This is a genomic window from Pseudomonas fluorescens group sp. (genome assembly GCF_020093335.1).
Classification (GTDB): domain Bacteria; phylum Pseudomonadota; class Gammaproteobacteria; order Pseudomonadales; family Pseudomonadaceae; genus Aquipseudomonas; species Aquipseudomonas petroselini.
The window spans coordinates 228,519-283,774 of the sequence record NZ_JAIOKW010000002.1 but is presented as its reverse complement, the minus strand read 5'-3'; the positions used below and the strand labels follow the sequence as shown (position 1 = coordinate 283,774).

Annotated in this window: 55 protein-coding genes (1 of these 55 only partly in view); 31 read left to right on the top strand and 24 right to left on the bottom strand. The window is 61.3% G+C overall.

Annotated features, from left to right (window positions below):
- On the top strand, positions 1–378 hold the final stretch of the coding sequence (locus tag K7431_RS04210; protein ID WP_012724788.1) for a pirin family protein. Its footprint begins 483 nt before the window's first position; only the last 378 of its 861 coding nucleotides appear in the window; its start codon lies beyond the left edge, outside the window; the stop codon is at positions 376–378.
- A gap of 68 nt (positions 379–446) precedes the next feature.
- Positions 447–1,892 carry a mechanosensitive ion channel domain-containing protein gene (locus K7431_RS04205; RefSeq protein ID WP_012724787.1) on the top strand — a complete coding sequence of 482 codons (1,446 nt, stop codon included), beginning with the start codon at positions 447–449 and terminating at the stop codon, positions 1,890–1,892.
- Positions 1,893–1,896: 4 nt separating this feature from the next.
- On the opposite strand, the gene K7431_RS04200 is transcribed toward K7431_RS04205, so the two are convergent.
- Positions 1,897–2,334 carry an Rrf2 family transcriptional regulator gene (locus K7431_RS04200; RefSeq protein WP_012724786.1) on the bottom strand — a complete coding sequence of 146 codons (438 nt, stop codon included), beginning with the start codon at positions 2,332–2,334 and terminating at the stop codon, positions 1,897–1,899.
- A 144-nt stretch (positions 2,335–2,478) separates the two neighbouring features.
- Between K7431_RS04200 and K7431_RS04195 the strand changes: the two genes are divergently transcribed.
- Entirely contained in the window at positions 2,479–3,363 is an 885-nt protein-coding gene (locus K7431_RS04195) for an NAD(P)/FAD-dependent oxidoreductase (RefSeq protein WP_043205490.1), read from the top strand.
- Positions 3,364–3,397: 34 nt separating this feature from the next.
- On the opposite strand, the gene K7431_RS04190 is transcribed toward K7431_RS04195, so the two are convergent.
- A complete protein-coding gene (locus K7431_RS04190; RefSeq protein ID WP_012724784.1) occupies positions 3,398–4,240 on the bottom strand; it encodes an alpha/beta fold hydrolase in 843 nt (280 codons plus the stop codon).
- A 239-nt stretch (positions 4,241–4,479) separates the two neighbouring features.
- Here K7431_RS04190 and K7431_RS04185 point away from each other — a divergent pair, with 239 nt between their 5' ends.
- Complete coding sequence (locus K7431_RS04185) at positions 4,480–5,067, top strand: LysE family translocator (protein ID WP_012724783.1); 588 nt, start codon at positions 4,480–4,482, stop codon at positions 5,065–5,067.
- Here the strand turns inward: K7431_RS04185 and K7431_RS04180 are convergent.
- The 7 genes from K7431_RS04180 to K7431_RS04150 all read right to left on the bottom strand — a co-directional run bounded on the left by K7431_RS04180 (position 5,009) and on the right by K7431_RS04150 (position 11,873).
- Positions 5,009–5,902: an AraC family transcriptional regulator gene (locus K7431_RS04180; RefSeq protein WP_012724782.1), complete on the bottom strand. Its 894-nt coding sequence runs from the start codon at positions 5,900–5,902 to the stop codon at positions 5,009–5,011. The two genes, K7431_RS04185 and K7431_RS04180, sit on opposite strands and share 59 nt — an antisense overlap.
- Positions 5,903–6,090: 188 nt before the next feature.
- Entirely contained in the window at positions 6,091–8,553 is a 2,463-nt protein-coding gene (locus tag K7431_RS04175; protein ID WP_043205489.1) for a TonB-dependent siderophore receptor, read from the bottom strand.
- A 97-nt stretch (positions 8,554–8,650) separates the two neighbouring features.
- Positions 8,651–9,601 carry a FecR domain-containing protein gene (locus K7431_RS04170; RefSeq protein ID WP_012724780.1) on the bottom strand — a complete coding sequence of 317 codons (951 nt, stop codon included), beginning with the start codon at positions 9,599–9,601 and terminating at the stop codon, positions 8,651–8,653.
- The gene (locus K7431_RS04165; protein WP_043205488.1) at positions 9,598–10,110 is read right to left on the bottom strand and encodes a sigma-70 family RNA polymerase sigma factor; all 513 of its coding nucleotides are present in this window, start codon (positions 10,108–10,110) and stop codon (positions 9,598–9,600) included. The genes K7431_RS04170 and K7431_RS04165 overlap by 4 nt, the downstream gene beginning before the upstream one ends.
- A gap of 187 nt (positions 10,111–10,297) precedes the next feature.
- Positions 10,298–10,723, bottom strand: coding sequence for a GNAT family N-acetyltransferase (locus tag K7431_RS04160; RefSeq protein ID WP_043206276.1), 426 nt, complete (start codon positions 10,721–10,723; stop codon positions 10,298–10,300).
- A 73-nt stretch (positions 10,724–10,796) separates the two neighbouring features.
- Positions 10,797–11,060, bottom strand: a complete 264-nt coding sequence (locus K7431_RS04155; protein WP_043205487.1) for a hypothetical protein — start codon at positions 11,058–11,060, stop codon at positions 10,797–10,799.
- Between the two features lie 321 nt (positions 11,061–11,381).
- On the bottom strand, positions 11,382–11,873 hold the full coding sequence (locus tag K7431_RS04150; protein WP_012724776.1) for a GNAT family N-acetyltransferase: 492 nt from the start codon (positions 11,871–11,873) through the stop codon (positions 11,382–11,384).
- Between the two features lie 240 nt (positions 11,874–12,113).
- On the opposite strand from K7431_RS04150, the gene K7431_RS04145 reads away from it, so the two are divergent.
- The 3 genes from K7431_RS04145 (at position 12,114) to K7431_RS04135 (ending at position 13,496) form a co-directional block, all read left to right on the top strand.
- Positions 12,114–12,548, top strand: coding sequence for a GNAT family N-acetyltransferase (locus K7431_RS04145; protein ID WP_012724775.1), 435 nt, complete (start codon positions 12,114–12,116; stop codon positions 12,546–12,548).
- Positions 12,549–12,591: 43 nt separating this feature from the next.
- The gene (locus tag K7431_RS04140; protein ID WP_012724774.1) at positions 12,592–13,098 is read left to right on the top strand and encodes a GNAT family N-acetyltransferase; all 507 of its coding nucleotides are present in this window, start codon (positions 12,592–12,594) and stop codon (positions 13,096–13,098) included.
- Between the two features lie 68 nt (positions 13,099–13,166).
- Positions 13,167–13,496, top strand: coding sequence for a DHCW motif cupin fold protein (locus tag K7431_RS04135; RefSeq protein WP_012724773.1), 330 nt, complete (start codon positions 13,167–13,169; stop codon positions 13,494–13,496).
- A 28-nt stretch (positions 13,497–13,524) separates the two neighbouring features.
- Here K7431_RS04135 and K7431_RS04130 read toward each other — a convergent pair whose 3' ends face one another.
- Together K7431_RS04130 and K7431_RS04125 are read right to left on the bottom strand one after the other, a co-directional pair.
- On the bottom strand, positions 13,525–13,992 hold the full coding sequence (locus tag K7431_RS04130; protein ID WP_012724772.1) for a copper chaperone PCu(A)C: 468 nt from the start codon (positions 13,990–13,992) through the stop codon (positions 13,525–13,527).
- Positions 13,992–14,600, bottom strand: a complete 609-nt coding sequence (locus tag K7431_RS04125; protein ID WP_012724771.1) for an SCO family protein — start codon at positions 14,598–14,600, stop codon at positions 13,992–13,994. The genes K7431_RS04130 and K7431_RS04125 overlap by 1 nt, the downstream gene beginning before the upstream one ends.
- Positions 14,601–14,764: 164 nt before the next feature.
- Between K7431_RS04125 and K7431_RS04120 the strand changes: the two genes are divergently transcribed.
- From K7431_RS04120 to K7431_RS04105, 4 genes are all read left to right on the top strand, one after another.
- Positions 14,765–15,148 (top strand): DUF2946 domain-containing protein, encoded by a 384-nt coding sequence (locus K7431_RS04120; RefSeq protein ID WP_012724770.1) that lies wholly within the window; start codon positions 14,765–14,767, stop codon positions 15,146–15,148.
- A 62-nt stretch (positions 15,149–15,210) separates the two neighbouring features.
- Positions 15,211–15,756, top strand: coding sequence for a putative natural product biosynthesis protein (locus K7431_RS04115; protein ID WP_012724769.1), 546 nt, complete (start codon positions 15,211–15,213; stop codon positions 15,754–15,756).
- Positions 15,757–15,841: 85 nt separating this feature from the next.
- Positions 15,842–16,015 carry a hypothetical protein gene (locus tag K7431_RS04110; protein ID WP_012724768.1) on the top strand — a complete coding sequence of 58 codons (174 nt, stop codon included), beginning with the start codon at positions 15,842–15,844 and terminating at the stop codon, positions 16,013–16,015.
- A gap of 77 nt (positions 16,016–16,092) precedes the next feature.
- Complete coding sequence (locus K7431_RS04105) at positions 16,093–17,355, top strand: coproporphyrinogen III oxidase (RefSeq protein WP_012724767.1); 1,263 nt, start codon at positions 16,093–16,095, stop codon at positions 17,353–17,355.
- A gap of 96 nt (positions 17,356–17,451) precedes the next feature.
- Here K7431_RS04105 and K7431_RS04100 read toward each other — a convergent pair whose 3' ends face one another.
- Both K7431_RS04100 and K7431_RS04095 read right to left on the bottom strand, forming a co-directional pair.
- Complete coding sequence (locus K7431_RS04100; protein ID WP_012724766.1) at positions 17,452–17,730, bottom strand: hypothetical protein; 279 nt, start codon at positions 17,728–17,730, stop codon at positions 17,452–17,454.
- Positions 17,731–17,795: 65 nt separating this feature from the next.
- The gene (locus K7431_RS04095) at positions 17,796–18,272 is read right to left on the bottom strand and encodes a hemerythrin domain-containing protein (RefSeq protein ID WP_012724765.1); all 477 of its coding nucleotides are present in this window, start codon (positions 18,270–18,272) and stop codon (positions 17,796–17,798) included.
- Positions 18,273–18,528: 256 nt separating this feature from the next.
- Here K7431_RS04095 and K7431_RS04090 point away from each other — a divergent pair, with 256 nt between their 5' ends.
- Positions 18,529–18,735, top strand: a complete 207-nt coding sequence (locus K7431_RS04090) for a PLDc N-terminal domain-containing protein (protein ID WP_012724764.1) — start codon at positions 18,529–18,531, stop codon at positions 18,733–18,735.
- A gap of 172 nt (positions 18,736–18,907) precedes the next feature.
- On the opposite strand, the gene K7431_RS04085 is transcribed toward K7431_RS04090, so the two are convergent.
- Positions 18,908–19,471: a type 1 glutamine amidotransferase domain-containing protein gene (locus tag K7431_RS04085; RefSeq protein ID WP_012724763.1), complete on the bottom strand. Its 564-nt coding sequence runs from the start codon at positions 19,469–19,471 to the stop codon at positions 18,908–18,910.
- 203 nt (positions 19,472–19,674) lie between these two features.
- Here K7431_RS04085 and K7431_RS04080 point away from each other — a divergent pair, with 203 nt between their 5' ends.
- A complete protein-coding gene (locus tag K7431_RS04080) occupies positions 19,675–19,887 on the top strand; it encodes a hypothetical protein (RefSeq protein ID WP_012724762.1) in 213 nt (70 codons plus the stop codon).
- Between the two features lie 2 nt (positions 19,888–19,889).
- Positions 19,890–20,324, top strand: coding sequence for a hypothetical protein (locus K7431_RS04075; RefSeq protein ID WP_012724761.1), 435 nt, complete (start codon positions 19,890–19,892; stop codon positions 20,322–20,324).
- A gap of 40 nt (positions 20,325–20,364) precedes the next feature.
- Here the strand turns inward: K7431_RS04075 and K7431_RS04070 are convergent, their stop codons facing one another.
- Positions 20,365–21,150 carry a DeoR/GlpR family DNA-binding transcription regulator gene (locus tag K7431_RS04070; RefSeq protein WP_012724760.1) on the bottom strand — a complete coding sequence of 262 codons (786 nt, stop codon included), beginning with the start codon at positions 21,148–21,150 and terminating at the stop codon, positions 20,365–20,367.
- A gap of 121 nt (positions 21,151–21,271) precedes the next feature.
- On the opposite strand from K7431_RS04070, the gene K7431_RS04065 reads away from it, so the two are divergent.
- Positions 21,272–22,432, top strand: a complete 1,161-nt coding sequence (locus K7431_RS04065) for an alpha-hydroxy acid oxidase (protein ID WP_012724759.1) — start codon at positions 21,272–21,274, stop codon at positions 22,430–22,432.
- 192 nt (positions 22,433–22,624) lie between these two features.
- Here the strand turns inward: K7431_RS04065 and K7431_RS04060 are convergent, their stop codons facing one another.
- On the bottom strand, positions 22,625–23,551 hold the full coding sequence (locus K7431_RS04060) for an alpha/beta hydrolase (protein WP_012724758.1): 927 nt from the start codon (positions 23,549–23,551) through the stop codon (positions 22,625–22,627).
- 162 nt (positions 23,552–23,713) lie between these two features.
- On the opposite strand from K7431_RS04060, the gene K7431_RS04055 reads away from it, so the two are divergent.
- Both K7431_RS04055 and K7431_RS04050 read left to right on the top strand, forming a co-directional pair.
- Positions 23,714–24,559, top strand: a complete 846-nt coding sequence (locus K7431_RS04055; RefSeq protein WP_012724757.1) for an SDR family NAD(P)-dependent oxidoreductase — start codon at positions 23,714–23,716, stop codon at positions 24,557–24,559.
- 32 nt (positions 24,560–24,591) lie between these two features.
- A complete protein-coding gene (locus K7431_RS04050) occupies positions 24,592–25,179 on the top strand; it encodes an NUDIX domain-containing protein (RefSeq protein WP_043205486.1) in 588 nt (195 codons plus the stop codon).
- A gap of 89 nt (positions 25,180–25,268) precedes the next feature.
- On the opposite strand, the gene K7431_RS04045 is transcribed toward K7431_RS04050, so the two are convergent.
- Together K7431_RS04045 and K7431_RS04040 are read right to left on the bottom strand one after the other, a co-directional pair.
- Positions 25,269–25,700: a hypothetical protein gene (locus tag K7431_RS04045; protein WP_012724755.1), complete on the bottom strand. Its 432-nt coding sequence runs from the start codon at positions 25,698–25,700 to the stop codon at positions 25,269–25,271.
- Positions 25,697–30,490: an RHS repeat-associated core domain-containing protein gene (locus tag K7431_RS04040; RefSeq protein WP_012724754.1), complete on the bottom strand. Its 4,794-nt coding sequence runs from the start codon at positions 30,488–30,490 to the stop codon at positions 25,697–25,699. Before K7431_RS04040 ends, K7431_RS04045 begins: the two co-directional genes overlap by 4 nt.
- A 201-nt stretch (positions 30,491–30,691) precedes the next feature.
- Here K7431_RS04040 and lexA point away from each other — a divergent pair, with 201 nt between their 5' ends.
- The 6 genes from lexA to uvrA all read left to right on the top strand — a co-directional run bounded on the left by lexA (position 30,692) and on the right by uvrA (position 40,766).
- The gene (gene lexA / locus K7431_RS04035) at positions 30,692–31,309 is read left to right on the top strand and encodes a transcriptional repressor LexA (protein WP_034106295.1); all 618 of its coding nucleotides are present in this window, start codon (positions 30,692–30,694) and stop codon (positions 31,307–31,309) included.
- Complete coding sequence (gene imuA / locus K7431_RS04030) at positions 31,309–31,923, top strand: translesion DNA synthesis-associated protein ImuA (RefSeq protein ID WP_012724752.1); 615 nt, start codon at positions 31,309–31,311, stop codon at positions 31,921–31,923. Before lexA ends, imuA begins: the two co-directional genes overlap by 1 nt.
- Before the next feature lie 7 nt (positions 31,924–31,930).
- Positions 31,931–33,343 (top strand): Y-family DNA polymerase, encoded by a 1,413-nt coding sequence (locus K7431_RS04025; protein ID WP_012724751.1) that lies wholly within the window; start codon positions 31,931–31,933, stop codon positions 33,341–33,343.
- Entirely contained in the window at positions 33,319–36,411 is a 3,093-nt protein-coding gene (locus tag K7431_RS04020) for an error-prone DNA polymerase (protein WP_012724750.1), read from the top strand. Before K7431_RS04025 ends, K7431_RS04020 begins: the two co-directional genes overlap by 25 nt.
- A 126-nt stretch (positions 36,412–36,537) precedes the next feature.
- Positions 36,538–38,250: an ATP-binding protein gene (locus K7431_RS04015; protein WP_012724749.1), complete on the top strand. Its 1,713-nt coding sequence runs from the start codon at positions 36,538–36,540 to the stop codon at positions 38,248–38,250.
- Positions 38,247–40,766 carry an excinuclease ABC subunit UvrA gene (uvrA, locus tag K7431_RS04010; protein WP_012724748.1) on the top strand — a complete coding sequence of 840 codons (2,520 nt, stop codon included), beginning with the start codon at positions 38,247–38,249 and terminating at the stop codon, positions 40,764–40,766. The genes K7431_RS04015 and uvrA overlap by 4 nt, the downstream gene beginning before the upstream one ends.
- A gap of 144 nt (positions 40,767–40,910) precedes the next feature.
- On the opposite strand, the gene tkt is transcribed toward uvrA, so the two are convergent.
- On the bottom strand, positions 40,911–42,974 hold the full coding sequence (gene tkt / locus K7431_RS04005; protein WP_012724747.1) for a transketolase: 2,064 nt from the start codon (positions 42,972–42,974) through the stop codon (positions 40,911–40,913).
- Positions 42,975–43,148: 174 nt separating this feature from the next.
- Between tkt and K7431_RS04000 the strand changes: the two genes are divergently transcribed.
- Entirely contained in the window at positions 43,149–43,373 is a 225-nt protein-coding gene (locus K7431_RS04000; protein ID WP_012724746.1) for a DUF465 domain-containing protein, read from the top strand.
- Between the two features lie 156 nt (positions 43,374–43,529).
- Here the strand turns inward: K7431_RS04000 and hglS are convergent, their stop codons facing one another.
- Positions 43,530–44,906, bottom strand: coding sequence for a 2-oxoadipate dioxygenase/decarboxylase HglS (gene hglS / locus K7431_RS03995; RefSeq protein WP_012724745.1), 1,377 nt, complete (start codon positions 44,904–44,906; stop codon positions 43,530–43,532).
- Positions 44,907–45,195: 289 nt separating this feature from the next.
- Between hglS and K7431_RS03990 the strand changes: the two genes are divergently transcribed.
- Both K7431_RS03990 and K7431_RS03985 read left to right on the top strand, forming a co-directional pair.
- Positions 45,196–46,605 carry an OprD family outer membrane porin gene (locus tag K7431_RS03990; protein ID WP_012724744.1) on the top strand — a complete coding sequence of 470 codons (1,410 nt, stop codon included), beginning with the start codon at positions 45,196–45,198 and terminating at the stop codon, positions 46,603–46,605.
- A 69-nt stretch (positions 46,606–46,674) separates the two neighbouring features.
- Positions 46,675–49,314: an MGH1-like glycoside hydrolase domain-containing protein gene (locus K7431_RS03985; RefSeq protein ID WP_043205480.1), complete on the top strand. Its 2,640-nt coding sequence runs from the start codon at positions 46,675–46,677 to the stop codon at positions 49,312–49,314.
- 21 nt (positions 49,315–49,335) lie between these two features.
- On the opposite strand, the gene K7431_RS03980 is transcribed toward K7431_RS03985, so the two are convergent.
- Positions 49,336–49,698: an NUDIX hydrolase gene (locus tag K7431_RS03980; RefSeq protein WP_012724742.1), complete on the bottom strand. Its 363-nt coding sequence runs from the start codon at positions 49,696–49,698 to the stop codon at positions 49,336–49,338.
- Between the two features lie 127 nt (positions 49,699–49,825).
- Between K7431_RS03980 and K7431_RS03975 the strand changes: the two genes are divergently transcribed.
- Together K7431_RS03975 and K7431_RS03970 are read left to right on the top strand one after the other, a co-directional pair.
- Positions 49,826–50,806: a Gfo/Idh/MocA family protein gene (locus K7431_RS03975; protein ID WP_012724741.1), complete on the top strand. Its 981-nt coding sequence runs from the start codon at positions 49,826–49,828 to the stop codon at positions 50,804–50,806.
- 42 nt (positions 50,807–50,848) lie between these two features.
- Positions 50,849–51,478, top strand: coding sequence for a ribonuclease T2 family protein (locus K7431_RS03970; RefSeq protein WP_012724740.1), 630 nt, complete (start codon positions 50,849–50,851; stop codon positions 51,476–51,478).
- Here K7431_RS03970 and K7431_RS03965 read toward each other — a convergent pair.
- Entirely contained in the window at positions 51,469–52,335 is an 867-nt protein-coding gene (locus K7431_RS03965) for an AraC family transcriptional regulator (RefSeq protein ID WP_012724739.1), read from the bottom strand. The genes K7431_RS03970 and K7431_RS03965 overlap by 10 nt on opposite strands.
- A 109-nt stretch (positions 52,336–52,444) precedes the next feature.
- Here K7431_RS03965 and K7431_RS03960 point away from each other — a divergent pair, with 109 nt between their 5' ends.
- Complete coding sequence (locus K7431_RS03960; protein WP_012724738.1) at positions 52,445–52,855, top strand: hypothetical protein; 411 nt, start codon at positions 52,445–52,447, stop codon at positions 52,853–52,855.
- Positions 52,856–52,888: 33 nt separating this feature from the next.
- Here K7431_RS03960 and K7431_RS03955 read toward each other — a convergent pair whose 3' ends face one another.
- Complete coding sequence (locus K7431_RS03955) at positions 52,889–53,116, bottom strand: hypothetical protein (RefSeq protein WP_012724737.1); 228 nt, start codon at positions 53,114–53,116, stop codon at positions 52,889–52,891.
- Between the two features lie 200 nt (positions 53,117–53,316).
- On the opposite strand from K7431_RS03955, the gene K7431_RS03950 reads away from it, so the two are divergent.
- Together K7431_RS03950 and glsB are read left to right on the top strand one after the other, a co-directional pair.
- On the top strand, positions 53,317–53,661 hold the full coding sequence (locus K7431_RS03950) for a hypothetical protein (RefSeq protein ID WP_012724736.1): 345 nt from the start codon (positions 53,317–53,319) through the stop codon (positions 53,659–53,661).
- A gap of 55 nt (positions 53,662–53,716) precedes the next feature.
- A complete protein-coding gene (gene glsB, locus K7431_RS03945; protein WP_012724735.1) occupies positions 53,717–54,625 on the top strand; it encodes a glutaminase B in 909 nt (302 codons plus the stop codon).
- A gap of 38 nt (positions 54,626–54,663) precedes the next feature.
- On the opposite strand, the gene K7431_RS03940 is transcribed toward glsB, so the two are convergent.
- Positions 54,664–54,903, bottom strand: a complete 240-nt coding sequence (locus K7431_RS03940) for a DUF6124 family protein (protein ID WP_043205477.1) — start codon at positions 54,901–54,903, stop codon at positions 54,664–54,666.
- Between the last annotated feature and the right edge of the window lie 353 nt (positions 54,904–55,256).

The following is a 55,256-nucleotide window of genomic DNA, read 5'->3' as shown; positions in this document are numbered from 1 at the left end:
CTGATTGCCGGTGAATTCGCCGGCACCCAAGGCCCGGCGCGTACGTTTACGCCGATTGACGTGTGGGACCTGCGCCTCAAGGCCGGCAAGGCGGTCACCCTGGACCTGCACGCAGGGCGCAACACCGCCCTGGTGATCCTGCGCGGCACGGTGTTGGTCAATGGCGAGGAAGTCGCGCGCCAAGGGCAATTGGCGTTGTTCGAACGCGACGGCAGCCAGCTCAGCCTGGCGTCCAACGACGACGCGAAGGTGTTGTTGCTCAGCGGCGAGCCGATCGACGAGCCCATCGTCGGGCATGGGCCGTTTGTGATGAATACCGAGCAGGAGATTCATCAGGCGTTTGCTGACTTTCAGTCGGGGCGGTTTGGGCAGATGTAAGCACACCCGCTATACCCCGGAGCGGCATTTCATGCGATCTTCCCGTCATTCGCCCTGGAGTCGCCTGGATGCCCTCACTTATCGCTGATCACCCGATGCTGTGCGCCTTGGCGCTGATCTTTATCGACATCGCCGTGTGGCGCCTTATTTCCGCCAACCTCGCCAACTGGAAGCTGGCGGCGCGGTTGGTGATCTTTGCCGTGTTCAGTGCCGTGCTGTTCAACGACGGCATGAACCCCATGCAGCTCGCGCCCTATGCGGACAACACCGCCTTGCACCTGGCCGCCACCGCCTTGCAGATCGGCTGGTGGCTGTTCGCGGCGCGCACGCTGACGGTGTTGCTCGGGGCGGTGATGATGCAGCGGGTCGGGCACACCGGGCGGTTGTTGCAGGACTTGATGGGGGCGGTGATCTTCCTGATTGCGATCATTGCCGCCATGGCCTATGTGCTCGACTTGCCGGTCAAAGGCGTGCTCGCCACCTCCGGCGCGGTGGCGATCATCGTCGGCCTGGCGTTGCAAAGCACCTTGAGCGACGTGTTTTCCGGGATCGTTCTCAACACCACCAAGCCGTATCAGCTGGATGACTGGATCTCCATCGACGGCACCGAAGGCCGGGTGACGGACATCGACTGGCGCGCCACGCGCCTGCAAACCTCCCAGGGCAGCATGGCGGTGATCCCCAACTCCCTGGCGGCCAAGGCCAAGATCATCAACTTCTCGCGCCCGGCGGATATGTTCGGCCTGGCGGTCAGCCTGCAGGTCAGCCCCCATGCGCGTCCGCAAACGGTGATCGAGGCCTTGGAGCGGGCGATGCAAGGCTGCCGACCGCTGCTGGCCCAGCCGGCACCGAGCGTGGCGTTCAAGACCTCGGCAGCCGGCGGTGTCGAGTATGAAATCAGCGGGTTCGTGCCAGCCATGGCCCTCAAGCGCGAGGTGCGTAACCAGCTGTACGACCTGGCCTTCCGTCACCTCCAGGCGGCGGGCGTCGGCGTGTTGTCGGCGACCGAAAGCAGTGCGCCGCCGAGCCTGTCGGCGGGGCGCGCATTGCTTGAGCGCTCGTCGATTTTCTCCACCCTGCGCCAGGAAGAAAAAGACACCTTCAGCCAGAACATGACCCTGCACACCTACCGCAGCGGCGAAATGATCCTGCCGGCAGGGGAGGTGAGCGACCATTTGTTTATCGTCGAATCCGGCGTGGTCTCGGTGATGCTGACCAAGGCCGGGCACAAGTTCGAAGCCGGGCGCATGGGACCGGGCGAGGTGATCGGCGAGGCGGGGATCCTGTCGGACCAGGCGGCGCTGGCGGATTTCACCGCCAAGACGTCCTGCACCTTGTACCGCATCGAGAAGGAATACTTGAAACCGTGCCTGGACGCGCGCCACGACATCAGCGAAGCGATGAAGGCGCTGCTGGATTTCCGCCTGCACACCGCACAGACCTTGACCCAGGAAACGCCGGTGGTACCGGTCAAGAAAGGCTTCCTGCACTGGTTGCGCAAGCGCGGGTTGTAGCCGATCAAGGCGCCATGGCGATGCGGTAGCGCTGGTCGAAATCGTCCGCCAACTGCGCCAGCGTCACATCCCCCAAGCGCGCCAGCAACAACGACTGGGCCTGGTCGAAGGCGTCCGTCAGCGCGGCATTAACCGCCTGTTCGACCAGGCATTCGGGGTGGTCGGTAGACAGGCCGATGGCGAATAGCGACGGCGTGCCCAGGGCGTTGTGAATATCCAGCAAGGTGATTTCACTCAAGGGTTTGCCCAGGCTCCAGCCGCCCTGGTGGCCTTTTTCCGAGCGTACATAGCCCTTTTCCTTGAGCAGCCCGAGCGTGCGCCGCACCACCACCGGGTTGGTGCCGAGCATCTGGGCAATGGTCTCCGAGGTCGCGCGCGCTTCATGGCGGCCCATATGGATCAGCACATGGAGCATGCGCGAAAGCCGGGTGTCGTTTCTCATCAATAAACCTCAGGTTGAATCCTGCCCAAGTATCGTTCGTAACCTGAAAAGTTGCGAGACGCTTGACGGCGTATTTTTACGTAACTTATGGTGTATCGTGAAAGCGTTCGGACAACCGGATGCACCCAACACGGGGTCACCTTCATGATGTACGACGTCATTATCGTGGGCGGCAGCTATGCCGGCCTGTCAGCGGGCCTGCAGTTGGCGAGGGCGCGGCGCCAGGTGCTGGTGATTGATGCGGGGCAACGGCGCAACCGGTTTGCGGCCACTTCCCACGGCTTTCTCGGCCAGGATGGCCAGGCGCCGGAGGCCATCGCCGCAGAGGGGCGCAGCCAGTTGATGGAGTATCCGACCGTCACCTGGGTACAGGGCCGCGTGATTGAGGCGACTGAGCAGGCGCCAGGTTTCGGCGTTCGCACCGAATACAACGGCACGTTTCACGGCAAACGCCTGATCCTCGCTACCGGCGTGGTGGACGAGTTACCCGCCATCGAAGGCCTCGAACAGCGTTGGGGCAAGCACGTATTCCATTGCCCTTACTGCCACGGTTATGAGCTGGACAAAGGCCGCATCGGCGTATTGGCAACCTCACCCTTGGCCATGCACCACGCGTTGATGCTGCCTGACTGGGGCACCACCACCTTGTTCTCCAATGGCGTGTTCACCCCGGATGCCGAGCAACAGGCGCAGTTGGATCGACGCGGGGTCGGCGTTGAAAACGGACCGGTACGGCGCATCGTCGGTGAGCGTGCCGACCTGGAACTGGTCGACGGCCGAGTGTTCAGCCTTGACGGTATCTTCACAATGTCGCGTACCCGCATCAGCCCTTTGGCCGGGCAACTGGGCTGTGAGTTGGCCGACGGCCCCAGCGGTCCTTACCTGCACACCAATGATCTGCGCCAGACCTCCGTTGCCGGTGTGTTTGCGTGTGGCGATGCCTCCCTTGCCGCCGGTTCCGTGGCGCTGGCCGTGGCAGAGGGGGTGCGCGCCGGGGTGGGCGCGCATTTTTCGCTGATCCAGGGGTGAGGCATACGTTGCCCAGGCACCACGGGGCCGGGGTCTATTTGCTGTCGAGGAAACCCAGCAGCGCGGCATTGAACAGCGCGGGGTCTTGCAGGAACGCAAAGTGGCTGGTGTTCGGCAGGATCAACAGCCCGGCACCGGGGATGGTCGCGGCCATGTACTCGGTGTGTTCACGCTTGATCGCTTCGTCATGGTCGCCGTCGGCAATCAGGATAGGCGTCTTGATGCTCTGCAATTGCGCGTCGGTCCAGTTCGGTTGGCTGGCCCACATATGGCTGATCTGCTCGACAAACGCGTCGTACTCTCCAGGCGTCGGTGACAGCTTGGCGTACTCCTTGCCGGCGCGTTCGATAAAGGCGGCGAAGGTCGGATTTTTCTCGACGCCGTCCTTCACTCCCGCGGTCTGGGTGTTGGCGGCGAAGGCGAAGACTTTGCCGATACGGTCTGGGTCACGCAGGGCCAGGTCAATGCCGATGATAGCGCCGTCGCTCCAGCCGACGATGTCGGCGCGCGGGATGTTCAGGCTGTCGAGCACGGCCACCACATCATCCGCCATCAGGTCATAACCGTAGGGTCTGTCATCCCGTGAACTGCGCCCGTGGCCGCGGCTGTCGATGCTGATCACGGTGTGCTTGGCGGCCAACGCCTTGACCTGGTGACCCCAGTAATCGGCGTTGGACAAGCCGCCATGCAGCAGCACCACCGGCGAGCCATGACCCGTGCGGGTGTAGTAGACCTTGATACCGTTGACGGCGGCGTAACCGGTCTTTGCACCGACCACGGGGGCGGGCGTCGGCGGCAGGGTTTCCCAGCGTTCAGCGGCGTGGGCGGTCGAGAACGACAACAACAGGCAGGCAGCTGCCAACAGGCGACGTGACATGGCGATTCCTTTTTGCAGTGATCTATCAAAAGGGAGCAGGCTCTGAACTCTAGCATCGCGCCAGGCACGGTAAATACGCATTTTTGTCTATCAAAAACGGCGGTTTGAAAGAAACAAATGCAGTTATATCAATGCAATAAAGCCGTCTAAGCCAGGCAGGGGCATTTTCTTCAATACCGCCATGGCATTGCCCTCTACCGTGGTTCCTTCGTCACTTGTTCGAATAAAAAGGAACTGCAATGAGCTTGATCATTTCCATGGCCGCCTTCGCCCTGGCCACCTCCATCACGCCGGGTCCGGTCAATGTGGTTGCGCTGAGTTCGGGGGCGCGCTTCGGCTTTGTCGCCAGCCAGAAACACGTGTTCGGCGCTGCGGTGGGCTTCACGCTGCTGTTGGTGTTGATCGGCCTGGGCTTGCATGAAGTGCTGGTGCGCTGGCCGATATTGACCCAGTTGATCCAGTGGGGTGGGGTGGCCTTCCTGCTGTACATGGCCTGGAAGCTGGCGGTGGACGACGGCCGCCTGGACGCCGAGGGCACCGCCACGGCGCCGTCGATGCTCTATGGCGCGGTCATGCAATGGCTCAACCCGAAGGCCTGGCTGGCGTGCGTGGCGGGGATGGGCTTGTTTGTGGCGCAGGGCGATGCCGCGCAGGTCTGGCTGTTTGCGGCGATCTACCTGGTGATCTGCTACCTGTCGGTGGCGTGCTGGGCCTACGCGGGAACCTTTTTGCGCCGCTATCTCGGCGATGCTCGTGGCGTGAGGCTGTTCAACCGTTCAATGGCCGGGTTGCTGGTGGCCAGTGTGGGTTATTTATTGCTGGCTTGAGCAGCTCACGGTATTGCCCCGGCGTGGCGGCGAAATGCTGTTTGAACGTGCGCTGGAAATGCGCCTGGTCGGCGAAGCCTGCGGCCAGGGCCACGTCGGCGATCAGCTCGCCCTGGCGCAGTTGGGCGCGGGCGAACTGGATGCGCCGGTTCACCAGGAAGGCATGCGGGGTCAGCCCGTAATACTGCTTGAACGCGCGGATCAGATAAGACGGCGACAGCTCTGCCGCCAGGCAGATGTCTTCCAGTTTCAGCGCCTCGGTGCAGTGTTCGCGGATGTATTCAGCGGCGCGCTCAAGCTTATGGTTGACCTCACGCACAGGGGCCGGCGACGGGTTCAGGCGCTGCTGTACCTCACTGAAATAGCTCACCAGCGCGCTCTGTTTGTGCAGGAGTTCGGCGTGCTCATCCAACAGGATTGCGTACAGTTCGATCAAGCCGTTGTACAGCGCGCTGTCGCGTGTGTGCGGCGTGGTGAACGGGCGGTAGCCCTGATCGGTGCTGAAACCCAGCTGATGCTGTAAGTCGGTCAACCAGGGCGTGTCGAGGTAGAGCATGTGATACGACCAGGGCTGGTCGTGGATCGGGTTGCACGCGTGCACATCGCCGGGGTTCATCAACACCACGGTGCCGGCACAGATCTCGAACGTCTGCGCACCGTAGTGGTAATAGCTGCGGCCGGTGGTGATCGCACCGATGGAAAAGTGCTCGTGCGCGTGACGGGTATAGGTGACCTTGCGCCCGTCGGCGATGGTGCGGGCCTCGATAAAGGGCAGGTTGGGGTCGCGCCAGAAGCGTGGCGAATCCGCAGGGTGAGCAGTGACGTTCAGCGACATGGCAATGGTTCCATCCCGAGCAGGGGCGAGGCGTAATCATTACACAGCCTTGCGTTGAATCACCATGCCGGCGAGTTATGCATGCGGTATCACCCGTTTACCGACGTGCTCGTTCCTAGGGTCGTATCGGCCGGCAGTAGGTGGCTGAAACCAGCCACCGGGACAAGAAGTTGCGGCTGGCGGTGGGATCAGAAATCCCAGCGTGTCGCCAGTTGCAAGCTGCGCGGTTCGCCGTAGAAACCGGTGCCGAAGTTGCCAAGGCCGGTGTAATACTTTTTGTCGAACAGGTTCTTCACGTTCAGTGTGGTGCTCAGGTGCTCATTGACGCGATAGCGAGCCATGACATCCACCAGGTAGTAGCTGTCCTGGGTAATGCGCGCGTTGTGGCCGAAATTGACCGTGTCATTCGGGTCGGGCTGGAACACATTGCCGAAGAATTCACTCTGCCAGTTCACGCCGCCGCCCACGGTGACGTTCTCCAATGCGCCGGGCAGGCGATAGGTGCTGAACAGGCGCACCACCTGCTGCGGTGTGGTGGTTTGCAACACCGAGCTGTAGACGTAGCCGTCATTGGCATCGCGGGTGTGCTGGTAGGTATAGCCGGCCGAGAGGTTCCAGCCGTCCAGCACTTCGCCCGACAGTTCCGCTTCAAAGCCCTTGGTCGTGGCCCCGGCAATCGGGCGATACACCGAGTCGGTCTCGAAGCCCGAGACATACTCGGCCACGTTGTCCTGCTCGATACGGAACGCGGCAACGCTGGCATTCAGGCGGCCGTCGTAAAACGCCGCCTTGAGCCCGGCTTCATAGGTGTTGCCCTCGATCGGGTCGAGCAGCTTGCGGTCGGCGTCCTTGCTGGATTGCGGACGGTAGATCTGGGTGTAACTGGTGTACACCGACCAGGTGTCGTTGAGGTCGTAGACGATCCCGGCGTAGGGCGTGACCACGCCGCTCTGGCGGTAGGTGGTGTGGTTGTCGGGCTTGGCCGGGTCGTAGAAGTCGGTGCTGTCGGTGCCGCTGAACGTGCTCACGCGGGTGCCGAGGATCACCGACAGGTCATCGGTGGGTTTCAGGCGCGTGGCCAGGTAGGCACCGGTCTGGCGCTGCACGATATCGTTCTGGCCGCTGCGCGGGATGTCCGGTTTGGCGTATTCGCCGTGCCAGTCGAAAATGCTGCCGCCCACCGGTGGGTAGATCGAGCCGTACACCGGCACGTCCTGTTTCGAGCGGGTGGCCATGAAGCCCATGATCAATTCGTGCTCACGGCCAAACAGGCTGAACGGGCCGCTGAGGTTGATGTCCAGGGTGTTCTGCACCTGATCGCCCTTGTACTTGCCCATGAACATGTACATGTTCTCGCCGCTGACTGGGTCCGGGTTGCCGCCGCTGGCCGAGGCGAGCAGGGTGTCGTGCTGGCTGCGCTTGCGGTCGAGGCTGACCTTGAGCGACCAATCATTCGCCAGCGTGTGCTGCACCGAGGCGAAGAGCGTCTGGTTGTTGAAGTCGCGACGGCTCCAGTCGGCGGCCGGGTTGAACGAACGCGAGAAGTGTGTGCGTGAGCCGTCGCTGAAGTACATCGGGAACCCGGTCCAGCTGGCGCCACGGGAGCGCGTGTCCTGCTGGTCGATGCCGAACGTCAGCAGGGTATCGGACGTGAGGTCGGCCTCAAGGATTCCGTAGGCGATGTCCTTGGTGTGCTGGTAGTGGTCCAGGTACGACTGGCGGTCCTGGTACACGCCGACAAACCGCCCGCGTACGTTGCCGGACTCCGTCAGCGGGCCGGAGAGATCGCCTTCGGTGCGGTAATTGTCCCAGGAACCGAAGGTCTGGGTCACCGAGGCCTTGAACGTCGGCGTGGGCTTTTTGCGGATCAGGTTGACCGTGGCCGAAGGGTCGCCGGACCCGCTCAGCAGGCCAGCCGAGCCCTTGATGATCTCCAGGTGGTCGTACACCGCCATGTCGGTGCTGGTGGTGCCGTAGTCATACACGCCGTCGTAGGTAGAGTTGACACCGTCGTACTGGAAATTGGTGATCGGCAGGCCACGGCTGGAGAACTCCCAGCGCTCACTGTCGTAGTTCTGCACGCTCACGCCAGGGGCGCGGCGCAGGGTGTCGGCGATGCTGTTGGTGCCCTGGTCGTCCATTTGCTGGCGGGTGATCACGGTGACCGATTGCGGGGTTTCACGCATCGACAGCGGCAGGCCGGTGGCCGAGGCCATGGAGCCGGTGGTGTAGGCGTGGGTGTCTTCGGTGGTCGCGCCCAGGTCCTGGCCGGAGATCGTCGTGGCGCCCAGTTCCAGCGTGTCGCTGTCAGCCGGGATCAGCGCCAGCACGTAGCTATTGGTGCCTTGGGGCACGGCCTGCAGACCGCTGCCTTGCAACAGGCGCTGCAAGCCGGCCGCCGGGGTGTAGCTGCCATTCAAGCCAGGGCTGGTCTTGCCCGCGGCGAGGCTATTGTGGCCGGCGATGAAAATGCCCGACTGCTCGGCGAAGCGGTTCAACACACTGACCAGCGAGCCGGCGGCGATGCGATAAGAGCGCGCGGCTTCCTGGGTCGAGGGCGAGTCGGCGGCCTGCACCATCGGCGCGCCGAAGCAGAACAGCGAGGTGGCCAGCGCCAATGGGCGCAGCGCGAAGCGAGCAGGTTGCGACATGGATGTTTCCCTTTGGATCAAATCGATCGGCGAATTGAAGCGTCTGCAGGGTTAACCGAACGAGTTGTAGGAAAGGGAACTGGTGATTGAAAGTTTTTTACTTTGGCCTGACCGTAGCCCACCACGGCATCAGCCGGTCGACCCTCACCGGCAAGGCGGCTTGCAGCAGATGCAATGCGTGGTCGCTGTCCATCAGCGGGAATGAGCCCATCACGGGCAGATGGGCCACTGCCGGGTCACAGCCCAGGTGGCCGGGGCGATAACGGTTGAGTTCGGCGATCAACTGCCCCAGCGGCAGGTTATCCGCCAACAGCACGCCACGGCTCCAGGCCTCGCGCGCCGGGGAGGCCGATGCGGTGGGCGTGAAGCCGTCGCGAGTGAATGATACTTGCTGGCCCGCTTCGAGGATGCGCACGTGCTGGTCTTGGGTGGTGACCTGCACCCGGCCTTCGAAGACGTTCAGCTGGGTGTGATCGTTGCCTTGCAGCACGCTGAAACGGGTGCCCAGCGCTTGCATGCGGCCGTGCTCGGTCTCGACCAGGAACGGCCGGTTGGCGTCCTTGGCCGTGTCGATCAACACCTCGCCAAAGCGCAGGTGCAGCAAGCGTTGTGCCACATCAAAACGCACATCCAGCGCGCTCAACGCGTTCAGCCACACATGGCTGCCGTCGGCCAGCAGCGTATCGCGGGTCTCGCCGCTCGTGGTCGCGTAATCCGCGCTCCAGCCGCCCACCCGCCGGGGCAGGGCGGTGTTGCGCCAGGCGCCCCAGGCCAGCGTCGAACCGGCGCACAGCACCAGCAGGGTCTTGAGCGTCTGGCGCCGCGAACTGCGCAAGGCGCGGCTGGCGCCATGGGCTTGTTCCTGCAGCGGGGCAAACCGTTGGCTCACCCGCTGTACATACTGCCAGGCCTCCAGGTGTTCGGGGTTTTGCGCGACCCAGGCCTGCCAACGCAACTGCTCCAGCGCACCGCCTTGATCCTGCAGGCGCACATACCATTGCGCGGCCTGCTCCAGGCTGGCGTGGCTGAGCTTGCCCGGCGTGTTCATTGCACCAGCATCCCGTCGAGTTCGGCTTCCAGGATCGCGCAGTGCAACAGGGCCTGGGCCATGTACTTCTTGACCATGCGCTCGCCCACACCCAACTGCTCGGCGATTTGCTTGTAGGGCAGACCATGCAACTGGGCGAGCAGGAAGGCTTCGCTGACCTTCTTCGGCAGACGCGCGAGCATGGCGTCCACCTCCACCAGCGTCTCGACGATGATTGCCCGTTGCTCCGGCGACGGGTGCAGCGCTTCCGGCCGCTCGGCCAGGGTTTGCAGCCAGGCGCGTTCGAGCTGGCGACGGCGCCAATGGTCGATGCACAACCCGCGTGCGATGGTGGCCAGGTACGAGCGTTGGCGGACGGGGTCGGTCTCGGCCGGGGGGCGGCTGAGAATCCGGATAAACGTGTCATGGGCCAGGTCGGCGGCATCCCAACGGTCGTTCAAGCGCCGGCGCAGCAGGCCGAGCAGCCAACGGTGGTGGGTGCCGTAGAGGTGGGTAAAAGAGGTCGACACACTGCCCGTCCAGCTCAAAAAAGCGCGCAAATAAGAATTGGTCGCGATTAAAGCAAAGCGTTGCGCCGTGCGCAAATGATATTGGTTTGCAATCGTCGGGGTCTGCCTGTGCGCATTCAGGCTAAAACCGCGGCGTGTCCCGTTTGAGCCTGTCGACACGACGGACCGCTGCATCCCTCGTCGACTGTCACAGCGGTTTAGACAAAAACACCCGGCTGCTGCCCGCCGGTTCGCAGGGCACTTCACCGAATTTTACCCAGCCATGTTTCTCGTAAAACCCCGGGGCCTGGAAGCTGAGGGTATAGAGCACCGCATGGCGACAGCCACGGCGGCGGGCTTCGTTTTCGAAGGCTTGCAGCAACTCGCTGCCCAAGCCCGAACCACGCAGGTGTTCGGGCAGGTGGAAGAGGTCGAGGAAGGCCATGCCCAGCGTGGTTTTACCGGTGATGCCGCCGACGATCTGTGCCGTGATGGGGTCTTTGATCAGCACCGTCAGCGGCTGGCGATCGTTGAAACCGGTGATGGCCTCGTTGAAGGCCGCGAGGCTGCTGCCGAGGAGGTGCTCGGCTTCGGTGTTGGGTTGGTCGCTGATTTCTATCCGGTGTGGCGTCATCATAGGGCTTCTCGATGGATACCTTTTGGGCAGAAGGGGGCGGATAAGTACCGCCCCCCCATCGCCGGTTGCCTTAAGCGCGCTGCCATCCTCCCATATCATCGGCCCTGATCTCGAAATCTATCGCCTCGCGGTAAGGATCGCCAAGCGGCATAGGCCGGCCGTTGCCAGAGGCCTGGGTGGGTTGCCAGGTTTGCGTGTTCGGATCGAATACTTCTGCATCCTCCCCGGCCGTCTGGTCGAGAGGGTTGTGCCGTGGATGGTCGTTATCGATCCGGTCTGTGTTGAAGGCCGGGGGCATCGGAGCGTAGGGCGAGAAACCGTTGATTGAAGACATGACTGCACCTCTTTGATAGGCAATTGAAGGCCCGCCAGACGCTGGTTCGGCGGAGTGCTTCGCAGGCTACCGAGGCCTTCAGAGGCATTCAACGAGGTGTTTTGGGGTGGATGTAACGGGTTAAAACCGGCATTGAGCACATTCATAACATCAGCTGCCTGGCTGTCAGGCGAGGTCTGTGTTCGCTCGCGATGTTTCAGGTTTTGCGTCAGAAAAGGCGACGCCGATCCGTTTTTTGCTTATCGGCAGACAGCAGCCGGTTGAACCGGATGCCCACCGTTAGATGTCTAGACACATAAATCAGGCCACAACGGTGACCGTCTAAAGCGCCATCACCATTTCATGCCACGCCATCCCGCCATGATCGGAAGGCGAAGGTCGTGTGTATTGATAGCCCATGCGCTCGTACAGGGACACATGCTGTTCCTTGCACATCAAGTGAATCGTCTGCTTGCCCAGCGCCCGCATGCGGGCCACAAACTCAGTCATCAATACCTTGGAATACCCTTTGCCCTGATGCGCCGGATCGACCACCACCGACATGATCACCACATTCGGCGCCTCGGCCGAATGGCCCACCAACTCCTTGAACGCCTCGTCCGACATCACCACGTCATGGGCACAGCCGCAGTTGATGAAACCCACCACCTCACCGTCGGCCTCCAGGATCAAAAAACCTTGCGGGTATTGCGCAATCCGCGTGGCGATCTTTTCCAGGGTCGCGGCTTCGTCGCCTTCGTAGGCACTGATCTCGATTTCAAAGCAACGGGCGGCGTCGGCGGGGAGGGCGTTGCGGAAGCTGAGGGCGGGCATGGTATTTCCTGAGGCATTAAGCGAAGGCCACATCATAAAGAAACATCACTTGCCTGGCACTGAAACGCTATCTTCGGTGGGCGCTGTCGAATCGTCGCACCGTCCCGTTGGACTGCTCAGCAGTCCCATTTTTGGGGCCGCTTCGCGGCCTAACGGGACCAAGCTCCCTCGCCACAGGTAAAGTGTTCGCCCTTGACTGACTCGCATTAGGTCAATCCCGCTCCGACAAGGTTTCACGCCATGCCCAGCATTCGCATCATGACCCCGACCGACTACGACGCCGTTCTCCACCTCATGCAACATACCCCCGGTATCTCTCTGCGCGACGCCGACTCCCGTGACGCCACCGAGCGTTATCTTGCGCGCAACCCTGGCTTGAGTTTTGTCGCCGAAGCCGAAGGCCGGTTAATCGCTTGCGTAATGTGCGGCCACGACGGGCGTCGTGGTTACCTGCAGCATTTGCTGGTACTGCCAGACTATCGTCGCCAGGGTATTGCGCAGGCGCTAACGCAACGCTGCCTCGACGCACTGGAGCTGTTGGGCATCCACAAATGCCACCTCGACGTGTTCAAGACCAACACCCACGCCGCCCGCTATTGGCAAGGTCAGGGTTGGAGCCTGCGCACCGATATCGACCGCTATTCCTTCACCCGCCCCGGTGACGAAAACGCCTAGGGCATGCGTTAATGGCACGATGATTTCATGGAAGGAAATTGACATGCTGGAGATCAAACGGGCCACCTCGCAGGATGCCCAAATAGCGTTCGACATCCGCTTGCGGGCCATCCGCAGCCAATGCATTGGCGCCTATACGCACGAGCAAATGATGATGTGGACGCGGGGTAAAGCCGAAGACGGCTACAGCACCCTGATGGATAAACTGTTTTACCTGGGCTGGGTGCAGGGACAGCCGGTAGTCACCGGAATGCTTGACCTGGACAACCACGAAGTGGGCGCACTGTTTGTATTGCCTGGGTTTACCGGCTGCGGATATGGCAAGGCGATGCTGGATCATCTTGAGAATGTTGCGCGGGAACTGGCTATTGAAGAGGTGGTGCTGGATGCGACCTTGAACGCAGCGGGTTTCTATCGGGCGTGCGGGTATGTGGGGGATGAGCAGGCGATTTATCACTCGCCATCGGGGTTGGCGTTGGCGTGTATTGCAATGACAAAACCACTGAACAGCAGTGCAGGCAGGATACCTGTATCCCACAAAAGCGCTTGATCTGTGTCTATCGCCCGCGGCTCCAAGTGGCTAGCCTCAAGCCCCGTTAAACAACCACCGAGCCCGACATGGATCTGACTGCCGTCCCCTTTGGCACCACCGACTGGTCCACGGTCGAACCTGTGATTCACCCAGGTGTCACCGGCAACGCGCTGTGGCGCACCTGCCACTTCGGCACTACCCGCGTGCGCATGGTCGAATACACCCCCGGCTACCTGGCGGATCATTGGTGCTGGCGAGGGCATGTGCTGTTGTGCCTGGAAGGCCAATTGCACACGGAACTGGAAGATGGCCGCCAGTTCATCCTGACGGCCGGAATGAGTTACCAGGTGGGCGATGACATGGAAGGCCATCGTTCATCGACGAGCGTTGGGGCGAAGCTGTTTATTGTCGATTGAGGTGGCGAGCAGTGTGGCGAGCAGTGCATCAGTGCATCTTGCTGTGGTCCATCCCATCCAGGCCACGCGCCGGCGCGTTCACTTCAATCGCCTGTTTCTCACCCTTGGCGTTTTGCACGGTCAGGGTCAGCGGCACCTGGTCGCCTTCCTTGATCTGGCCCGTCAGGCCCATCAGCATCACGTGGTAACCGTTGGGGTCGAGGGTCACCGCTTTGCCCGCAGGCAGGGCCACCGAGTCCACCGGGCCCATGCGCATCACGTCGTCCTTCATGCTCATTTCATGGATCTGCACGTCCTTGGCCACCGGCGAGGTCACGCTCAGCAACTGGCTGTCGGTGTCGGCGGTGACGGTCATGAACGCACCGCTGGACGGTTGGCCCGGCACGCTGGCGCGCACCCACGCGTCGGTCACTTGCACCTGGGCGCTGGCGTGCGCCGCAAGGCCCAGCAGGGTCATGCCGATAAGGGTGCGTTTGAGGTGTTGAACGGCAGTCATTAGCAGACCTCCATGACGGTGAGCAGGTCTTCTGCGCACTCTTTAGCGGTAAGGGATGCCTGCAGGCCCAGGCGCAGGTTGCCACGCGTATCGAACACGAAACTGGTGGCTGTGTGGGACAGGGTGTAGGTGTCGCCGGCGGGGATCTTTTCATAAAAGATCCCGAACTCCTTGGCGGCGACGGCGATTTCTTCCGGGGTGCCGTACAGCGCTTCGAAGCTGGGGTCGAAGGCCTTGACGTACCTGTCGAGGATCTCTGGCGTGTCGCGCTCCGGGTCCAGGGTGATAAACACCACTTGCATGATTTCACCGTCGCGGCCCATCAGCTTCTTGGCCTGGGCGGCGCGCGCCAGGGTGGTCGGGCACACGGCCGGGCACTGGGTGAAACCGAAGAACACCACCGGCATCAGGCCTCGGAACGAGCTCAGGGTGACGGTTTCGCCGGCGGTGTTCTTGAGCTTGAAGGTGCGGCCCATGATCTTGTCGCTCAAGTCCTTGCCGTACTTGAAATTCAGCTTGGGGCTGTAGTCACAGCCGCCCAGCAGGCCGCCCAGGCCCAACAGGCCCATACCGGTCAGCACTTTGCGGCGGGTGAATAACGTACTCATCAACGGTGCATCCTGTGAAACGCCTGCATTGCTCTGGATCGACACATCAGGCTTTGAGGGCGCCCAGTCTACCAACCCTGGGAAGCGCACGTAATCTGCGACGTTCTGCCACAGGGGCATGCCGCGCTTCATCCTTTTGCGGCGCTGGTGGTAGAGTCGCCGCCATGAAATTGAGCCACCCCGACCGTTCGCTGATCGCCTGGGCCCTGTACTTCTGCGTGCTGATGAACCTGTTCGCCTGCGGTTTGGGGCATGGGCAGATGACGGGGCAGGCACTCAATGGCATCGGCGGGGCGTTCTGTTCGGTGGACGGCAAGCAGGCGCCACTTTCCGACAAAGGGTTGGGCAGCCCGGCTTCCAGCAACATCTCGAACTACTTTGCCTGCCCGGTATGCAACGCCGTGACCGTTGCGCTGGTGTTCCTGATCGGCCTCGCCTGGCTGCTGGGCCTGGGGCAAACCCCGCGCCCGGCCCATGAACGGCGTAACAAGGCGCCGCCGCGATACCTCTGGCCCTCGGCCAACCCCCGCGCATCCCCCGCATTCTGACGTGTGCCTTGGGCCTCCTGAGACCAGGAGGCGTTCTATCGTCACGACTGTGAGTACATTTCATGCACCCCTTATTGCCTGCAGGCGCCTGCCGCCTGGTCAGCAAGGCGTCCCGTCGTCTGCGCGCGGAACCCACGCCGCCGGACTACCCCAGCAACTCGCGTAGCTTCGTGCATCTGGATGCACGCCTGCTGCCGTATTGGCACAGCCTGTTCGACCTCTGCCCGGCGCTGCTAAAACTCGACCCGCCCGAGGGCCTGAACCTGTTCCGCAGTTTCATGACTTGGGCGTATCGCAACCGTCCGCCGTTGGATTGGACCTATCACCTGAACGTCTGTCGCTGGCTGCTGGGCTCGCCGTACCGTGCGCAGATCGACGATGAACCGATCGAGGCATTCATGGCCGCTGCGGCTGCCGGATGGGTCAATGCCGATCAGAGTGAGGCCCATGGCGTGGTGCTGGCCTGGCAGGGCATGCGCGTATTCGATTGGAAAGGCGCCCCGTTCAAGGACACCGAACATCAGGTGCTGCCGGCGCCGTTATGGGATTTCGCCTGGTGCCCGTTGACAGACCGAGGCGAATTCAGTGGTTGGTTGCGCGTGCCATGAGAGGCGCTTGATCGACATCAAGGTCGCTCGGCGTGCGGGCCTGCATTAGTGGGCTCCCCACGGCGGGCCCTTCTGCGAGGCCATCATGCTTTACCTGCTGTTTTTGCTGGCTCACCTGTTCGCGGCGCTGATCTTTATCGGCACGGTGTTTTTCGAAGTACTGATCCTCGCCGCCAGTGTGCTGCTGCACTTGAGCCTGTTCGCCCACATGGTCGCGATTGTGCTGTTGGCCAAAAGCATGTTTTACCTCAGCGGGTAAAGCCCTTGATGCATATCAAGGTGCGCCGTGGCGTCGCACCGGACAATGACGGACCGTCGCCGGCCCCGGAGCCCGTCATGCACACCGTCATTCCTCTCGTACGTGCGCGCCACGATCAAGGTGTACTGGACCCGAATGAGCAGGCCGATGTCCGCAGGTTTCACGCGGGCATCGGCTCCCTCGACGTATTGCGTGCATTGCGCAGCAGTCGCCAACGGCAACGCCCGCTGGCCTTGACCCTGCACTGGCCGGCCAGCACCCCCAGCGATGCTTACCGGCGCAGCCTGGCCCAGGAGATTCATTTGATCGGCTGCCACCTCGGCAGCCGCCAGCCGGTGGACTACCTCCAGTGGCGCGGGGCAGCGCCGATTGGCGATGTGCAAGCGCTCATGACCCCTCTGCTTGAACGTTTGCACTTCCATGAGCATGACCGCGGCGACTACGGCATCGACCTCGACCCTCGCCACACCGATTGGGCCGGCGTCGGCCTGCTGCGCGACCTTGGGTTCAACCGCATGTGCATTGGTGTGCCCGATGCGCGTGCCGAGGATGCCTATTCCCAGGCGTACTACCGCGACCCGGCGCCGATCCAATCGTTGATCGATGCGGCGCGCACCTTTGACTTTCGCTCGGTCAGTGTCGACCTGGGCTATGGGAGCGCCTGGCAGACCTTGGCCAGTTTCGAGCTGAAACTGGCCAGCCTGATCGCCCTGGAACCGGACCGCCTGCAGGTGTTCGACTACGCCCGGCCGCCAAGCCGTTACCTGGCGCAATCGCCCTCGGCGCTGTGCAACGCGGCGGATAAAACCGCCATGCGCCAGCTGTGCTACGAACACCTGGACGCAGCGGGTTACCACTACATCGGCCTGGGCCAGTTTGCCCGTGGCGACGATGACCTCACCCAGGCCCAGGAGCGCGGTCGGCTGAGTCGCACCTGCGAAGGTTTTACCCTGCACGGTTACTGCGACCATATCGGGCTGGGCCTGGGCGCCATCAGCCAGATCGACACGCTGTGCGCGCAGAACGCCACGGACGAACATGTCTACGCACAGGCGTTGGAGAACGGCCAACTCGCCACCTGCCAGGGCTGGCAACGCGACGCGGGCGATGCACTGCGCGACTGCGTAGTGGAACGCCTGGCCTGTGACCTGGAACTGGACATCCAGGGCATCGAGCGGCGATACGGCGTGATCTTCGCACGCTACTTCTCATCGATCTGGCCGCTGCTGGAAGAGTGGAACCGTGATGGCCTGATTGAATTGTCGGCACAGTTCCTGTGTGTCCTGCCAGCCGGGCGTACCCAGGTGGATAGATTGTGCCGGTTGTTCGAAGCGCCCTAGCAGGCCTCATCAGTGGCCCAGATGCTCAGCAGCACGTAATGCCGTGGTGAGGCAGCAAGCTCCCTCGCCACGGGTGGGGGGGCTCCCTTTAGAGCATCAGCTGCCTGAACGGGGTTTTTCCTGGGGGGCTTTTTGGCGGTCGACAGGCTGAGCGGTTTTGGCCGGCTGCTTGTCGGGCGCTTTGGTTTTTTTGGCGCTGTCGGAGGGGCTGCTGGGGTAGGTCCCCGGCGGCAGGGCGGAACCGGCGGCGCTGTCACCGCTCAAGGCGTTGGCGGCAGTCTCGGGGTTATCGCCGAAGGCGGCGAGGGCAGGGCCGGTGAGCAAGGCTGACAGGCCGACGATAAGCAAAATCCGTTGGGACGATGTGGTCTTCATGACGCAATCCCCTATCGTGATGGATCAAAAGCCTGGAAAACCTCCAGGCTCTGGTCATGCCGCGATCAAGCCGCCATTGGCTTGGTCGACTGCGACTTTTTATGCGCTGCTTTCATGGCTTCCATCTCAGCGCCCAACTCTTCAAGCAACGCCTTGCCCAGCAGTTTTTTAGCCTGCGGGAACATGTCGGTTTCCTCTTCTTCAATATGGTGCTCGAGCAGCTCCTTGACCACTTTGACGCGGCCGGAAAACTCGGTTGTCGAGGGCTCGGTCTGTTTCAGGTCCGGCAGCACCAGGGCGTCGACGGTGCGGTGCTCTTCCTTGGCCTCGTGGTACATGATGTCTTGTTCCTTGCCGCCCGCCTTCCGGAAGGCCGGGTAGAGGATTTCTTCTTCCAGCTTAGTGTGCAGGCTGATTTCCGCTTCGAGCTTGGCCAGCAGCTCAGTGCGCTTTTTAACCCCGCGCTCGGTGGACTCACTCAGTTGAGTCAACAGGGCCTTCACGCGTTCGTGGTCGGCTTTGAGCAGGTCAATGGCATTCATGGGTGACACCTCACGGGAAAACTCAGGGCGCGTCGACATGCACGCCTCGTCCAGTGGAGTAGTGCATCAGCTGTACCAACTTGAGCTTTTTGAAATCGTGTTGTAATTCAATGGGCTACCGATGATGAGCAACAGTGCCTGTCGTGCAGGTTGCATGGTGGGCCCCAAGACGCGTTGCATTCCACCACGTCGGAAAATTTTAATGAACCCTCGGCGCCGATGCTTGACCTAACGCATACGACCTAGGAGGTGAAGCATGGAAATTCAATATATCTGGATCGGCTTGGCGGTGATTCTGCTGCTGTTGGAATTGTGGGCAATCAATGTCGTCCTGCGCAGCACCGGGGGCTGGGAGACTAAGGGGCTGTGGCTGGTGATTCTGATCTTTGTGCCGCTGCTTGGCCTGATCGCCTGGGCGATGTTCGGGCCTAAACGCGAGATGCCGGAGCAGCGTAAGAGTTAATCCATAAGTGAAAAAAAACAGGCGCCATCGAGGCTAATACCAGTCAATTAAGGGCAAACACTGTACCTGTGGCGAGGGAGCAAGCTCCCTCGCCACAGGTTATTTTTTACCCTTTCTACGTTTTAACGGACTGGCATTACGCGATCGAGGCGTCTGTTTTCGTTCAGCGGCGTTATGAACCGGCGACGGCCTTGGCAATCGCCTGGTTGAAGGCCGGCAGGTCATCCGGCGTGCGCGACGTAATCAACGTCCAACCGTTGGCCTGACATTCCTTCACCTCGGCATCGACCCACCCGGCAGCGCCAGCGTTTTCCAGGTCAATGCGGACGCTTTTGTAGGAAGTGAGGGTTTTGCCCTTGATCACGCCGGCGTCAATCAGCGCCCACGGGCCGTGACAGATCGCCGCCACGGTTTTACCCGCTTTGACGAACTCATTGATCAGCTTCAACGCGGTCGTATCTTGACGCAGAGTGTCGGCGTTGACGGTGCCGCCGGGGATCACCAACGCATCGAAATCCGCACCCGAGAGCTCGGACAGTTTGGCGTCGGACTCTACGGTCTGGTCCTTCTCGGTGTCGCCGACGAAGGTTTGAGTGGTGCCGCCATCGCTGGAGCCGTGTGTCACCGTCGCGCCATAGCCACGCAATGCTTCCAACGGTTTGAGCAGTTCGTCGCGCTCGATGCCGGTGTTGGACGTGATGACCAGAATCTTTTTGCCGTTGAGGTGTGAACTCATGATCGAGTGTCTCCTGATGGGTGAACGAAAGAGGGGATATGGGAGAGTTGATTGGGCTCAAGAGGCAAAGGTTTAAATTAATTTGCGCTTATTTCTTGGACGGTTGGCGCGCGCAATTTCCTTGAACTATCCAAATTCACTGAGTTCTGCTGAACACCTGCCCGCGTTTTTTTCGTGGGCCTTCAATGACTTGGAGATAGACCATGACCACCGACAAAACCCCTGCGCCGATCAGTTCTGAAGAGGCTCAGAAAGGCACGGAAAAACCCGCCAAGGGCCAGACCCTGGAACGCCCGAACCCGAAGACCGAAACCGTCGATAAAGTCCTCACGCCCACCTCGATCAAAGACATCGAACGCCAGACGGATGCGATCAACGAACAGGCCGCCAAGGCCGAGCGCAAGCTGGGCCACTGAGCATGGCCCGTGCTATCAGCGCCTCGGAGTTGGGCATTGAACTCAAGCCCGACGATGACGCCAGCCTGTTCAAGTGGTTTGTGGCCAGTTTTCTGATGGGCAAGCGCATCCAGGCACCGATTGCCGCGCAGGCGTACAAGGTGATCGTCGAGGAGGAGGGGCGCGACACTGCGCGCAAGTTGCAGCATTGCACCTCGCGGGAATTGGTCACGATGCTGGGGCGTGCCCATTACGTGCGCTATGACGAAACCACCGCGCAGCGCCTGTTGGATCTGAGTGCCAAATTGAACGCTGAGTACGCCGGTCGGATCACGCGGATGCGCAGTGCCAGCGAAGACCGTGAAGCCTTTGAAAAACGCCTGGGCGAATTCGAAGGCGTGGGGCCTAAAACCATCGAGATTTTCATGCGCGATGCAGCCAAGGTGTTGCGCTGGTGAAGGGTGCCGTCAGTCCAGGGCCGACACACTACTGTTTTGCTCACTCAACCTCTACCCGCAGCACCTCCAACCCTAATTGCTCATACGCCTCCACACTCGGCACGTGCCACTCGGTAATCAATGTGTGAATGCGGCTGCACGGCGCCACCACAAAGGGTTCCACCGCGCCGAGTTTGTCGGCCATGGTCACCGCCACCACGTGGGAGGCGCTGTCGAGCAGGGCTTGTTTGACCGCCACTTCATCAAAATGCAGCGAGCTGATACCGACTTGCGGGTGCAGCGCGCAGACACCGGTAAACAGCAGGTCGGCCTTGATGCTCTGGATCATGCGCACGGTCTCTTGGCCGCTGGTGGAAAGGGTCGCCGGGTTGAGTTGGCCACCCGTCAGTATCACCTTCACATCGGGATGGTCGGCCAAGGCGATCGCGATCATGGGCGACGGTGTGACCACGGTCAGGCGCATTGAACGGGGCAATGACTGGGCGATCTGCAACGTGGTGGAGCCGGAATCGAACAGCACGATCTGGCCCTCTTCCACGCGTTCAGCGGCCAGTCGTGCGAGGCGGCGCTTGGCCTCGTTGGTCTCGCCGACACGGGTGAAGAAGTCTTTGCCGGTGTCCTTCGGTCGGGGCAGGGCGCCGCCGTGCACACGTTGCAACAGGCCGGCGGCAGCGAGCTCGCCGAGGTCACGGCGAATGGTGTCCTGGGACACGGCGAAGTGTTCGACCAATTCCGACGCGGTAACTTTGCCGTCGCGTTCCAGCAGCAACAGGATCTTTTGTTTGCGCAAAGAAGGCAGGTCGATGGCGTGATGAGTGTTATGCATTTTTTTGCGTCTTTATGCGGTTTTCTGCGAGATTAGACGCGCCCCGATATAAACGCAATGGCTGGTTGCACGGCCGATGGGCGGTTACTCTCAGCATTCAGTTCAGGGAGAGGTGACCTAGATGTCGTTGATTACCACCATCGAAGACTTACGCAAGCTGGCGCAAAAACGTGTCCCACGCATGTTCTACGACTACGCCGATTCCGGCTCCTGGACTGAGAGCACCTACCGCGCCAACGAAAGCGATTTTGCCCGCATAAAATTCCGCCAGCGCGTGGCGCGCAATATCGATGAGCGCTCAATCCGCGCCACAATGATCGGCCAGGACGTGGCCATGCCGGTGGCGTTGGCACCGACCGGATTGGCCGGTATGCAGCATGCCGATGGCGAGATCCTGACTGCCCGTGCCGCCGCCGCGTTCGGCCTGCGCTACACCTTGTCGACCATGAGCATCTGCTCTCTGGAAGACATCGCCGAACAGGTTGGCCAGCCGTTCTGGTTCCAACTGTATGTGATGCGCGACCGCGCCTTTGTCGAACAATTGATCGAACGTGCCAAAGCTGCCGGTGTGGACGCATTGGTGCTGACCCTCGACCTGCAGATCCTCGGGCAACGCCACAAAGACCTGATCAACGGCCTGTCGGCGCCGCCCAAACTGACCCTGCCGAATATCCTCAACATGGCCACCAAGCCGCGTTGGGTGATGGGCATGCTCGGCACCCAGCGGCGTGGCTTTGGCAACATTGTCGGGCATGTCAAAGGTGTCGCCGACATGAGTTCGCTCTCTTCCTGGACGGCCCAGCAATTCGACCCCCGCCTGAGCTGGGACGACGTGGCGTGGATCAAGCAATGCTGGGGTGGCAAGTTGATCATCAAGGGCATCCTCGATGTGGAAGACGCGCGCCTGGCGGCGAACTCCGGCGCCGATGCACTGGTGGTGAGCAACCACGGCGGCCGTCAGCTGGATGGAGCACCGTCGAGCATCAGCCAGTTGCCGGCGATTGTGGAGGCAGTGGGTGAGCGCATTGAAGTGTGGCTCGATGGTGGCATTCGTTCCGGTCAGGATGTGCTCAAGGCGATGGCGTTGGGCGCCAAAGGCACCATGATCGGTCGAGCGCATTTGTATGGCTTGGGTGCGATGGGCGAAGCGGGTGTGACCAAGGCGCTTCAGATCATCGCCCGTGAGTTGGACGTGTCGATGGCGTTGTGTGGGTATAACGATATACGCGATGTGAATCGCGAGATTTTATTGCCGGGTACATTTCCTGAAAGCGTTTATTGAGCAAAAAAAACGTAAAAATATAAAAAGAGTTGTCCACGAAAACCGTGGGTATCTCTGTGGATAACTTTGCGAAGCCCCGGCAGGGTTGGCGATTTAAGCCGAGATCAATATTTGATCAACTTCTGATTTGGCCCAGCATGGGCTGGGTTTGCGCTTGACAGGCAAGCGCGAACCCAGTGCCGAAAAGCGTTTTTATGAGTCGCCGCTGCGACCTGTGGAGTGCGTAACCACCTGGGCCGGCATCTTCGCTTGCATCAGTTTTTCCAATGCCTGGCCATAGCTGCGACCGGCGAGGCTCATGCTGTTGTTATGGCTGGCGCCGGGCACCAGTAACAGCCGTTTGGGTTCCCGGGCGGCTTCAAATAACTGTTGGCTGAAGCGCGGCGGTACGTAGCGGTCGTCGAGGCCATGCACCACCAGCAGTGGCATATGGATGTCGGCAATCTTGTCAATGGAATCGAATTTCTGCGACAGCAGCCAGCGCACCGGTAGAGAGGTGTTCGCTACGGCGGTGGCCACATCCGCCAGCGAGGTAAAGGTGGATTCGATCACCAGCCCGCGTACGGGCAACGGCATCTGTTTACCCAGTTCTGCAGCCAGGTCGATGGCCACCGCGCCACCGAGCGAGTGCCCGTAGATCAGGCGTTTTTGCGGATCGGGTTGCAGCACCTGGAAACGCTCCCAGGCGATACGCGCGTCTTCGTACACCGTGGTTTCCGACGGCAGCTCGCCGCGGCTTTGGCCGAAACCACGATAGTCGATGGCCAGCACCGAGTAGCCCAGCGCATGCAATTGCTCGATGCGAAACAGCTGCCCTGTGAGGTTCCAGCGTACGCCGTGCAGGTAGAGAATCGCAGGTGCGTCCTTGTTGTCCGCCGGGTACCACCAGCCATGAATGTTCTGCCCCGATTTGAGACTGGCGGGCTTGAGTTCGAATTCCTGCACGGCCTTGGGCAAGCCGCTGTACCAACTGGCGGTGCCCGGTTCGATGCGAAATACCAGCTCGCGCTCCTTGTGTTGCAGCATCGCGCAACCCACCGGCAGGCCGACGATCAACAGTGCCATGCACAGCAGGGGAAACCAGCGCAGGCTCAGGCGCGACAGAAAACGTGAAGACATGAAGGTTCCTGGAAAAAGGTGAAGCAGGGGTTTTACCAGATGGCTTGCAGAGGCAGGAATTAATTCGACAGCCGTCCACCGGGATTGCTTGCAAAGTGTTACAGCATTGAACAAACGGTGCACGGGTTGTTAGGGTGGGCAGCCGAACAGGAGAGCAAGCACATGGATTTCACAGGCAAAACCGCTATCGTCACCGGCGGTGCACGCGGGCTGGGACTCAGCTATGCACGGGCACTGGCCCTGGGCGGTGCGCGCGTGGTGATCAGTGATATCGGCGCCGACACTGCCGGTGCAGGCAGCGATGCGTCGGTGGTTCTGGCAGCGGCCGAGGCCTTGCAGGCCGAAGGGCTGACGGTGATCGGCCACGGGGGTGACCTGTCCACGAACGAGGGCTGCGAGCAACTGATTGCGTATACCCTCGAGGCATTCGGCCAACTCGATATCCTGATCCACAACGCCGGCTGGGTGGGTTACCAGAACATCGCAGACCTCGACGCCGCGTTCCTTGAGCGTGCCATGGCGATCAACCTCTACGCGCCGCTGTGGCTGTGCAAGCACGCCTGGCCGCACCTGCTGCACTCATCGGCGCCGCGCATCATCCTCACCACCTCCGACCGCGCCATGTACGCGCAGTACGAGCAAACCGGCCTGGTGGCCTACAGCGCCGGCAAGATGGCGCAATTAGGGATCATGAACGCGTTGAGTCATGAAGGCTTGGATGCGGGGATCAAAGTCAATGCGATCTCGCCGGTGGCCAAGACCCGCATGTGGGGTGTGACTGACGAGCCGGATGAACTCAAGCCGGAGTGGGTGACGCCGGGCGTGCTGTTTCTCGCCTCGACGCAGTGCGAAGACACGGGTTACATCGTGCGGGCCAGCAATGGGCAATTCACGGCCACGCGGTTTACGGAAAATCCTGGTGTGGAATACCCGCGCAACCTGGCCCGCATCAAAGCGGACAGTGCTGAAGCCGTCGCCGCCGCCTGGCCGCGTATCAAACAAGCGTGAAAACGATCACTCCCTTGAGTAAAGACCCCACCATGGACAACAGCACCGTTCGCATCACCGCCGAAGAGACGCTTTCGGAAAACTGGTACCTGCTGAAAAAGTACAGCTTCGACCTGCGCCGCCGCGACGGCAGTTGGCAAGCCCAAACCCGCGAGGTGTACGACCGCGGCAACGGCGCGACCATCCTGCTGTACAACCGCGAGCAGCGCACGGTGCTGCTGATTCGCCAGTTTCGCATGCCCACGTTCGTCAACGATTACCACGGCTACCTGATCGAAGCGGCGGCCGGCTTGCTCGACAATGCCAGCCCCGAAGAGCGGATCCGCCTGGAAGCGGAAGAAGAAACCGGCTACCGCGTGGGGCACGTGGAGAAGATCTATGCGGCCTTCATGAGCCCCGGGTCGGTGACGGAGCGGATTCACTTTTTCATGGGTGAATACCAACCGGGTGACCGGGTTGGGACTGGCGGTGGCTTGGAAGAAGAGGGCGAAGATATCGAAGTGCTGGAGCTGGGCTTTGAAGAGGCTTTGGCAAAGGTGCAAAACGGCGAGATTGCCGATGGCAAGACCATCATGCTGTTGCAGCATCTGGAATTGCGGATGCTTAAAGAAGGCTGGTAACCCCGCCTATTGGTGTGTGAACACGATCTGTAGTGAGCAGGCTTGCCCTGCGCTGGGCTGCGAAGCAGCCCAAAATCACCCGCTCACAATCAGTCAGTGTCGTCGCTCGAGCCTAAGGGCTCAGGTCGGTGGGCACCTATAGACACTATCCATTCTTCATAAAATTTTTGTTGTTCCCGTGGGTCGTTTGTCAGGTTGTACTCCTCATGTTCAAATATATGAACCAAGTCTTCGCGTGTTGTGCGTTTTCCAAGTGTTAACTCATATGCAACCATTCCTCCGCTCATTTGTGAGGCCATACTTGAAGGCCTCACATTTATTTTGGCGCCTTTGCAAAGGAATTTTATATGAGGAAAATCAATTCTGATTTTGGCCAGGCAAAGATACATGTCGTCTGCGGTATATGTTTTTTCGAAATTATCTGCCTCGGAGAATTTAAGTTTTGTACGTGAAGAGTCATATTGAAACGTGACGTATTGTTCTACGTTATTTATTATTGCTTTGACTTTTTTTGTTTTCATTTTACTTTCCTGTTCGGGTTCGGAATTGAATAGCCCACGTAGCCCCCGTCTCGCCTCATAGGGGTTACGCCCAATATATTTTCTGTGTCAATTTTACTTTGTATGGCAATTTCTGCCTCGTTGTCAAAAGGTGCTAATTTTCCAAGCTCTTTGTTTATGTCTCGACCAGGGATTTTTTTCAATGCGTAAAGAAATCCTTTTCGTGTTCCATATCTAGTCGCGAAATCGATCGCGGTAATCTTAGATGGCGAGGTACTTATGAAGTTGCTCGGAGGGTTGTTGCTGTCGAGTGCGTGCAAGTATAAGTCATTGCTATTTCCCTTGCTTTTGAATCCATGTTGAAAGACATGATCTGGATTTTTGTGGTCTCCGCGATATAGGTATTCGGTGCTAGCACCCTTAGGTGGCCTAGGTTCTCCCTTGTCCACGGATGTTGTTTCCGTGGTAAGAGCAGCTTCAGTTTTTGGCTTGCAACCATCTCTGCCAGGACATGAGCTTAATCCTAATGGATCAACCCATCCTGTCGGGTTTGGCACGTACTGGTACGCATTGATCCCTCCCGTCAGCTTCACCGGGTCCGGCGTCAGGTACCGACCAATATCCGGATGGTAGTAGCGATGGCGGTTGTAGTGCAGTCCGCTTTCTTGGTCAAAGTACTGGCCTTGAAAGCGCAGCGGGTTGTCGATTTTCCCTATGTCGAGCCGGGTGATTTCGCCGTACGCACGGTAGTGCGCGGACCAGACGATTTCTCCGTCGGCGGCGGTGAGTTCCTGCGGGGTGCCGAGGTGGTCGAGTTGATAGTGGTAAGCCTTGGTTTCCTTTGGGCCGAAGCCTTCCAGTAGAGCCAGTGGACGAAAGCTGTCCGGTTCATAGAGGTAGCTGCGGTGTCGCTCCGCGTGGTGTTCGGCGATGAGCGTGTCGCCTTTCCAGAAGAACTCGGTGGTTACGTCGCCGACGGTTTTGCTGATGCGGCGGCCAAACGGGTCGTACCGGTAGCTGGCAGTTTGGCCGTTGGGTTTTTTAGTACCGATCAGCCGATGCTGACAGTCGTAACGGTATTCGGTGACAAGTCGATGACCTTTACCGCGGCGTTCGCGGATGAGGTTGCCGAAGGCGTCGTAGTCGTATTGGTGGTCGCCTTGGATCATCAGGCGGTTGCCCGCCACGATGTCGGGGCCGGGGCGGTTTTGCATGAGCAGGTTGCCGGCGGGGTCGTGGCCGAAGCGTTCTTGCTCGCCTTGGGAGTGGTCGGCGCGAGTGAGGCGGCTTAGTGGGTCGTAGTGGTAGTGGTGCTCGCCTTTGCGAGTGTCGAGCAGGCGGGTGAGGTTGCCGGATTTGTCGTAGTCGTAGTGGCGGCGGTACACCGGGCCTTCGGCATCGCCGATGCTTTGGTTGAACAGGCGTCCCTGGTGGTCGTGTTGGTAAGTGCTGAGCAGTTTGCCTTGGGTACGTTGTTGTTCGCGGTCTGCGTTGAATTGGTGCGAGGTCAGAACCGCGCCATTCAGTTCAACGGTGGAAAGGTGGCCGCCTTTGTCGTGGTTGAAGGTGAGGCGGTTGTTGTCGGGCAGGCGCAGGTTTGTTAGTTGGCCGCAGGCGTCGTAGCCGTAGCGCAGGGTTCCCCAGCCTTGGTGTTCGGCTGTAAGGCGGTTTTGGACGTCGTATTCGTAGGCTAAAAACCAATTACCATCGTCAACGCTGAGGAGATTGCCCTGGCGGTCGTAGGCATAGTTGACAGAGTTTCCATCAGGCAGGGTTTTTCTTACGAGCCGACCGGCATGGTCGCGCTCGTAGCGGGTAACCAACTGACTGCCGTCATCACCGTGTTCGGTCTTTTCCTGAAGGTTGCCGTTGAGGTCGTAAACGTAGGCCGTGCGCTGGCCGTCAAACCCGGTTTCCTGCTGGATCAGGCCGTTGCTGTGGTACTGGAGTCGATAGGTTTCGCCAACCTCGTTTTCGATCTCGGTCAGCAACAAACGCACGTTGTCGTAGCGGTAGTTGACCTGGCTGCCATCGGCGTTGAGGCGACGGCTGATCAGGTGCAGGCCGTCGGCGTATTCGTAGCGGGTGATGTTCCCCAGTTCATCGCGTTCGGAAGTGATTTTTCCGTAGGGGTTGTAGGTATATTTACGCGTGTCGCCGCTCGGCAAGACGATTTGGACTAACCGCCCAACGTCGTTCCACTCAAATTGTGTGAGCGCACCGTGCTCATCTTCTTGGGAGATTTTTCGGCCAAGATCGTCATAGCGATAACGCTTGATCCCGCCATTCGGACACTGCTCCTCAAGCAACTGCCCACGCTCATTCCAAACCAACGTCTGACAGCTGTGATCCGGATACCAAACCCCAACCAGTTGCCCATATTTGTTGTAGCTGTAGTCAGTAGCGTTGCCGTCAGGATCGGTCCTGCGAATGACATCGCCCTGATCATTGCGCTCATACTTCCAAACCGCTTCACCACGCCGCACAACCCTTACGAACCCGTTGTCATGCTCGTAGGTCGTCGGCTCATCCTCTCCCGGAAACAACGCCACCAAGCGTGCAGCGTCGTCGTACTGATACGCCTTCACCGCTCCCAGCGGGTCCTGCTCAACCGTCAGCCGGCCTTTTTCATCGTAGGATTTAAAATGCTCGGCACCATCAGGATCCACCCGCTGCACCAGCCGCGCCCGCTGGTCATGGACATAGATTTCCTGACTACCATCCGCGTTAAAAACCGTGACCTGCCCGTTGTCATCCCAGGCATACCGCGTGTCCATCTGCGAAAAGCTGGCCCAATGCCGCACACACCGCGCCGCCTTGCCTGCCTGTTCCCACTCCCAGTAGAAACTCGCCCCACCGGCCAAACCACGCTCAAGAATGACGTGCTGTTCGTCGTACCGATAAACCTCGCTTTCGCCGACAGCATTGGTCGCAGAAACCAGTCGCCCAGCACCGTCATACGCGTAGGAAACAACGGTCTGTTCCGTCACCCAAACATACGGACCCTCATCGACGATGCGTTGAATTTGGTAGTCCACCGCCACGATCCGACCCGACGCATAACGCAAAAACAGCGAGCGCCCCACACCGTTATCCAGCCGCTCAATGCGTCCCAAAAAATCCCGGGCAATACGCAGCCGGTTGTCATACGCATCGCTGATCGCCGTCAGCGCACCGTCGCGAAAGTGGTAGAACCGTGACGACTGAGCCAGCACCAACTCATCGGGGACAGCACCCAGATAAATCGCCGCTTCAGCCAGGCTATTGGTGATTGCGGGGCGAGAAACGGAAGGCAAGGGCAGGGTGGTCGACCGATTCTCATGATCGGTCCAAACAACCGAGTTGCCGGAAACAGCAAGCCGATGCGCCAGCGAGTGACTCCAGCCAAACCCCAACCCGCAATCCACTTCCACCGCACTGGTGCGGTACAACCGCGTCCACTCAAACGGTAAAACCCCGTCCAGCGCCCCATCGGTCAGCGTCAGCAGTTCCTCGCCGGTGACCATGGACACCGGGCAACCGTTAGTGGCCGTTTTATCCGAGAAAGCCGCCGCATCCCCGTTGGGGTTACGAGCAGAAGCAGGCACGTCATCCACAGGCTCTTGCCGAACCAACACCGTCCGCTGCTTGGCCTTGTCCCGAACCACCGGCACCGGGTTGGCAACCACTTGATCCCCAGCCTTCAACGGCACATCCGGAATCGTCTTGATCGTCGTTGCCTGGCTACTGAGCAATATCGGCTTAGCCACTTGCGTGTGATCATCCGCACGAAACTTCCCGAACTGCCCAGCCATGTGCTCCAACCATCTGCGCGCACGCTGAGACTTGATGCTGCCCAGCACCTTCGTACCGATGCGCACCGCCATCCCCATCCCGGCGGTAGCGAGACACAGCACCACATTGATCAATACTTCGGCGCTGATTTCCCCCAGCAACTCGTTCATGTAGGGCGGCGGCAACATCCGCATCCAACTGACCATTGCCGACAGATAGACGAACAACAGCGGCTCATCGCTCAGCACCATCAAGCCCTTTGCAAGGCTTTCGGTACCGAGCTTCAACAGCTTTTCAAATTCATCCTGGGACAGGTAATGCAGCAGTTTTTCGGCATGCCCCAATGGGTCCAAAAACCACTGCAGCATCTGCTGAATGTTGTCCCAGAGTGAGTACAGCGCCTCACCAAACCCGCGTGCGTAGCCTTGATGCAGTGAGAGGTAGCGCTTGAGAACGTTGGCCTCGGAATAGCCCTTCCACAACGGTTCGAAGGTGGTGCCCCATTCACCGCGCAGCCAGCCTTCCAGCGGCTCGATAACCGACTGGTAAGAGGCGTACAACGCCTTGAAATGCGCTGTGGACACGTTGGGGTAGAAGCTGACCCGGTACTGCTGGTTGCGATCACATTCCGTGATTTCGAGAATGCCGCTGGGGCCGATGGTCTTATGGAGGGGGTCGCCCAGCGGGCCACCCTTGGGGTCGATGCGTTGCAGCATCACTGGCGTATTGCCAATGGGCACGAATCGAGCGCTCTGGAACATATGCACCAGGGTCAACGTGCCGTTGGCCTGGCAGGTTGCGGTGGTGGTGCTGGGAAACAGGGAGTGGTTGATCGGCGCGACCAGCGCCACGTCATGTCCAACCTTGAAGACTTGCTCGATATCCAGCGCCGAAAAGCTGAAAAAGCTCTCCGCCCAGGCGTCGTAGTGATTGAGGCAGCGCTTGAAGTCGCTGATCACGGAGTCGACGTCTCGCGTTTTTGAATCCAGGGCGGCCAGTACCAAAAAACCAATGGTTTGGCTGGTCAATTCGATCATGAGGCCGCCCCATCAACCGGGGCCCAAACCAATAACGCCATCTGCAATCCCTCGCACTGTGTAGTCAGGCGAGGGACTTTGCGGACCTTTTCAGGGGAGGGGAGTAGAGCTTATCCGGCGGTTATGTGGGACGTTTCGATAACGCTCGTCGGCTCCCAAGCGACTGGCGGCTATTGTCAGAAATTTCCCACAGGAGTACAAATGTACTCCATGACGACTCTGACCCCCCGCCGTACCGCAATCCTGACCTTTATCCGCGACCGCATCGCGCAGCAAGGCCAGCCCCCCAGCCTCGCCGAGATCGCCGAGGCGTTCGGCTTTGCCTCGCGCAGCGTGGCGCGCAAGCATGTGCTGGCGCTGACCGAAGCCGGTTTTATCGAGGTCAACCCCAACCAGGCCCGAGGCATTCGGCTGCTCAACCAACCGGCACGCCCGGAATGGCTGGATGTGCCGGTGCTCGGTCGAGTGGCCGCGGGCTTGCCCATCGGCGCCGATGCTGAAGTGCACAGCCGCCTGCAACTGGATCCGTCTACCTTTGCGAAAACCCCGGATTACCTGCTGCGGGTACAAGGTGACTCGATGATCGAAGACGGCATTCTTGACGGCGACTTGGTGGGCGTACGCCGCAGTGCCGAGGCCTTGAATGGGCAGATTGTGGTGGCGCGCCTGGACGGCGAAGTGACCATCAAGCGTTTCGAACGCAGCGGCGACAGCGTGCGCCTGCTGCCGCGCAACCCCGCGTATCAACCCATCGTGGTCGGGCCCGATCAGGACCTGGCCATTGAAGGCGTGTTTTGCGGTTTGGTGAGGCAAGGTTGATGGGCGCCGTCGTTGCACTGGACACGCTGTTCAATGGCGGGCGCGTGTGGAAAGGCCGGCCCGCCGCGCCCCCGGCCAGTGTCTATCCCACTGGGCTGGCGGCGCTGGACGCGGTGCTGCCCTCGGGCGGATGGCCGGAAGCGGCGTTGAGTGAAATCCTCATGGCCAAGGACGGCGTGGGTGAGTTGCAGCTGGTGCTGCCGACCCTGGCGCGCTTATCAAAGGCAGGCGAGCGCATTGTGCTGGTGGCGCCGCCGTACACGCCGTACCCCCATGCCTGGCAGAACGCCGGAGTGGATTTGCGCCTGCTCTCAGTGATCCAGGCCGAGGAGCGCGATGCCTTGTGGGCCGTCGAGCAGTGCCTGCGCTCCGGCAGTTGCGGCGCGGTGTTGTGCTGGCCGCGCAAGGCCGATGACCGGGCGCTGCGGCGCCTGCAAGTTGCGGCGGAAACCGGGCAGACCCTGGCGTTTGCCTGGCGCGCCTTGAGTGAGGCGATCAATGCTTCGCCCGCGGCCTTGCGCCTGGCCGTCGAGGCGAAACCCGCGCAAGTGCGGGTGCTCAAGTGCCGGGGCGGGCTGGCCCATCCGGCGCCGATTGCGCTGGCGGGGCACTGAGGTTGCCATGCGCTGGGTGTGTATTGTCTTCCCGCAATTGGCGCTGGACGGGGTGCAGCGTGTGCACCCCGAGCCGGACCAACCCCTGGCCCTGCTGGCTGGCACGCCACAGCGCCGCGTCCTGCAAACCGTCAATGACGCTGCCCGCGCCTTGGGCTTGCGTCCCGGTCAATCCCTGACGGCGGCGCAGGCCCTGACCAAGACCTTTGCCAGCGCCGAATATGACCCCGCCGAGATCGAACGCCACCAACAATTCCTCGCCGCCTGGGCCTACCAGTTCAGCTCCCAGGTCAGCCTGTATTATCCACGGGCCTTGTTGTTCGAAATCGAGTCGAGCCTGGGTCTGTTCGGGCCGTGGCCGCAGTTCGAAGCGCGTTTGCGCAAGGAGCTGGCTGAACTGGGCTTTCGTCACCGCATTGTCGCTGCGCCCAATCCCGCCGCCGCGCGGGCGCTGGCGAATATCGAGGATGGCCTGGCGGTGCAGGATGACGGCTTGATGCAGGCCCTGGGGCCGCTGCCCATTGACCGCGCCGGCCTTGACCCGCAGGCCGCCACGGCCTTGTCGCGCATGGGGCTGCGCACCCTGGCCCAAGTGCAGGCGTTGCCCCGGCACACCTTGGCGCGCCGCTTTGATGCCAGCCTGCTCAAGCACCTGGATGCATTGAGCGGGCAGCGCCCATTGGCCTTGGCGTTTTACCAGCCGCCCGACCGGTTCGATGTGCGCATCGAGCTGAATTTCGATGTGCAATCCCACCAGGCGCTGCTGTTTCCGCTAAGACGTCTGACTGGCGATCTGTCCGCCTTCCTGTGTGGCCGTGACAGTGGCGTGCAACGCTTCGACCTGCACCTGGAACACGCCCAGGCAACCGACACGGTGATCAAGGTCGGCCTGCTCAGCGCCGAGCGCGAACCGGCGATGCTGTTTGAATTGGCCCGTGGCCGTCTGGAGCACGTCCAAGTCACCTCGCCGGTGCGCGGTGTTCGCCTGGTGGCCCAGGACTTGCCGGTGTTCGTGCCGCAACGCCAGGACCTGTTCGACGACCGTCCGCAGCAGACGTTGCCGTGGGCGCAATTGCGCGAGCGCCTGCGTGCCCGTTTGGGCGATGAGGCGGTGCAAGGCCTGCGCTTTCACGCCGACCACCGCCCCGAATGCGCCTGGCAAGCGGCGACGGATAAACACCCGTGCCCGCCCCTGAACAACGTGCACCGTCCGGGTTGGCTGCTGAGCACGCCCACACTGCTGGCCGAGCACGGTGTGCATATCCTGATGGGCCCGGAACGCATTGAGTCCGGCTGGTGGGACGGCGCCGATGTGCGCCGCGACTACTACCTGATCCAGACCCGCGCCGGCCAGCAAGGCTGGGCCTACCGCACCGTGGGGCAGAACGATGGGCTGTGGCTGCAAGGCTGGTTTGCATGAGCTACGCCGAGCTGCACTGCCTGTCCAACTTCAGCTTCCAGCGCGGCGCGTCCAGTGCGCTGGAGTTGTTCGAACGGGCCAAACGCCAAGGCTACAGTGCCCTGGCGATCACCGATGAGTGCACCTTGGCGGGCATCGTGCGTGCGTGGCAGGCGGCGAAGGCCGTGGAGCTGCCGCTGATTATCGGCAGCGAGGTGCGCATCGAGAACGGCCCGAAACTGGTGCTGCTGGTGGAAGACCTCAGCGGCTACCAGCACCTGTGCCGCTTGATCACCCTGGCCCGACGGCGCGCGGAAAAAGGCAGCTATCGCCTGTTGCTGGAGGACTTCGACCAACCGCTGCCCGGCCTGCTGGCGCTGTGGGTGGCCGAGGATAGCGACACCCAGGCCTCGATCCAATGGCTGCGCCGCACCTTCGCCGAGCGGCTGTGGCTGGCGGTGCACCTGCATTGCGGCCAGGACGATGCGCACCGCCTGGAACAACGCCTGAACCTGGCCGCCAGCCTGCGCATTCCGGCCGTGGCCTGCGGCGATGTGCACATGCATGCGCGTGGCCGCCGCGCCCTGCAGGACACCATGACCGCCATCCGTCATCACGTGCCGGTGGCCGAGGCCGGCACGCGCCTGCACCCCAATGGCGAGCGGCATCTGCGCAGCCTCGACGCCCTGGCCGCGCTGTACCCGCACGCCTTGCTCGACGAAACCCAGGCCATCGCCCGCCGCTGCACGTTCGATTTGAGCCAGTTGCGTTATCACTATCCACGCGAACTGGTGCCCGAGGGCCACGACGCCGAATCCTGGCTGCGCGCCGTGACCGAAGCAGGCATCGCCCAGCGTTGGCCGCAGGGTGTCGACGCCCACACCTTGCAGCAGATCCACAAAGAGCTGGCGCTGATCAGCGAGCTGGGCTACGAAAGCTACTTCCTCACCGTGCACGACATCGTGCGCTTCGCCCGCAGCCGTTCGATCCTGTGCCAGGGCCGGGGCTCGGCGGCCAACTCGGCGGTGTGTTTTGCCCTGGGGATCACCGAGATCGACCCGAGCCTGACGAGCATGCTGTTCGAACGCTTCCTGTCCAAGGAGCGCAATGAACCGCCGGACATCGACGTGGACTTCGAACACGAGCGCCGCGAAGAAGTGCTGCAGTACGTGTTCCAGCGTTACGGCCGCACCCGCGCGGCGCTGACGGCGGTGGTCAGCAGTTACCACGCGGCCGGCGCGGTGCGGGATGTGGCCAAGGCCCTGGGCTTGCCGCCGGACCAGGTCAACGCCTTGGCCGACTGCTGCGGGCGCTGGAGTGATGACGCGCCGCCCCTGGAGCGCTTGCGCGAGGGCGGCTTCGACCCGCAAAGCCCGATCCTGCGTCGCGTGCTCACGCTCACCCAACAACTCATCGGCTTTCCCCGGCACCTGTCCCAGCACCCCGGCGGCTTTGTGATTTCCGAATACCCGCTGGACACCCTGGTACCGGTGGAAAACGCCGCCATGGCCGAGCGCACCATCATCCAGTGGGACAAGGACGACCTCGATGCCGTCGGCCTGCTCAAGGTGGATATCCTCGCCCTGGGCATGCTCAGCGCGATCCGCCGCTGTTTCGATCTGTTGCGCCGCCATCGCAACCGGGATTTTTCTTTGGCGAGCCTTCCCAAGGAAGACCCGGCCACCTACGCGATGATCAGCAAGGCCGACACCATCGGCGTGTTCCAGATTGAGTCGCGGGCGCAGATGTCGATGTTGCCCAGGCTCAGGCCGCAGACGTTCTATGACCTGGTGATCGAGGTCGCCATCGTGCGGCCGGGGCCGATCCAGGGCGGCATGGTGCACCCGTATTTGCGGCGTCGGAACAAGGAAGAAGAAACCACCTATCCGTCACCGGAGCTGGAGGTGGTGTTGCAGCGCACGCTGGGCATCCCACTGTTCCAGGAGCAGGTGATGCAGATCGCCATGGTCGCTGCCGACTACGGCCCCGGCGAGGCCGACCAGCTGCGCCGCTCCATGGCGGCCTGGAAACGCCACGGTGGCCTGGAACCGCACCAGGAGCGCCTGCGCACCGGCATGCTGAAAAACGGCTACAGCGAAGAATTTGCCGCGCAGATCTTCGAGCAGATCAAGGGCTTTGGCAGCTATGGTTTCCCCGAATCCCACGCAGCCAGTTTCGCCTTGCTGACCTACGCCAGTTGCTGGCTCAAATGCCATGAGCCGGCGGCGTTTGCCTGTGCGCTGATCAACAGCTGGCCCATGGGTTTCTACAGCCCGGACCAGATCCTGCAGGATGCGCGGCGCCATCGTTTGCAGATTCGGCCGGTGGATGTGCAGGCCAGTGACTGGGATTGCAGCCTGGAGCCCATCGACGGCGCGCAGCCGGCGATTCGAATGGGCTTGCGCATGATCGCGGGGTTACGCGAAGAGGAGGGCCGGCGTATCGAAACGGCGCGCGAACGCGGGGTGTTCAGCGACATCGCCGACTTGGACGCGCGCGCCGGGCTGGATGCGCGCACCCAGGCATTGTTGGCGGATGCCGGTGCCTTGCGCGCCCTGGCCGACAACCGGCACAAGGCGCGCTGGGAGGTGGCGGGGGTGCACAAGCAACTCGGGCTGTTCGCCGGCCTGCCAAGCCCTGATGAAGCCGTGGTGGCACTGCCGGCGCCGACGGTGGGCGAGGACCTGCAGGCCGACTACGCCACTGTCGGCACGACCTTGGGCCCACACCCATTGGCGTTGTTGCGCACCGAGCTGCGCAAACGGCGCTGCCGCAGCTCGCAGGAACTGATGCTGGTCGAGCATGGGCGCAACGTCAGCATCGCCGGGTTGGTGACCGGACGGCAACGCCCCGGTACCGCCAGCGGGGTGACCTTCGTGACCCTGGAAGATGAATTCGGCAACCTCAATGTGGTGGTCTGGCGTGATCTTGCCGAGCGTCAACGCCAAGCGCTGGTGGGCTCGCGGTTGCTGAAAGTGGATGGGCGCTGGGAGGCGGTGGGCGAAGTGCGACACCTGATCGCCGGGCGCTTGACCGACCTGACGCCGCTGTTGGAAGGGATCCCTGTGCGCAGTCGCGATTTCCACTGAAGAGGCCTTGCAGCGGTTGCCACGGATAAGCTATACGCAAATGAAACGATTCATTGCGGCCAGGCTCCAACGCTTTACCAGTGGAACAGCGCTCCCCAACAACGCTAACGTCGCCAAGAGCCCAACATGCAATTTTTATCCAATACCCACGGCTGCGAAGGCTGGGGCGGTGAAATGGCCCAGCGAATCCGCGCCTTCGATTGGTCGACCACCGAGTTGGGCCCGATTGACAAGTGGCCTTGCAGCCTGAGCAGCACGGTGCAGATGCTGCTGGCCTCACCCATGCCCATGGTGATGCTCTGGGGCTCGGTGGGGTACATGATCTACAACGACAGTTACTCCGTGTTTGCCGGTGGTCGCCACCCGTATCTGCTGGGCAAACCGGTGGAACTGGGCTGGCCGGAAGTGGCCGATTTCAATCGGCATGTGCTGGACACATGCCTTGCCGGTGGCACGTTGTCGTACCGTGACTTTCCCTTGGAGTTGTCACGTAACGGCCAACCGGAAGAAGTCTGGATGGATCTTTCCTACAGTCCGGTGGCTGACGACAACCAGCAACCCGCCGGCGTCCTGGTAATCGTGACTGAGACCACCGAGCACGTGAAATCCGAGCGTGTGCGCCAGGAACTGACGCACAACCTGGAACAGCGGGTCGCCGACGAAGTGCAGGCGCGTTCTGCTGCCGAAGACCAACTGCGCCAATCGCAAAAACTCGAAGCCATCGGCGGCCTCACCGGCGGCGTGGCCCACGACTTCAATAACCTGCTGCAAGTCATCGCCGGCAACCTGCACCTGCTGTCGCGCCATGAACCGGACAACCCCCAGGTGCAGCGTCGTGTTGCAGCGGCCATTGCGGCGGTGGAGCGTGGTGCCAAGCTGTCGTCACAATTGCTCGCCTTCGCTCGTCGCCAACCCTTGTCACCGGCGGTGTACAACCCGCAACGCATCTACGCGGGCCTCGGCGAACTGCTGCAACGGGCGCTGGGGGAAACCATCCATATCGACGTGCAATTGCCCCAGGATTCCTGGTGCATCAACGTTGACCGCAACCAGCTGGAAAACGCACTGCTCAACCTGGCCATCAACGCCCGGGATGCCATGAAAGGCGAGGGCGTGATTCGTATCACCGGCGAGAACATCATCCTCAATCCCGGCGATTGTGCCGGTAAAAGTATCAAGCCCGGCGAGTATGTGGGCCTGGCTGTCACCGATATCGGCGTAGGAATGCCGCCGGCGATCCTGGCGCGGGTATTCGAGCCGTTCTTCACCACCAAGCGCAACGGCCACGGTACAGGCCTGGGCCTGAGCATGGTGTTTGGCTTCGTGCGCCAAAGCGGCGGGCATGTCGAGGTGTGGAGCGAGGAGGGCAAGGGCACGGTGGTGCAAATGTATTTCCCGCGCAGCCTCGGTGACGAAGCTGAGGAAGCCCACGCCGAGCCGGTGTCGCATGCCAATGGCCACGAGACCATCTTGGTGGTTGAGGACAATGAAGACGTGCGCGCGACGGTCGTGGAGTTGCTGGAACAATCGGGTTACACCGTGCTCACGGCCGAAGACGGTGACCGTGCGATGCACATGCTGCAAGCCGGCGTGCAACCCGAGCTGATCTTCACCGACGTGGTGATGCCCGGCCGCATCAAGAGCACCGACCTGGCCGCCTGGGCTCGTGCGCAGACGCCGCCGGTCGCGGTGCTGTTCACCTCCGGCCACACCCGCGACATTCTCTCCAGCAATCACCTGCTGAGCCCCGATATTCACCTGTTGAGCAAGCCCTATAGCCCCGAAGCCCTGGCGCAACGGATACGCAGCGTGCTCAGCGTCAGACAAGGTTGTTCATGACTTCACAGCGCACTCTCCCCCCGATCACTGCCCAGCAGCACGGCTTCGTCCGCGTGCGTGGCGCCCGCGAACATAACCTGCAAAACGTCGATGTGGATATTCCCCGCGATGCCTTGGTGGTCTTCACCGGGGTGTCGGGCTCGGGCAAGTCGTCCCTGGCTTTTTCCACGGTGTACGCCGAGGCCCAGCGGCGGTATTTCGAATCGGTGGCGCCTTATGCGCGTCGGCTGATCGACCAGGTCGGGGTGCCGGATGTCGACAGCATCGAAGGCTTGCCGCCCGCCGTGGCCCTGCAACAGCAGCGCGGCACGCCGAGTGCGCGCTCGTCGGTGGGCAGCGTGACCACCTTGTCGAGCTTGATCCGCATGCTGTACTCCCGCGCCGGCAGTTACCCGCCGGGTCAAGCGATGCTGTATGCCGAGGATTTTTCGCCGAACCTGCCCCAAGGTGCGTGCCCACAATGCCATGGCCTGGGCCGTGTCTATGAAGTGACCGAGGCGCTGATGGTGCCCGATCCGTCGCTGACCATCCGCCAGCGCGCAGTGGCGTCCTGGCCGCTGGCGTGGCAAGGCCAGAACCTGCGCGACATCCTCGTGACCCTGGGCTATGACGTGGACATTCCTTGGCGCGAGCTGCCGAAAAAGCAGCGCGACTGGATCCTGTTCACTGAAGAAACTCCCACGGTCCCGGTGTACGCCGGTTTTACGCCCGAGCAAACCCGCGAGGCGTTGAAACGCAAACTCGAGCCCAGCTACCAGGGCACCTTCAGTGGGGCGCGGCGCTATATCCTGCACACCTTCACCCACACCCAAAGTGCGCTGATGAAAAAGCGCGTCTCGCAGTATATGCAAGGCAGCGCCTGCCCGCTGTGCGAGGGCAAGCGGCTGACCAAGGCGGCGCTGTCGGTGAAGTTTGCCGGGGTCGACATTGGTGAGCTGTCGCAATTGTCGCTGGCGCAATTGGCTGAATTGTTGCGGCCGGTGGCGGCGGGGCAGGACAAAATGAAACTGTCGGTGGAAAAGCGCCTGGCCGCGCAGCGTATCGCCCAGGACCTGCTCGAGCGGGTCAGCACCTTGACCGAGTTGGGCTTGGGCTATTTGTCCCTGGAGCGCAGTACGCCGACCTTGTCATCCGGTGAGTTGCAGCGCTTGCGCCTGGCGACCCAATTGGGCTCGCAGTTGTTTGGTGTGATTTATGTGCTGGATGAGCCGTCGGCGGGTTTGCATCCGGCGGATGGCGAAGCGTTGTTCACGGCGCTCGAGCGGTTGAAAGCGGCGGGTAATTCGCTGTTTGTGGTGGAGCATGACCTGGAAACCATGCGCCGCGCCGACTGGCTGATCGACGTCGGCCCGGCCGCCGGTGAGCATGGCGGGCAAGTCCTGTACAGCGGTCCGCCGGCGGGGCTGGCGCAGGTGGAGGCGTCGCAGACCCGTGAGTACCTGTTCGCTGAAAAACGCGTGGCAAACCCGGTGCGTCGCGAGCCCACGGGCTGGCTGAAACTGGAAGGTGTGACGCGCAATAACCTCGACGGCTTGAACGTCGATTTCCCGCTCGGCTGCTTCACGGCAGTCACCGGGATTTCCGGGTCGGGCAAGTCCAGCCTGGTCAGCCAGGCACTGCTGGAGCTGGTGGGCAGCGGGCTGGGACGTGTGTTGGAAAGCGACGAAGAGCCAAGCCTGGAAGACGACACTCCGCAAACCAGCGGCGGATGGATCAGCGCCGGGCTGGAGCACATCCGCCGCCTGGTGCAGGTCGACCAGAAACCTATCGGCCGCACGCCGCGCTCCAACCTGGCGACCTACACCGGCTTGTTCGACAACGTGCGCAAACTGTTTGCCGCCACACCTGCCGCGAAAAAACGCCACTACGATGCCGGGCAGTTCTCCTTCAACGTTGCCAAGGGCCGTTGCCCGAACTGCGAGGGCGAGGGGTTTGTCAGTGTTGAATTGCTGTTCATGCCCAGCGTGTACGCGCCATGCCCGACTTGCCATGGCGCGCGTTACAACCCCGAGACCCTGGCGATTAAATGGCAAGGCTTGAGCATCGCCCAGGTGCTGGGGCTGACGGTGGAGCAGGCCGTGGAGGTGTTCGCCGAACAGCCCGGCGTATTGCGTTCATTGCAGGTGCTGCGCGATATCGGCTTGGGGTACCTGCGCCTGGGGCAACCGGCGACCGAACTGTCCGGCGGCGAAGCGCAGCGCATCAAACTCGCCACCGAGCTGCAACGCAATGCCCGAGGCGCCACGCTGTATGTGTTGGATGAACCCACCACCGGGCTGCACCCACGGGATGTCGACCGCTTGCTCAGCCAGTTGAATCACCTGGTGGACGCGGGGCATACGGTGGTTGTGGTGGAACATGAAATGCGCGTGGTGGCGCAGAGTGACTGGGTGATCGATATCGGACCGGGCGCGGGGGATTTGGGCGGCAAGGTGGTTGCCAGCGGTACGCCGCAGAAGGTTGCTAAAAGCAAGACCAGCCGCACCGCACCATTCCTGGCCCGAGAGCTGATCTAGCAATCAAAACAGATCAAGTGTGGGAGGGGCGGTGCGACGATTCGACTTGCTTCTGATAGCGGTGTGTCAGTCAACTAAATAAGTGTCTGAACCATCGCCATCGGGGGCAAGTCGAATCGTCGCACCGCCCCTCCCACAGGTTGATCACTGTTGAGTCAGGTGGATTTGTGCCTTGGCCTGCTTCACCACGTTGTCCACGGTGAACCCAAACTGCTCCTGCAGCTTGGCCAACGGTGCCGATGCGCCGAAGCTGTTCATCACTACCTTGGCTCCGGTTTGACCGACGTAGCGGTCCCAGCCCAATGGGCCCGCCTGTTCCACCACCACCCGTGCTTTCACCGCTGGCGGCAGCACGCTGTCGCGGTAGGCTTGGTCCTGTTCTTCAAACAGTTCCCAGCTGGGCATCGAGACCACTTGCGCGGCAATCCCTTCGCTTTTCAGTTGCTCGTAAGCGTCCACCGCGAGGCTGACTTCACTGCCCGTCGCCAGCAGCAAGACCTCAGGATGATCGGCACCTGCGAGCACATAGGCACCCTTGGCAGCACCCGATGCGGCGGCATACTTACTACGATCCAGCGTAGGTAATGGCTGACGCGACAACACCACACAACTCGGCCGATGGGTTTGCGCCAGTGCTACTGTCCACAACGCCAGCGTTTCATTGGCATCGCCTGGGCGAAGGGTCAGCAACCCCGGCGTGGCGCGCAGTTGGGTCAGATGTTCGATAGGTTGATGCGTCGGCCCATCTTCACCCACACCGATCGAGTCGTGGGTGAAGACAAACACCACCGGCAACTCCATGATCGCCGCCAGGCGGATCGGCGGCTTCATGTAGTCGCTGAACACCAGGAAGGTCGAGGTGTACGGGCGCAGGTAGGACAACGCCATGCCATTGGCAATGGCGCCCATGGCGTGTTCACGGATGCCGAAGTGCAGGTTGCGCCCCGTGTAGTCGTCAGCGCTGAAGCGCCCGGCACCCTCGAACGTGAGGTTAGTCTTGGTCGAAGGCGACAAATCCGCCGAGCCGCCCAGCAACCACGGGATTTGCTCGGCAAACGCATTCAGCACCTTGCCGCCGGCGGCACGGCTGGCGATGCCCTTGGCGTCGGCGTCAAAGCTGGGCAGGTGTTTCTGCCAGTGTTCGGGCATTTCCCCGGCCCGCATACGGCGCAATTCATCGGCCAGTTCCGGCTCGTACTGCTCAAGCTGCGCCAGGTGCTCGCTCCACTTTTCATACAGCGGCTCACTGCGATCCAGCAGCGCATCACGCAAGTGCGTGCGGGCGTCATCGGGCACCAGGAAGCTGGAGTCCTCGGGCCAGCCATACGCGGCCTTGGTCAGGCGGATTTCATCCTCGCCCAAAGGCTCGCCATGGGCGGCGGCCGTGTTGTGTTTGTGCGGTGAGCCATAGCCGATCACGCTGTCGACCACGATCAGGGTCGGTGCGCCACGGTTGCAATGGAAGGCCTCCAAGGCATTGCCCAAGGCTTGCAAGTCGTTGGCATCGGTCACGTGCAGGGTGTGCCAGCCATACGCCTGGAAACGTTTGATCACGTCTTCGCTGAACGCAAGCTCGGTGTGGCCTTCGATGCTGATGGTGTTGTTGTCATAGATCCAGCACAGCTTGTCCAACTTCAAATGCCCGGCCATCGACGCCGCTTCGCCGCTGATGCCTTCCATCATGTCGCCGTCGCCGCACAGGGTGTAGACGTTGTAGTCGAACAGGGTTTTTTCTTCACGGTTGAACCGCTTGGCCAGCCAGCGCTCGGCAATGGCCATGCCGACGCTGTTGGCACAGCCCTGGCCGAGCGGGCCGGTGGTGGTCTCCACACCGGTGGTCATGCGGTACTCGGGGTGGCCGGGGGTTTTCGAACCCGCCTGCCGAAACTGCTTGATATCGTCCAGGCTGACAGCGGCCTGGCCGGTGCGCTCGCCATCAGCATCCAACTCCACCACGCCTGCCAGGTGCAGCAACGAATACAGCAACATCGATGCATGACCGACCGACAATACAAAACGGTCGCGGCTGGGCCAGTCGGGGTGTTGGGGGTGATAGCGCAGGAAGCGACTCCACAGCGTATAGCCCACGGGGGCCAGGCCCATGGGCGTGCCGGGATGGCCGGAATTGGCTTTTTGTACGGCATCCATGGCCAGGGTGCGGATTGTGTTGATGCATTGGGTGTCGACGGCGGTGGCAGCTTGCTTCATGAACCGGTCTCCCTCGGGTGGCGATCTACAGTGGAGGGCACAGTGCGCCAAAGGTTTGATCCCATCGCCTGTGTTGCGACGAACGGGGATGTATTGACCTTGAACATGACAAGACCCCTCGCAATGGTCTAGCTTCTAGGGCGTAAGCCATTGATCAACTTGCGGAGGTACGCCATGCCAGTGAAACACGACCTGTATCAGGACTTGGGGTTCAGCAAGGAAGTCGTTCACGAACGCAGGGCAAATGACAAACGCCTGGACTCGCTGCTCACTCAATACGACGACGCTGACAAGGAGGTGCTGAAGGCAGAATCAGTAAGCGCCGGCGATGAAGAGGTGGAGAAGCTGAAGAAGAAACGGTTGTTGATCAAAGACGACATTGTGGCGAAGTTGGGGTAGGGAATAGTCCGCGTTCCTACAGGGTGCGCGCACATTTGTTCAGAATTGTCTGAAGGACAGGCTTCTCTTCACTGCCTATGATGCCCACCGCCCACCCGGCTCTGGGGACTGTTGCGGCGCAAGGACTGCGCTGTTGAGCCGGGTGGGCACTTCAATTCAGGCCAGCAGTGCCTGGATGCATTCATCGATAGAGCGCTGCTGCGTTTCCTCATACAGCTTCAATTCATCAATCGTCCGGCGGCCGAGTGCCTGTTCAAACTCGGCTTGGTTCGAATTGGCCGCGTAGTGACTCTGCGCCGCATCCCCCAGGTTCGACTGAAAGATCCCCGCTGCACTCACCGGCAGAAAATCCTCGTACACCAACGGCTCTACATCGATGTGGCCCGCTGCTATCAGTGCTTCCAGGGTACGCGGTTGCTCGGCGCTGCCGCGCGCCGCGACACCTTGCTCGGTGGTGAGGTAGCGGAAGTAGGCCAGGCCCTGATCACGCATCTGGGCGTGGTTGTCCGGGAAGGCCTGGAAGTGCTGTTCCATCAATTCGACGTAACGTGCGGCGTTGCCTTCATTGGGGAAAGCGCCCAGCTCGTCGCGCGCGGCGTTCAGCAGTTGGTCGTACAGCGCGCGGCCTTTGGGCGTAAGGGCCACACCGCGCTGTTCGATCTCGCCAAAGCGTGCGCTGTGGCTGCCTTGGGCGTCGGTGAAGGCGATGGGTTCGTCGAGGGCCTTGAAGCTGGTCTGGCGCAGCAGGATCGGGCAGCGGCGGCGGGGTGGGCCTTCGATCACGGCCTTGGGGGTGATGCCTTTGCCAGGCATGGCGGCCTGGACCAGGTCGATGTCCAGGGTGCGCGGGGTCAGGTGGTTGATGTGCGGGCCTTTGAACGCGACTACGTCGGCGATCAGGCGGTGCTGGTCGCTCAGTTGCTGGTACTGCGCGCCGGTGACGGTGGCGGTGTGGTGCCAGCGGAAGGTTTCCAGGGCCTGGTGGATGAATTCATCCGCGTCCACGGCATTGAGGCCGCCGTCCTTTTCTGCTTGTTCGATCAGCGCCAAGGCTCTTGGGGTAAAGATCGAGCGCTTGGCCAGGGCCGTTTCGGCGAACGCACGCAGGTCGGGGTTTTCGATCAGTTCCAGACGCAGCAAGGACGTAAACACCCGAAACGGGCTGGTTTGCAGCGCCTGTTCGTGCACGGCGCGAAAGGCGGTGGAGTGCACCGGCACGCCGGCCGGGGTCAGGTCGTAATAGCCCACCGGCTGCATGCCCATCACTGCGAACAGGCGGCTGATGGTCGCCAGCTCGGCGGCGGTGCCCAGGCGGATCGCGCCGTGGCGTTCCTTGTCCAGGCGCTGGATTTCGCCGGTGCGTTGCAGGTGCTGCGTCAGGCCCGGTTCGGTGTCGAGCACGCGGGTATTGGTCTCGGCCACCAACTCCATCAGCGCGCCATACAGTGGAACTTCATCTCGGTACATGTCGGACATGGCCTTGGAAAAGCCCTTGCGGATCTCATCGGGGCAGACATGTGCGGTGGTGGGCATAGAAAAATTCCTGATGGCGATGACGGTGAAGGTGGCCTTTGCCTGGATTTTGTTGAGCGCAAGGCTTGCTTGCAAACGAAGATTCCTCAGGACTTCATTCTGCAAATGAATGAGATGACGTGAATATGACAAAAAACAGCCCGCGGAAAATTTCATTTCCGTGCGGTTTTCCTAACTAATTCTTCACGGAGTCCGCCCCGGCCGGCATGAAAGAATCGTCACGTTTGCAAGGATGAAAACGCCGTTATGCACACCGCACACATAAAAAAATGTTTAGGGGCCGTCGTTAATGAAAATTTCTACACTGGCGCTGTCGATCACCGCCGCCGTTCTTGCACAACACGCATTCGCTGATGATTTCGGGCTCGGTGCCCTGGGCACCGGCAATGGTCACAGCGGTTTCCTTGAAGACAGCCATGCGTCTGTCAGCTCACGGAGCATGTACTACAGCGCGGATAACCGCTCGGGGACCAACAACGACCTGCGCGAAGCGGCAACTGCGCTGCGTTTTGACTACAAATCCGGCTTTACCCAGGGCACCATTGGCCTGGGCTTCGACGTCATGGCCTTCGGCGCGCTGCGCCTGGACGGCGGCGATGGTCACACGGCGGGCGCAGGCCTGGCGGGCAACGGCAACAGCTTTTTCCCGACCAAGAACAACGGCACCGAGCCTGCCGATTCCTTCGGCCGCGCGGCGGGCAACGTGAAGTTCCGTGTTTCCCAGACCGAGTTGCACGTCGGTGGTGGCTTGGCACCGGTTCTGCCGATCCTGGTTTCCAACGACAGCCGCGTGGCACCGCAGACCTTTGACGGTGGCATCCTTACCTCGAATGACATTCCCAATGTCACCTTCACCGGCGGTGAGTTGAACCGCGCCGAAGGCCGTGCCTCCAGTAACTCCACAGGCTTGAGCGTGGCAGGCGGTACCCGCGACAGCGACAGTTTCAAATTCGGCGGGGTGGACTACAAACCGTTTGGTTCTTCCGACAACGCCATCGCGAAAAACCTGACGTTGCAGTACTACTACGCCCAACTGCAAGACTTCTACAAACAGAACTACGTCGGCCTGGTCCACGTGCTGCCACTGGGCAATGACCAGTCGTTCAAGACCGACCTGCGCTACTTCGACAGCACCAGCGACGGCAAGAACGGCGAGAGCGGCTACCAGTTCAACAACAACGGTGGCTTTGCCAAGCATGCCAACGAAGTGGACAACAAAACCTACAGTGCGGCCTTCACTTACCAACTGGGCGGCAGCAGCTTGATGCTCGGCCATATTGGCGTGGGTGATGACGGCGGCTTTGTGTGGGTCAACCAGGGCAGCCTGGCCGACCCGCACGCACAAGGCGCCGGCGGCAGCGACTTCTACCTGTTTACCGACGCTGTGGTGGGCCAGTTCTCCCGCGCGGGCGAGCAGGTCAACTTTGGTCAGTACTCGTATGACTTCAAGGCCTACGTGCCTGGCCTGAAGGCTTCCGTGGCGTACCTCGACGGTTCGGACATCAAGTCGAAGGTTGCCGGCGGCCCTGACCAGAAAGAAAACGAAGCCGACTTCCGTCTGGACTACGTGGTGCAAGCCGGTCCTCTGAAAGGCTTCGGTACCACCTTGCGCACCGGCACCTATCACGGCAAAAACACCGGCACCCCCGACCAGGATCAGACTCGCCTGATCTTCAACTACACCTACGCCATCTTCTAAGTCTTCATGTGCATCCGGGCGTCATTGGGTTCTACACTGCCTCTCACCTGGTAGGCGATGGAGGACCCGATGACGGCCACACCCGACAACCGAATACTTGCAACCCTCGAAGGCCAGCGCCTGGCGCAGCAGGATGCCGAGCGTTGGCGCGAGTGGGGCCCTTACTTGAGTGAACGCCAATGGGGCACGGTGCGCGAAGACTACAGCGCCGATGGCGATGCCTGGACTTACTTCCCCCACGAACACGCACGCAGCCGCGCCTACCGATGGGGCGAGGATGGCCTCGCCGGTTTCAGCGACAAGGCGCAACGTTGGTGCCTGGGCCTGGCCCTGTGGAACGAGTGCGATGCGATCATCAAGGAGCGCCTGTTCGGCCTCAATAACGCCGAGGGCAACCACGGTGAAGACGTCAAGGAACTGTACTTTTTCGTCGATGGCGTGCCGAGCCATGCCTACATGCGCATGCTCTACAAATACCCCCATGCAGCCTTTCCCTACGAGGACCTGATCCGCGAAAACGCCCGCCGTGGCTTGGAGGATGCCGAGTACGAGATCCTCGACACCGGCGTGTTCGAAGACAACCGCTACTGCGATGTCAGCGTCGAGTACGCCAAGCATCAGCCCGACGACCTCTTCATGCGTATCACGCTGCACAACCGTTCCGAGCAGCCGACCCGCTTGCAGGTGATGCCGCAGTTGTGGGCGCGCAATGACTGGAGCTGGACCTTTGATGCGCCCAAGCCGCAGTTGAAGATGGACGGGGAGCAGGTGCTGGCGCGCCATCCTGAACGGCCGGATCGGCATCTCAGCGCCTGGGGCCAGGAGGGGGTGGAGTGGTTGTTCTGCGAGAACGAAACCAACGTTCCCCGCCTGGATGGCCAACCGGCGACGGGACCGTTCAAGGACGGCATCAATGATTACGTGGTCGAGGGTGTTCAATCGGCGATTCGGCCTGACAGCGGCACCAAAGTCGCGGCGCGCTTTATCCTCGAATTGGCAGGCCTTGAGAGTAAAACCCTCTACCTGCGGTTTGCCCCCGTTAACGCGCCGCCGGTCAACGCCCGCAAGCTGTTCGAACAACGCCGCCAAGAGGCGGATGATTTCTACGCCGCCTTGCAACACGGCATCCACGACGACGATGCGCGCAATGTGCAGCGCCAGGCATTGGCTGGCTTGCTGTGGTCCAAGCAGCTGTACTATTTCGATGTGAACCAATGGCTCGACGGCGACCCGGCGCAACCTGCGCCGCCGCCTGAGCGCCTGCATATCCGCAATACTCATTGGCGGCACCTGTCGAACTTCGACATCCTCTCCATGCCCGACACCTGGGAATACCCGTGGTATGCCTCGTGGGACCAGGGCTTCCAGGCGGTGGCCATGGCGCTGATTGATCCGGGGTACGCCAAGCAGCAACTGTTACTGCTGGTGAAAGACCGCTTCATGCACCCCAACGGGCAATTGCCGGCCTATGAATGGCGCTTCGACGACGCTAACCCGCCGGTCCACGCCTGGGCCAGTTGGCGGGTGTACCAGCAGGATAAGGCGCTGAACGGTGTAGGCGACATGGATTTCCTTGAACGGATTTTCCACAAGCTGCTGCTGAATTTTTCCTGGTGGGTCAACCGCAAGGATGCCGAAGGGCGCAACCTGTTCCAGGGCGGTTTCCTGGGGTTGGACAATATCGCCTTGTTCGACCGCTCGGCCGGGCTGCCGCCGGGGTACCAGCTGGATCAGGCCGACGGCACGGCGTGGGTCGCGGCCTATGCGCTGGACTTGATGCGTATCGGCCTGGAGCTGGCCAAGCGCAATGGGGTGTACGTCGACATCGCCGTTAAGTTCTTTGAGCATTTCCTGTACATCGCGGGCGCCATCAACCGCGTCGACGAGAGCGCCGAAGGCCTGTGGGATGAGCAGGACCTGTTCTTCTACGATGTGCTGCACCGGCCCGACGGCCAGAACGAGCCGGTGCGTCTGCGCTCTATCGTCGGGCTGATGCCCCTGTTTGCCGTGCTGGTGCTGGAGCAGCGTGAGCATGAGGGGTTGGAAGGCTTGCGCGAACGCCTGCTCGGGTTCATGAAGCACCGGCCCGACCTGGCCAAGCTGGTCTCGCGCTGGAATGAGCCAGGGCAGGGCAACCGCCTGTTACTGGCGCTGTTGCGCGGTGAGCGCACCAAGGACCTGCTGCGGCGCATGCTCGATGACAGCGAGTTTTTGTCGACGTTTGGCGTGCGCTCCTTGTCCAAGGCGTTCGCCGAGCAACCCCTGGCGCTGCAAATGAACGGCAACACCCTCAGTGCACGCTACCAACCCGGCGAATCCGACTCGCGGCTGTATGGCGGCAACTCCAACTGGCGCGGGCCGCTGTGGATGCCGGTGAACTACATGCTGATCGAGTCGTTGCGGGAATTTCACCGCTACTACGCGGATAACTTCTCGGTGGAGTACCCGACCGGCAGCGGTTATCTGTCCTCTCTGGAGGAAGTGGCCGACAGCCTCAGTCAGCGGCTGACGCGGCTGTTTCTCAGGGATGAAAACGGTTCGCGACCGTCGATGGCGGGCTATGCGCAGCTGGAGGCGGACCCGGCCAGCCGTGACCTGGTGTTGTTCCATGAATATTTTCATGGGGAAACCGGGCGCGGGTTGGGGGCGTCCCATCAGACGGGGTGGAGTGCGTTGGTGGCGTTGCTGCTGCAGCCTGGGGTTGAGTAATACGCCGGACAGAGCGCTGAACTACAGGCGACGTAGAAAGGATCTGACGATATGCCGGGTGGCGTCGGTGGTGTCCAGTTCATCCATGGCGCCATAGGCATGCCACTGGCAGTCGACGATTTCGTTGCGAGGCCGCGCGTCTTCGATGTTCACCACCGAGGCCTCGAACACATGGTGCAGGGTGCCGCGGGCCTTGAGTTCCTGCAAGTACAGCAAGCCGTCCACGTTCAATCCGGTTTCTTCTTCCAGCTCGCGCTCGGCAGCGCCGACCGGGCGCTCGTTGCGTTCAACCTTGCCGCCCGGCAACGCCCATTTCGATCTGGCCTTGCGCACGAAGAGGATATGCCCCTCGTGTTCGCAAATGACCGTGGCCCTGATTTTCATCGTCTGTGCCCCCGCAGTGAGATGAGTGTCATAAAAGTGTAATGCAATTGTCATGCTAAGTGGTTAGGGCGCTGACGTGTGGGGATGTGGATACTGCCCGATTGACGAAAACGCACGAGGGAAACCGATGAACACCGTACGCTGGGGCATGATCGGCTGTGGCAGTGTCACTGAATTTAAGAGTGGACCCGCCTTCTACAAAGCGCCAGGTTCGGCGCTGGTGGCCGTCATGGGGCGCCGCGAGGAAGCCGTGCGCGATTATGCGGCGCGCCATGGCATTGCCCGCTTCTATACCGACGCCCAGGCCCTGATCGACGATCCCGAGGTGGACGCGGTGTACATCGCCACGCCACCCGACAGCCACCTTGAATACAGCCTGATGGTGGCCGCAGCGGGCAAGCATTGCTGTGTCGAAAAACCGATGGCATTGAATGCCGAGCAAAGCGCATTGATGCAGCGCACCTTCGAGCGTGCCGGCCTGCACCTGTTTGTTTCGTACTACCGCCGTTCGCTGCCGCGTTTCCAACAAGTGCGCCAGTGGCTGCAAGAGGGGCGCATCGGCCAACTGCGCCACCTGACTTGGACCCTGTGCAAGCCACCGGGCGCCGATGACGCCGACGCCGCCAATTGGCGCACCGACCCGCTGATTGCCGGTGGCGGTTACTTTGCCGACCTGGCCAGCCATGGGTTTGACCTGTTCCAGTACCTGGCCGGGGATATTGTCGAGGTCTCGGGCTTCACCGCGCGACAGGCCGGGCAGTATGCCGCCGAGGATGCCGTGACGGCCTGTTGGACATTCGCGTCCGGCGCGCTGGGCATGGGCTGCTGGAACTTTGTCGCCGACCGTCGTGAAGACCGGGTCGAGCTGATTGGCAGCAAGGGGCGCATTACCTTTGCAGTATTCGAGGACCAGCCGCTGCGCCTGGAAGGCGAGGTCGACGAGGTGCTGGACGTGCCTTGCCACGCGCATATCCAGTGGCACCACGTGTTGGCCATGAACGCCCATATCCGCGGGGAAGCCGAACACCCCTCACAGGCGATCGAGGCGTTGAAGACCGATCGGATCCTCGACAAGGTGCTACAACGTAACCCCCATCATCCTGGGTAGTTGCAATAGGGTAGTGATTCATTTTTCTAAGGGAACACGGGGATGAAATACTGGATGGTGTTGTGGCTGGCCATTGCCACAAGTGCAATGGCGGCGCCACGGGAGCAGCGGCCGGCGGGGGATTTTGATTTCTATGTGCTGTCGCTGTCATGGTCGCCGACGTTCTGCCTGACGCACCCGGACAACGAGCAGTGTTCGGGCAAAGGCTACGGCTTCGTGTTGCACGGACTGTGGCCGCAATACGCTCGGGGCGGGTGGCCGGCGTCGTGCGAGCCTCAATCGCAGCTCTCGGCCGAAGACATGGCCAAGGGCGCGCTGATGTTTCCCACGCGCTCACTGCTCAAGCATGAATGGGCCAAGCACGGCACCTGCAGCGGCCTGGAGGCCTCGCGCTACCTGGAGGCCACTGATGCGGCGTTGGGCGCCGTGCAGATCCCACCGCAACTGCAGCCGTTCAATGTGCCCAATTATTTGCAAGCCCGGGACATCGAACAGCTGTTCCGCGAGAGCAACCCCGCCATGGGCGACCACAGTGTGGCGGTGATCTGCAAAGGCAAGGTGTTGTCTGAAGTACGGATATGCCTGAGTAAGGAATTGCGCTTTGCCGGTTGCCCCAGGAGTGTGAAGACCCAGTGCCGGGACGGTGACATCCGGATCCCGGTTCAGCGTTGAGCCGGCGCCTGGAGCGCGTGCAACGCAATGGTCGCGGCCGCGTTCGCACTGGAGGCCCCGGCGCGATCCGCCAGGTAGCGCGCGGGCGGTTGGCCCATTGCCTTGCGGAACATGGTGATAAAGCCGCTGGCGTTCTCATAACCCAGGTCCAGGGCGACCCGCTGCACGCTCTCACCCCTGGCCAGGCGTTGCAATGACAGGATCACATGCAATTGCCGGCGCCAGCGGCCGAAACTCAGGCCGAACTCTTCCAGCAGCAGGCGCGTCATGCTGCGCTCGCTCATGCCGATGCGCACGGCCCACTGGCCGAGGGTGGCCTTATCGCCGGGGTTGGCCAGCAGGCTGTCGGCCAGGCGCCGCAACCGTGGGTCCTGGGGCATCGGCAGGTGCAAGTCTTCGATGGGCGCCTGGGCCAACTCGTCCAGCAGCGTGCTGATCAACCGGCCCTGAGCGCCGTCCTCTTCGTACCAATGCGGAAAGCTTACCGCCTTAGTAATCAACTCATGCAACAGGCCGGACACCGCCAGCGTGCAGCATTGCGGGGGCAGGGCGCCAGCGGCGTGCGGGTCGATCAGCAGGCAATACACCTCGGCTTCGCCGGCCCCCCGCGCCGCATGTGAAAGGCCGCCGGGGATCCACAGCGCACACTGGGGCGGCACAATCCAGATACCGGCCTCGATCTGGCAATGAATCACCCCGCGCAGGGTGTACATCAACTGGCCCTTGCGATGGACATGCGGTGCATGCTCCCAGGTCTGGGACGTGCTGGTAGCGCCCACGGCCACCACGGCGCGCGGGATCATGTCGGCGTCCTTGGCCCTGGAGGGGTCGAATTGATCAAGGCGGTGGCGCGTCATGGCGGTTTCACAGCTTGGCTGAATTGCGAAACATTCTGGCTATTCTGTGCAATGCCGTCCAGCAGGTTGATCCCTATGATGAGATCAACTCTCATTAAGGAGCTCTGCCATGCGACTCGACAGTTCAACATTCCCAGTGGTGAAAATCGTCTTTGATGCGCCGAACGAAGGCGGGCCCGACGATGCATTCGTGGTCTTCGAAGGTCTGCTGGCCCGCCAGCAAGCCTTCGTGCTGCTGCATGAAAAGGCCGAAGATGAAAACAGTCACGAACACTCCCACGAAGAGCGCAAACAGGCGTCGATCTGGATGAAGAAAAACAGGCCGGCCCTGCGCACGTACGTCAGGGGCATGATCCAGGTCGAGCCCAGCGCTGCGCAGCGGCTGGCGCTCAAGCCGTTTGCCGTGATGTTTGGCAAGGCGTGGGGCTACCCGTTGCTGGTGGTGGAATCCAAAGACCGCGCCTGGGCGCTGGCGCGGGATGTGCTGGATGATCGGGTGTCGGATGTGGCGCATTTTTAACGCGGCCTACAGTCCGCAAAAATGTGGCGCTCATCAGTCCACGCACATCGCCCGGCCCAGCTGGCCTTTCTCGACAGTGGCCGAGCAACCAAAGCGGCCGTTATCCGCCTGACATGCGCCTGTTACCGGGCGATTTTCGGAGGATGTGGTCACGCTGGTCCGGCATTCGCCTTCACACTGGCTCGAATCGGTACACGCCTTGCCCGCGTCCTTGTAGGGCGTGATGCACTTCCAGCTCTGCAGTTTGCCGACTTGCTTCATGCTGCCGCCGCCGGCCAGGCAAACAGAGGCGGTGGCGTCTTGGGGGCGGCGGCGTCGACGTACATGCCGATACCAACAACAGGGCGGCCAGGGCGATCATCAGTTTCATGCAAAGGTCCTCAAAGGGTGAGCGCAGCGGTGCAGTGTACGGGCAATTGGACTACTTTGAGTGACGAGCCATCCCTGATCGGTACCGAGCGATGCAGACCTTATGGAAGCGCTATATGGCGCTGCTGGAAAACGACCTGAGCACGCAGATCTTCGACAACGTGAAGAACCTGCTGGTGTGTGCACTGTTGTTTGCGGCGGGGACGCACACATTGGTCGGGCAACGTGAACTGTTTATCGGCGTGTTTGCGTCCGATGTCGCGGGGTGGGGGTTGATCATCCTGTCCGCATTGCTGACGGTGTTGAATATCAGCGATGGCATTCGCCGGCTGGCCAAGCTGCGTTATCACCTGGCGCTGCAACTGTTGCTGATCCTGGTGTACCTGGTGATTGCCGAGCGGGTGGTTGAGATTATGTGGGGCTTCCGCGCGCATTGAAGTATCCTCCGCGACCCGTTTACCAGCGATTCCAACACAGATGACAGGACAAGACATGCAGGCGATGCTCTCGTCGATTCTCGACGAAGTGCGTCCACTGATCGGCCTCGGCAAAGTCGCCGATTACATCCCCGCGCTGGCCGATGTACCGGCCAACCAACTCGGTATCGCCGTGTACGGCAACGACGGCTCGGCCTACCGCGCCGGTGATGCCGATACGCTGTTTTCGGTGCAGAGTATCTCCAAGGTGTTCAGCCTGGTGCAGGCCATCGACCACGGCGGCGAAACCATCTGGGAGCGCTTGGGCCACGAGCCGTCAGGGCAGCCGTTCAACTCCATGGTGCAGTTGGAATTCGAACGCGGGCGCCCGCGCAATCCGTTCATCAATGCGGGTGCGCTGGTGATCTGCGACATCAACCAGTCGCGCTTCGCCGTGCCGATCCTGTCGATGCGCGACTTCGTGCGGCGCCTGTCGGGCAACCCACACATCCTGGTCAACAGCGTCGTCGCCGAATCCGAAGCCCAGCATGGCGCGCGCAACGCCGCCATGGCCTACCTGATGAAATCCTTCGGCAACTTCCACAACGACGTGGATGCCGTGCTGCACAGCTACTTCAACTACTGCGCGCTGCAAATGAGCTGCGTGGATCTGGCCAAGGCGTTCAGCTTCCTGGCAAACGAGGGCACGAGTGCCCACAGCGGCGAACAGATCCTGACCGCCCGACAGACCCGACAAGTCAACTCGATCATGGCCACCAGCGGGCTGTATGACGAGGCAGGGAATTTTGCTTATCGCGTCGGCCTGCCGGGCAAGAGCGGAGTGGGTGGCGGGATCGTTGCCGTGGTGCCGGGGCAGTTTACGGTGTGCGTGTGGTCGCCGGAGTTGAACGCGGCGGGAAATTCGCTGGCGGGGATGAAGGCGTTGGAGTTGTTGAGTGAGCGGATTGGGTGGTCGGTGTTTTGAGATCGTTCCCGTTCATGGGAACGATCGTCTTTGACGATTCAGGCTGCGGGGTAAGCCGTATTCAGCGCCTTGTCGACCAATAGTTGCACCCCTTCCAGCATGCGACAGATGCCCAGCGCGATGTTGCGTTGGGCGCCGTTTACTTCAAATGCCAGGTGGGCCGCGATGTCGTTGATGGAGGCGAGGTCTTGGGAGGCGTTGGCCAGCAAGGTTTCCGTGTCTAAGTCGGCACGGACGGTGAAGAGTGTTTCTGGGGGATTGGGGCTGTCTTTGATCATGGTCAAATCTCTTTGGGAGTTGAGCCGCCACGATTCGCGGTCAAGCGAAAGAGGGTGGCAGCTATACGCGGGTTGACCGACCGGTCCCAAAGTAGCCCGGCATACCCGAAGGTATCCCGCGTACAGCTGCCGCGACACGATACAGCAGACGCAAAAGAAACGCCTGGATCGATGTTGATGCAGATGCACTTTGGGTTCGGACGGTCAAATCCGGCCGCTGAATTGGCAGCGACGGCGCAGAGGTTAGTCAGCGAAGTTCCGAGCGACAACCTGAAACCCTTGTGGGAAAAGTCCTGGAACTCATGGCTAAATGCGATCCCCTGTGGCGAGGGAGCTTGCTCCCGTTGGGCCGC

What these genes read in the sequence shown, in the direction of transcription:
- K7431_RS04045 (WP_012724755.1), bottom strand. Translation starts at nt 25,700, where the DNA reads ATGAAAACAAAAAAAGTCAAAGCAATAATAAATAACGTAGAACAATAC.
- K7431_RS03990 (WP_012724744.1), top strand. Translation starts at nt 45,196, where the DNA reads ATGAAAATTTCTACACTGGCGCTGTCGATCACCGCCGCCGTTCTTGCA.
- K7431_RS04070 (WP_012724760.1), bottom strand. Translation starts at nt 21,150, where the DNA reads ATGCATAACACTCATCACGCCATCGACCTGCCTTCTTTGCGCAAACAA.
- K7431_RS04105 (WP_012724767.1), top strand. Translation starts at nt 16,093, where the DNA reads ATGCACACCGTCATTCCTCTCGTACGTGCGCGCCACGATCAAGGTGTA.
- K7431_RS04015 (WP_012724749.1), top strand. Translation starts at nt 36,538, where the DNA reads ATGCAATTTTTATCCAATACCCACGGCTGCGAAGGCTGGGGCGGTGAA.
- K7431_RS04170 (WP_012724780.1), bottom strand. Translation starts at nt 9,601, where the DNA reads ATGAACACGCCGGGCAAGCTCAGCCACGCCAGCCTGGAGCAGGCCGCG.
- K7431_RS03965 (WP_012724739.1), bottom strand. Translation starts at nt 52,335, where the DNA reads ATGACGCGCCACCGCCTTGATCAATTCGACCCCTCCAGGGCCAAGGAC.
- K7431_RS03955 (WP_012724737.1), bottom strand. Translation starts at nt 53,116, where the DNA reads ATGAAGCAAGTCGGCAAACTGCAGAGCTGGAAGTGCATCACGCCCTAC.
- K7431_RS04090 (WP_012724764.1), top strand. Translation starts at nt 18,529, where the DNA reads ATGGAAATTCAATATATCTGGATCGGCTTGGCGGTGATTCTGCTGCTG.
- K7431_RS04135 (WP_012724773.1), top strand. Translation starts at nt 13,167, where the DNA reads ATGGATCTGACTGCCGTCCCCTTTGGCACCACCGACTGGTCCACGGTC.
- K7431_RS04195 (WP_043205490.1), top strand. Translation starts at nt 2,479, where the DNA reads ATGATGTACGACGTCATTATCGTGGGCGGCAGCTATGCCGGCCTGTCA.
- K7431_RS03985 (WP_043205480.1), top strand. Translation starts at nt 46,675, where the DNA reads ATGACGGCCACACCCGACAACCGAATACTTGCAACCCTCGAAGGCCAG.
- K7431_RS03950 (WP_012724736.1), top strand. Translation starts at nt 53,317, where the DNA reads ATGCAGACCTTATGGAAGCGCTATATGGCGCTGCTGGAAAACGACCTG.
- K7431_RS04080 (WP_012724762.1), top strand. Translation starts at nt 19,675, where the DNA reads ATGACCACCGACAAAACCCCTGCGCCGATCAGTTCTGAAGAGGCTCAG.
- K7431_RS04065 (WP_012724759.1), top strand. Translation starts at nt 21,272, where the DNA reads ATGTCGTTGATTACCACCATCGAAGACTTACGCAAGCTGGCGCAAAAA.
- K7431_RS04025 (WP_012724751.1), top strand. Translation starts at nt 31,931, where the DNA reads ATGCGCTGGGTGTGTATTGTCTTCCCGCAATTGGCGCTGGACGGGGTG.
- K7431_RS03980 (WP_012724742.1), bottom strand. Translation starts at nt 49,698, where the DNA reads ATGAAAATCAGGGCCACGGTCATTTGCGAACACGAGGGGCATATCCTC.
- tkt (WP_012724747.1), bottom strand. Translation starts at nt 42,974, where the DNA reads ATGAAGCAAGCTGCCACCGCCGTCGACACCCAATGCATCAACACAATC.
- K7431_RS04110 (WP_012724768.1), top strand. Translation starts at nt 15,842, where the DNA reads ATGCTTTACCTGCTGTTTTTGCTGGCTCACCTGTTCGCGGCGCTGATC.
- K7431_RS03970 (WP_012724740.1), top strand. Translation starts at nt 50,849, where the DNA reads ATGAAATACTGGATGGTGTTGTGGCTGGCCATTGCCACAAGTGCAATG.
- K7431_RS04125 (WP_012724771.1), bottom strand. Translation starts at nt 14,600, where the DNA reads ATGAGTACGTTATTCACCCGCCGCAAAGTGCTGACCGGTATGGGCCTG.
- K7431_RS04060 (WP_012724758.1), bottom strand. Translation starts at nt 23,551, where the DNA reads ATGTCTTCACGTTTTCTGTCGCGCCTGAGCCTGCGCTGGTTTCCCCTG.
- K7431_RS04115 (WP_012724769.1), top strand. Translation starts at nt 15,211, where the DNA reads ATGCACCCCTTATTGCCTGCAGGCGCCTGCCGCCTGGTCAGCAAGGCG.
- K7431_RS04180 (WP_012724782.1), bottom strand. Translation starts at nt 5,902, where the DNA reads ATGTCGCTGAACGTCACTGCTCACCCTGCGGATTCGCCACGCTTCTGG.
- K7431_RS04175 (WP_043205489.1), bottom strand. Translation starts at nt 8,553, where the DNA reads ATGTCGCAACCTGCTCGCTTCGCGCTGCGCCCATTGGCGCTGGCCACC.
- K7431_RS04075 (WP_012724761.1), top strand. Translation starts at nt 19,890, where the DNA reads ATGGCCCGTGCTATCAGCGCCTCGGAGTTGGGCATTGAACTCAAGCCC.
- K7431_RS03975 (WP_012724741.1), top strand. Translation starts at nt 49,826, where the DNA reads ATGAACACCGTACGCTGGGGCATGATCGGCTGTGGCAGTGTCACTGAA.
- imuA (WP_012724752.1), top strand. Translation starts at nt 31,309, where the DNA reads ATGGGCGCCGTCGTTGCACTGGACACGCTGTTCAATGGCGGGCGCGTG.
- K7431_RS04150 (WP_012724776.1), bottom strand. Translation starts at nt 11,873, where the DNA reads ATGCCCGCCCTCAGCTTCCGCAACGCCCTCCCCGCCGACGCCGCCCGT.
- K7431_RS04145 (WP_012724775.1), top strand. Translation starts at nt 12,114, where the DNA reads ATGCCCAGCATTCGCATCATGACCCCGACCGACTACGACGCCGTTCTC.
- uvrA (WP_012724748.1), top strand. Translation starts at nt 38,247, where the DNA reads ATGACTTCACAGCGCACTCTCCCCCCGATCACTGCCCAGCAGCACGGC.
- K7431_RS04040 (WP_012724754.1), bottom strand. Translation starts at nt 30,490, where the DNA reads ATGATCGAATTGACCAGCCAAACCATTGGTTTTTTGGTACTGGCCGCC.
- K7431_RS04085 (WP_012724763.1), bottom strand. Translation starts at nt 19,471, where the DNA reads ATGAGTTCACACCTCAACGGCAAAAAGATTCTGGTCATCACGTCCAAC.
- K7431_RS04205 (WP_012724787.1), top strand. Translation starts at nt 447, where the DNA reads ATGCCCTCACTTATCGCTGATCACCCGATGCTGTGCGCCTTGGCGCTG.
- K7431_RS03960 (WP_012724738.1), top strand. Translation starts at nt 52,445, where the DNA reads ATGCGACTCGACAGTTCAACATTCCCAGTGGTGAAAATCGTCTTTGAT.
- K7431_RS04000 (WP_012724746.1), top strand. Translation starts at nt 43,149, where the DNA reads ATGCCAGTGAAACACGACCTGTATCAGGACTTGGGGTTCAGCAAGGAA.
- K7431_RS04100 (WP_012724766.1), bottom strand. Translation starts at nt 17,730, where the DNA reads ATGAAGACCACATCGTCCCAACGGATTTTGCTTATCGTCGGCCTGTCA.
- K7431_RS04095 (WP_012724765.1), bottom strand. Translation starts at nt 18,272, where the DNA reads ATGAATGCCATTGACCTGCTCAAAGCCGACCACGAACGCGTGAAGGCC.
- K7431_RS04155 (WP_043205487.1), bottom strand. Translation starts at nt 11,060, where the DNA reads ATGTCTTCAATCAACGGTTTCTCGCCCTACGCTCCGATGCCCCCGGCC.
- K7431_RS04120 (WP_012724770.1), top strand. Translation starts at nt 14,765, where the DNA reads ATGAAATTGAGCCACCCCGACCGTTCGCTGATCGCCTGGGCCCTGTAC.
- K7431_RS04140 (WP_012724774.1), top strand. Translation starts at nt 12,592, where the DNA reads ATGCTGGAGATCAAACGGGCCACCTCGCAGGATGCCCAAATAGCGTTC.
- glsB (WP_012724735.1), top strand. Translation starts at nt 53,717, where the DNA reads ATGCAGGCGATGCTCTCGTCGATTCTCGACGAAGTGCGTCCACTGATC.
- K7431_RS04200 (WP_012724786.1), bottom strand. Translation starts at nt 2,334, where the DNA reads ATGAGAAACGACACCCGGCTTTCGCGCATGCTCCATGTGCTGATCCAT.
- K7431_RS04130 (WP_012724772.1), bottom strand. Translation starts at nt 13,992, where the DNA reads ATGACTGCCGTTCAACACCTCAAACGCACCCTTATCGGCATGACCCTG.
- lexA (WP_034106295.1), top strand. Translation starts at nt 30,692, where the DNA reads ATGTACTCCATGACGACTCTGACCCCCCGCCGTACCGCAATCCTGACC.
- K7431_RS04055 (WP_012724757.1), top strand. Translation starts at nt 23,714, where the DNA reads ATGGATTTCACAGGCAAAACCGCTATCGTCACCGGCGGTGCACGCGGG.
- K7431_RS04050 (WP_043205486.1), top strand. Translation starts at nt 24,592, where the DNA reads ATGGACAACAGCACCGTTCGCATCACCGCCGAAGAGACGCTTTCGGAA.
- K7431_RS04160 (WP_043206276.1), bottom strand. Translation starts at nt 10,723, where the DNA reads ATGACGCCACACCGGATAGAAATCAGCGACCAACCCAACACCGAAGCC.
- K7431_RS03940 (WP_043205477.1), bottom strand. Translation starts at nt 54,903, where the DNA reads ATGATCAAAGACAGCCCCAATCCCCCAGAAACACTCTTCACCGTCCGT.
- K7431_RS04185 (WP_012724783.1), top strand. Translation starts at nt 4,480, where the DNA reads ATGAGCTTGATCATTTCCATGGCCGCCTTCGCCCTGGCCACCTCCATC.
- K7431_RS04190 (WP_012724784.1), bottom strand. Translation starts at nt 4,240, where the DNA reads ATGTCACGTCGCCTGTTGGCAGCTGCCTGCCTGTTGTTGTCGTTCTCG.
- hglS (WP_012724745.1), bottom strand. Translation starts at nt 44,906, where the DNA reads ATGCCCACCACCGCACATGTCTGCCCCGATGAGATCCGCAAGGGCTTT.